Here is a 57,554-nt window from a genome sequence, read left to right on the forward strand (position 1 = left end):
TAAGACACATTCTCGCAGAAAGCGTTCCGACACGGATCCAGCCCCCTGGGAACAGATCATAGGGGAGCAACATAACATGTTCAAAAAGCATCCCAAAACCAATTTCATAAACGCACATATGGGTTGGTATGCCAATGATTTGGGAAAATTGAGCGAGTTATTGGATGAAATTCCAAATATGAATGTTGGTATTGCGGCAGTTATAGCGGAACTTGGAAGACAGCCAAAGCAGGCTCATGCATTTTTCGTAAAATACCAAGATAGAATTCTATTTGGAAAGGATAGTTGGCAACCTAATGAGTTCCCGACTTATTTTAGAGTCTTGGAGACCGAAGATGAATACTTTCCATACTACAAGAAATACCATGCGTTCTGGGCCATGTATGGGCTCGGATTGCCCGACATTGTATTAAAGAAAGTGTACTATGGAAATGCCCTAAAGCTTATTCCTGGATTGGACAAAAGTCTATTTCCAGAATTGTAGATTAGGGGGCGTCTTTTTGGGCTCTTTCTTCAACACCCATGGTAGTTTTACCCAAGTCTTGAAAAATTCCGCAAGAATATTGCTTTTTAACAAGTGATTTTGCTGCTTTTTTCTTGGCTAAATTTTCAATTTCTTTATTGAGGTATTGCATAACAAACTTATTTCTAGGATAATATAAACGGGGAATTGCTCCAATTGTTGTTTAAACACAATTGGAACAAAAGTGCGCCAAAAAGAGGTTGTGTTTTCATTATAAAGTATTACATTTAAACTTAATAAAAACTCTGAGTTCTCCCGTTCATAGCTCGCAGCAATTTCGTCTTATGAATATTTTTTTTAAAAGCTTGTGCGTGAGCATGTTTGCGCTAAACTTAAGTGCCCAAAAAAAAAACCAAAACTATAGATTACATATCCGAAAAGCCACCTCTCCCATAGTCATAGATGGCGTTGCCGATGATGAGGCATGGAAAAATACCGATGTAGCGGATGATTTTTTTATGGTATTGCCCATGGACGATGGAAAGGCAAATGAGCGTTCTGAAATCCGGATGGCCTACGACGACGACAATATTTATTTGGTTGCCATTTTTCACAATAGTACCGCCAATCCCAATTATGTTGAATCCTTGCGCCGAGATTTTTCATTCGGCAAGAATGATAATTTTTTATTTTTTCTAGACCCTTTTAATAATCAGACCACAGGATTTTCTTTTGGTTCCAATGCCGCTGGGGCACAATGGGACGGAACTATGTATGAAGGCGGCAAGGTGGACCTTAATTGGGACAGTAAATGGGTTTCCCAAGTGGTTAGGGAAGATACTAAATGGGTGTTTGAAATGGCCCTTCCTTTTAAATCGATCCGATACAAGGATGGTGTGACGGAATGGGGAATTAACTTTAGCAGATTGGATTTAAAAGCTAGTGAAAAATCCAGCTGGACCCCAATACCGCGTCAATTCCCTACCGCATCGTTAGCCTATACCGGTGTTTTGGTTTGGGACAAACCACCACCATCTCCTGGAACAAACATTTCCGTAATTCCCTATCTATTGGGAGGGCTTAATAAAGATTTTGAAGGAAATACATCTAATGAAACAAAGGTCGGAGGTGATGTAAAAATCAGTTTAACCTCTTCGCTTAATTTGGATTTGACGGTCAATCCGGATTTTTCCCAAGTAGAAGTGGACCGCCAAGTGGCCAATTTGGATAGGTTTGAATTATTCTTTCCTGAGAAACGACAATTTTTCTTAGAAAATGGGGATTTGTTCGCCAATTTTGGATACCCAACTATTCGTCCTTTCTTTTCAAGACGTATAGGTCTTGGTGTTCCTATTAGGGCCGGAGCCCGACTGAGTGGGAATTTAAATGAAAAATGGCGATTGGGAGTAATGGATATGCAAACTGCCAGTATAGACAATATTGGTTTGCCCAATCAAAATTTTGGGGTACTATCCCTACAGAGAAAAGTTTTTAACCGATCCAGTATAGGACTCATGTTCGTGGATAAAGAATCATTGCGCTATCCTCAAGACACTGATTCCCTAAGAACCGTATATCCCAAATTCAACAGAAATATTGGATTGGAGTACAATCTGGCATCGGCAAATAATTTATGGACGGGAAAGGCCTTTTTACTTAAATCCTTTTCACCAAATAAAGTGGGCAACGGAATCACGCAAGCATCCCATCTAGAGTATAAGAGCAGAAAGTGGAACTGGAGAATTCAAGAGGAATCGGTAGGAGAGAAGTATACTGCAGAAGTGGGCTTTGTTCCTAGAAATGGATACATAAATTTACAATCCTTTGCAGGACACTTATTTTTCCCAAAAAAGGGTAAGGTCTTAAGTCATGGCCCGGTTTTGAACACCAGTTATTATTTCAATGAAAAAATGGAGAAAACTGACAACCAAAGTGCATTGCAATACGGGTTGAATTTTAGGAACAGAAGTAGTTTGACAGTAGACGTAGTTGATGAATATGTAGAGCTGTTGGAACCGTTTGATCCTACAAGATCCGGAAAGGATTCTCTTAGTACCGGAACAAAACACAGTTGGAATGCCATGAGATTTGAATATAATTCCAAACCACAAAGCCTGTTCACCTATACTTTAGGAGGACGTTTTGGAGGGTATTACCTAGATGGCAACAGAACCAACCTTACTACAGAGATAGGGTACCGTTTTCAACCCTATGTTAGTTTAACTTCTAATATAAGCTATAACAATATTAAATTAACGGAACCATGGAATACCACGGAGTTTTGGCTGATTGGATCGGAAGTGGACATCACCTTTACCAACAAGTTATTTTTTGCCAATCTGTTTCAGTACAATGAACAATCTAAAAACTTTAATTGGAACTCCAGGTTCCAATGGCGCTATAAACCAGCTTCAGATTTATTCATTGTCTATACCAATAACCATTTGCTGGAGCCATATGATGGAAGAAGTTGGTCGCTAACCTTAAAACTGACCTATTGGTTTACAAAGTAGGCAATTGTTTAAGCGGTTGCGGGTACCATTAATTTTTGCATATACCCCAAGCTTTGCAACCAGTTCATTTTTAAAATCAATGCAGCTGTGGGCCTGTTATCATCTTGGATTGCATTAATGATTGAATCGTGCTGGTTATGTGCATTTTTATAAAACTCAGTGTTCATTGCCAATTCTTTTTCATAAAAAAAGATTCGGGTCTTTAGGTCCAAGATTATTTGTTGGGCAATGTCATTTGCATAATTACAGGTGAGTAATCTATGGAATTCCATATCGGCATTCACCTGTTCCAAAGGATTATTGGTGTTTAGAAATAATTCTTGTTGCTTTTTTAGCTGTTCTATTGAACCTGCATCAAATTCTGATTCTTCCAAGGCCAAAGCTTCCATATTGGCAACAAGTTCATAAATGTTTTTAGCTTCTTGGGTGCTTAATCCAGAAATAATAAAACCTCTATTGGGGATTGCCTTTATAATTTGCGATTGTTGAAGCTGTGTCAATGCCTCACGAATGGGGGTAACACTCACATCTAATTGTCTTGCCAGAGCAGCAAGATTTATGGTCTTTCCAAGATGCAGCTCCCCTTTTTGCATCTGTTTTAAAAGGTGCTTACGCACCTGATCTCTGAAATTAACCTTTTGAATCATATCTCAAAAATACTATATCGTATACGATTAAGCAAATTATTTCAAATATTAAAATTACCCTTATATTTAGCAATTCGAAACACATATTTTATGAAACTTACGCATATTGTCCTTGCATTTTTATTGATTTCATGCATTGCCTGTAAAACAGAAACACAAAAAATAGAAGTTGTTGACTTCTATGGTACACAGTTGTTTAAAGACATTCAAATGGCTGCCATTTATGATGATTCCAAAACATTTGTGGACCAATTACCATTGAAATCACATACTGAACTCGTTTCCCTATACGAACAAGAAAAGAACAAGCCTGGTTTTAATTTGAAGGCATTTGTGGAAGCAAACTTCAGGGATAATTCCATGAAGGCTTTGGAGTTTAAAACGGATACAACCAAAACCATGTACGCGCACATTACTTCCATGTGGGAGAAGTTAACCAGAACACCGGATTCGGCCTTTGCGAACTCATCTAGAATAGTTTTGCCGCACGAATATGTTGTTCCCGGCGGAAGGTTTCAGGAAATTTATTATTGGGACAGTTATTTTACCATGGAAGGGCTATTGGTTGATGAAAAGCAGGAATTGGCAAAAAATATGGTTGATAATTTCAGCCATCTAATTAACACTATTGGATTTATACCGAACGGTACAAGAGATTACTTTCTTTCTCGTTCACAACCTCCATTCTATGCTGTTATGGTAGATGCGCTTTCCAGAAAAGATAGTACGTTGCTTTTGGAATATCTACCTACCATGGTAAAAGAGTATGAATTTTGGATGTCGGGACTATCTGATCTCTCAGTTGACAACCCAGCAGAAAGACAAGTAGTACAATTAGACAGCACTACGGTCTTAAATAGGTATTGGGATAAAAAAAGTACACCCAGACCGGAGGCCTATAAAGAAGATGTGCATTTGGCCAACAAACTGGAAACCCTAGAAGAAAAAGAGGCTCTGTACAACAATTTAAGGTCTGGGGCAGCATCAGGATGGGATTATTCCAGCCGTTGGTATGGTGGGGATGACTTTGGATCTACCACAACTACCACAATCCTTCCTGTAGATTTAAATTGTCTTCTATATTTTATGGAAAAGAAAATTGCTGAGGGGTACGGACTTAAGGGTGACGATGAAAATCAAGTTAAATACCAAGAAAAAGCAGATACCCGAAAAGCAATACTACAAACATTGTTTTGGGACAGTAATCTTGGTTTTTTTATGGATTATGATTTTAAATTACAATCCACGACAGACGAAGAAACTTTGGCGGCCGCATATCCTTTGTTCTTTAATGTGGCAACTCCAAAACAGGCAGAAGCAGTGAAGAATAGATTAATCAGTACTTTTTTAAAAGATGGTGGTCTTATAACTACCCTTAAGCAAACAGGACAGCAATGGGATGCTCCCAATGGTTGGGCACCTTTGCAATGGATTGCCGTAAATGGACTGCTAAACTATGGCTACATAGAAGAAGCCAAAGAAATAATGGAAAGATGGTTGAGCATTAACGAGAAAGTTTATAAAAATACTGGGAAAATGATGGAGAAATATAATGTAGAGGACACCAGCTTACTTTCAGGGGGTGGCGAATATAAGACCCAAGATGGTTTTGGGTGGACAAATGGTGTTGCCTTGGGATTCAAGAAACTTTTGGATGATATGGACAATATAAAGGAATAGCACCAGAGCATGATATACTCAATAATAAACTTCCGGAAGGAAAGATCTCTGTAATAGGTGTTGTTAGTGACTGCATATTTTACCTCAAATCTACACCTATGATATTCTGCAATATACATGGGAGGGTATGTCTCACCGATTTGTTAATACTCAAACAAAAAGCCTGATTTAATTCAGGCTTTTTCACATTAAAAAGGAAAGTGTTAAATGTATGTTTAAATTCTCCTGCATGCTTCTTAAAAAACTAACTTGTAGCGTTACTTTTTGATAAATACCCAAAAAGTCAACTCTTAAATAACAAAAACCAACCAAAATGAAGCACATTCTTACGATAATGCTATTTTCTGTAGTATTAAATACCAGTTGCGCACAAAAAAAGAAAGAAACTTCCGTGCCGGATGATATTGCCACTCGCTTTTTAAATTCTTTAGACGAAAATCAAAGAGCCAAAACCTTATTAAAACAAGACGATTCGGTTAGGACCGATTGGCATTTTTTCCCTTCCACTATGTTTAACAGGGAAGGTATCCAGCTAAAAGAATTAAAGGAAAACCAAAAAGAGCTAGTACACGAATTATTGCAAACCTATCTCAGTGAAAGTGGATACAAAAAGACCATGGGTGTCATTGAATTAGAGGGCATCTTGGGCGATCTCACCAACGATCGCGTTTATCGGGACACGGGGCGCTATTATACTACCTTTTATGGTGAGCCAAATACAGAAAAACCTTGGAGTTGGTCTTTTGAAGGGCATCATGTTTCATTGAACTTTACAACGGACGGTGATAAAATCACCTATGTACCCTTATTTTATGGTGCTAATCCTGCTGTTGTAATGGAAGGACCAAGAAAAGGACATAGGTCATTGGTCAATGAAGAAGATTTAGGGTTACAACTAATTAATTTGCTTTCCGCAGAGCAACAAGAAAAGGCGATTATCCAAGAGGAAGGTACTTTCAATGATATTTTATCTTTTAACAAAGCAGAAATTTCCCCTTTGAAAGTGGAAGGTATTCCGGCAACAGAGATGGACGCTGTACAACAAAAACTACTGTTTACCCTTATTAACGAGTACATCTCATCGGTTCCAGATAAAATTGCTGTTGAAAGAGGTACCAAAATGGAAGAAGAGGAACTTGTTGATATATATTTTGCCTGGGCAGGCGCCAAAGAAATGGGATTGGGAAAACCACACTATTATAGAATTCAGGGTAAAAATTTTCTTATCGAATTTGATAATTCACAGAATAATGCCAATCACATTCATGCTGTATGGCGTGACTTTAATGGCGATTTTGGTAGAAATCTAATTAAGGAGCACTACCATAATTCTGACCACCATCATTAGTTTAACAACCCATAAACCAAAGAAAATGAAATATTTAAATGTATTTACCATAGTGGCAATACTTCTTTTAAGTTCTTGTAAGGAAAAGGCAAAAAAAGAGGTAAGCGAACCTAAAATTGAAGAAATAAAGGAGACCGTGCTGGTACACAAATGGTCTGCCGATACACTTTTAACAACATCGGAATCCGTTATTTATGATAAAAAGCGGGACATTCTATATGTTTCCAATATTGCAGGTGTACCCGATGAGGCAGATGGAATTGGATTTATTTCCAAAGTTGATTTAGAGGGTAATATTACTGATGTGAACTGGATATCTGGTTTGGACGCTCCCAAAGGATTAGGTATAGTTGGGGACAAGCTTTATGTTACGGACCTGACCAATTTGGTGGAAATAGATATTGATGCGGGCAAAGTATCCAAAACCATACCCATTGAAGGCTCGGTGTTCTTAAATGATATTACAACAACTTCAGATGGTAAAGTATATATAAGTGACTCCAATGGGGGTAATTTTTTTGTTTATGAAAATGGAATGACTACCCGACTCATGGAAGGCTTGCCTGGACCAAATGGGGTTTTAAGTGATGGCGATACATTCCTAATGGCGCTTTGGGATGAAAAAACATTGAATACATTGAATTTAGAAACAAATGAAATAACAAAGAGAACCGAAGGAATTGAAAACCCAGACGGGATTGAAGCTGTAGGGGATGGTTCCTACTTGGTATCTAGCTGGCAGGGACTGGTTCATTTGGTAAATGCGGATTGGAGTAAAAAAATATTGTTGGATACCAGTTCAGATGAAATTGGGGCTGCGGATATTGAATATATCCAGGAAAAAAACTTATTACTGGTTCCCACTTTTTATAAAAATGGATTAATGGCTTACGAGTTAATCAAATAAAAAATGAATAAGAACATAAAAACCATATGGGTATTACTTCTATGCCTTTGTTGTAATACCTCCTATCTTTTTTCCCAGGACTATGAATTAAATTCCTTTGATGGAAATTTAAAAATAATGGTCGATGTGGTTCCAAAGCTCAATTGGTCCGTTTCGTACAAGGGGAATTTGATTATAGACAAAAGTGAAATTGCTTTGGAATTGGATAACGGCACTATTTTAGGACATAGTTCAATCGTTAAAAAAGCTGTGGAAACATTTAGTGACACCTCCATAAATCCGGTTATTGCTCAAAAAAATGCTGTCATACAGGACAAGTACAAACAATTGGCCCTAAATTTCAAGAATGGATTTTCAGTTGAGTTTAGAGCCTATAACGATGGTGTAGGATATAGGTTTCTAACCAATTTAGGCAAGGAAATCACCATTAAAAATGAGGTAGCAGATTTAAACTTCTCTAATACTACCACAAGCCTTTTTCCTGAGGAAGAAAGCTTAATTTCCCATTACGAAAGATCATATATCCCTACAAAGCTGGACACTCTTGGTCATGCAAAATTCGCTTCACTTCCCACTTTGCTAGAAGTTGGAGATGTAAAAATTGTGGTCACAGAATCAGATTTGTATGACTATCCAGGTATGTTTCTTTATGGAACAAAGGGCAACGGACTTACCGCTGGTTTTCCAAAAGCAGTAAAAGAAGCCTCTCCAGCTCCGGGAGCGGAAGATAGAAACCAAGTGATTGTCCCAGAGGATTATATTGCCAAAACTTCTGGAAAAAGAAGTTTCCCATGGAGGGCTTTTGTTATCTCCGATGATGACAAACAATTATTGGAGAGCGAATTGGTCTATAAATTAGCAAGGCCTCTTCAACTAAAAAACACCGCTTGGATAAAACCGGGAAAAGTTGCTTGGGATTGGTACAATGCCAATAATATTTATGGGGTCGACTTTAAATCTGGTGATAATACCAATACCTATAAATACTATATTGATTTTGCTTCCAAACATGGAATAGAATATATAATTCTCGATGAAGGATGGTCCAAAACCACAACCAATATTTTAGAGTCCAACCCAGAAATTAATATCCAAGAATTGGTGAATTATGGAAAAGATAAAAACGTTGGTATTATTTTATGGTCCCTATGGAAACCTATAGATGACCATCTTAATGAAGCCTTAGAGTTATATAAAAATTGGGGTATAAAAGGGGTTAAAATAGATTTTATGCAGCGTGCGGACCAACAAATGGTGAACTACTATGAACGTGTGGTAAAGGAAGCCGCCAAAAATGAATTGCTTGTAGATTATCATGGAGCATATAAACCCTCAGGCTTACGTAGAGCTTATCCCAATATGATATCCTACGAAGGAGTAAAAGGAAACGAAAACAATAAATGGAGCGCAGATGTTTCCCCGGAACATACGGTTACCTTGCCTTTTACCAGAATGGTGGCCGGACCCATGGATTTTACACCAGGAGCAATGATCAACGCTCAACAGGGTAATTATGCAGATATTTTTGCACGCCCCATGAGCTTGGGGACACGATGTCATCAAATTGCCATGTATGTAATCTACGAAAGCCCGTTACAAATGCTTTGCGATTCTCCATCCAACTATGAAAAGGAGTTGGAAACAACCGAGTTTATTAGTAAAATGCCCACTACATGGGACCAAACCATTGCCCTGAACGCCAAAGTAGGGGACTATGTGGTCATGGCCAGGAGAAAAGGGGATGCCTGGTATATTGGAGGGATGACAGATTGGAGCCCAAGAGAAATAGAAATTGACTTTTCCTTTCTACCTGATGGTGATTACAATGCAGAAATTATGAAGGACGGCATAAACGCCGATCGTTATGCACAAGATTACAAAAAAGAAAATATCAATATAAATAGTTCAACCAAAACAAGGATACGTATGGCTCCTGGAGGTGGTTGGGCCGCAATAGTTACTAAACAATAAAATTAAAATGATGAGCACTAAAAAAACTTTTTTTGCCTTAACACTATGCGTATTGTTTGCATTCCAGGCATTTTCACAATCTCAATTCAAGGTCTTCTTATTTACCAAAACCGCAGGATGGCATCACCCTTCTATTCATGATGGAGTCAACGCAATGAGAAATCTGGCCGAACGTCACAATTTTGACCTGGTATGGGAAGAGAATGCCGATCGCTGCTTTACCGAAAACTTTTTAAAGGATTTTGACGTGGTGGTTTTCCTAAATACTACAGCTGATGTCCTCAACGATGACCAACAAAAGGTATTTGAAAAATTTATACAGTCCGGGAAAGGGTATGTTGGGATTCATGCTGCTTCGGACACAGAATATGACTGGCCTTGGTACAACCAATTGGTAGGGAAAATGTTTAAAATTCATCCGGCACAGCAAACAGCAATGATTGATGTAGCTGACTACAATTTTCCTGGCATGGAAGTTTTTCCAAAACGTTTTATGTGGACAGACGAATGGTATGAATTTAAAAAGGAAAATTATTCCGAAGTCAACGTTTTGTTAACATTGGATGAAACTACTTATAAACCCTATGCAAAGTGGGGAGATAATGTTGGCGAGGGCATGGGATATCATCCTATTGCTTGGTACCATAATTTTGATGGTGGGCGTTCTTTTTTTACTGGTTTAGGTCATATTTCCAGTGTGTATAGCGAACCTTGGTTCTTACAACATCTTTATGGCGGCATCTATTGGGCGGCAACAGGAAAAGGTATTAAAGAATAAATCTTGTCTGGTTATAAAAGAATCATTAAATCTGGGCTTAAAAGAATTTGGGCAATCCTTTTTCTTTGGAGCCCAATTGGTTTTTCACAACAGCATATAGACCTTGTATATGCAGAAGTAGGCGAACGCCAGTTGTTAGTTGATATCTACCTACCTAAAAATAACCCAATGCCTATTTAATTGTATGGGTTCATAGAGAGGCATGGCTCCCCAGATTACTATCAGCCAGAATTCACTTAAAAAATAATTGACTTTCTAAAGAAAGTACTTAACTAGTTTTATGAAAAATACAACGCATTCTTTTCTAATCATTTTTGGTATACTACTAATGTTCCTTAATTGCAAGGCCCAAACTTCCTCGCCTAATGCAGAAACAATAATAGATCGAATAAAAGAAAATATTACGGTAGAATGGCAAAGGGAAACGGTAGACACCTATAAGGGAGGAAGTCCAGAAATGAAAATTACTGGAATAGCCACTACCTTTTTGGCCACTATGGATGTATTAAAGAGAGCAAAGGCAAAAGGTTTGAATATGGTCATAACCCATGAGCCAACTTTTTACAACCATTTTGATACTACAGAACAATTTGAAGGGGACTCCATTGTTGCTGCCAAGCAAAAATATATAAAAGACAATGGAATGGTAGTTTTTAGGTTTCATGACCACATCCACCAAACATCCATAGACGGTATTTACAAGGGGGTTGTGGACAAAATGGATTGGAAAAAGTATGAACAAAAACAAAGGCCCTATATCTATAAATTACCAGAGATGACCTTAAAAGAACTTGGCAATCAACTTAAAACAATTTTTAACACTCCCCTTATTCGTATTGTGGGAAACCCAGGTATGCCAATTACCCAGGTGGGAATGGTTTTGGGCGCTGCTGGGTCTGCTCGGCAAATAAATGTATTGCAAAGAGAGGATGTAGAGGCACTAATAATTGGAGAAACACATGAATGGGAAACTGTTGAATATGTTAGGGATGCTGTAACCCTTGGCAAAAAGAAAGCACTAATTATTATTGGTCATGCCAATTCCGAAGAACCCGGTATGGATTATTGTGCATCGTGGTTAAAGAGTTTTATTTCCGAGGTTCCCGTTGAATTTGTTCCGGCAGGTGATCCGTTTTGGACCCCTAATTAATTCTTTGTCACAATTTCTATAACTCCATTGGCGGCACTGGAACCATACATTCCTAAGGAAGAGGCGTCTTTAAGAACTGTGACCGACTTTATTACCTCTCCCGGCAAAGAGTAAAACAAGGACGTATAGGAACCATGGTACTGCCGGCCATCCACGATATAAGTGGGTTCCTCACTAAGATTAAGGGAATTACTCCCTCTAATAACAATATTTGCATTGGCGCCATCGCCTTGCACCCTAACGCCAGGGATTCCCCGTAAATAATCCGTTAAATTCTTGATGGCAATCCCCTCATCTACAATTTGGTCATTTTTATTGGCCAATTCCACATTATAGTTGCCCGTAGGTAGGTCCTCATGGACCACCTCCGATTGAGTTTTATTTGCCTTGCAACCCATTAGAACAAACGTTCCCAACAAAGCCATATTTAACAGATTCCTTTTCATGCCTAAGTTATTTACTATCAATGAATTTACTTAAAATTCAACAATTTTAAGTCTTTACTTGCACTTATAAATCGAAAGGTTAATAAAATCTTAATTCAGAAATGAGAGATTTCTTTTTTATTACTTTAGTAATCAACCAACTAAAATTAAAATAATGCGTTACCTATCCTTCTTATTCTTGTGTTTAGTATTGTCCATTTCATGTAAACAAAAAAAAGCTGAAACAACCGAAACAAAAGAAGAACCGGCTATGGAAGTAGTCCAAAAACCTGCTACTATGGCAGGGGAGACGGGAACGTGGACTTCTTTGTTCAATGGTAAAGACCTTACAGGTTGGAACATGAAAATTGTGGGCCATAAACTGGGGGAAAATTTTGGAAATACCTTTAGGGTAGAAGATGGCATTCTTAGCATTAGATACGATGCCTATGAAGATAATTTTGACAACCGATTTGGTGCCCTATATTATGATAAAAAATTATCCAATTACCGACTTAAAGTTGAGTATAGGTTTGTGGGGGAAACCTGTCTTGGTGCCCCGGAATGGGGATATAGGGACAGTGGGGTACAATACCATTGTCAACCTCCAGAAACGGTAGGCCTAAACCAATCTTTTCCAGTTTCTTTGGAATACAACCTCCATGGAGGTAATGGCACCGATGAGCGGCCTGTGGGCGAGATATGTGCAGGGGGTACTTTGGTGGAAGTAAATGGGGCCAAAAATACTTCCTATTGCACTCCGGCTACCGTTAAAAGAACCTTTCATGGGGATCAATGGGTGACCATGGAAATAGAGATTAAAGATGGAACCATATCGCATTATGTAAATGGTGAAAAAATATTGACCTATACAAACCCAACATACGACCCCAATCATGAGATTGGAAAAACTTTTATTGTAGACGGCAATGACCAAGTTAAGGACGGATATATCTCGCTACAATCCAACAGCCACCCAATAGATTTTCGTTCCATAGAACTTCTGGAATATTAAACTTTAGCCCATACAGTATATGAATTATTGTAAACCTATTTTTGTCGCCCTATTGATATTATTAAGCTCCAAGGGCTATTCCCAAGAGTGGGAAGTTCTTTTTGATGGAGCAAATATAAACGCGCTACGGGGTTACAAAATGGATACTTTCCCAACAGATAGGTGGGAGGTTGTAGATGGAGCGCTTTCCACTATTACGGATGTTCAAAATGTGGATATTGTAACCAAAGAAATGTATCAAGATTTTGAACTTGTTTTTGAATGGAAGGTATCCAAAGCAGGAAATAGTGGGGTATTTTTTCATGTACAAGAAGTTTTTGACCAAGAAGCGGGAAATGGGAACAGCCCAAATTGGCTCAACGATTTTGAGTTTCAAATTTTAGATGATATTGATTTTTATGATAAAGACCCTATGCGCTCGGCTGGTTCTCTTTATGACTTAATAACACCTACAAACAAGACTTTAAAGCAAGTAGGGGAGTACAATACGGCAAAATTGATTGTGAAGGACAATCACGTAGAACACTGGATAAATGGAAAAAAAGTGGTGGACTATGTTATTGGGGGAGAAGCATTAAATGCGCTCTTGGCAAAAAGTAAGTTCAAGGATAATCCAGAATACGGAACATCCAAAAAAGGACATATCATGTTCCAACATCATGGGCAAAAGGTATGGTATAAGAATATAAAAATTAGGAGGCTTTAGCCATTGCCATTTATTTAAGTAAAATCTCTATGACCCCATTGGCTCCACGAACACCAAACATGGCGGTTTCTGAGGCGTTTTTATAGACACGGACAGATTTTATATCGTTAACCGCAATGATTCCCGTTAATTCCGAAAACGTACCACCGAACTGATTCCCATTGACTAAAAACAAGGGTTCGGAGCTCATGTTAATGGAGTTTCCTCCAGAACGAATTAAAATAGTGGCATCTGGACCACTTCCCCTAACAGAAACCCCTGAAAATCGCCTAAGATAATCCTCCAAGGAAATCTCCGGTTGTAAATCTGAAATCGTGTTGGTCTGCTCTTCAATCCCGTCAGTATCATTGGAAGTAGAGGTTGTGCTCTTACAACTGCCCATTAGAACCAGCACGCCAATAAGTAGTACATTTTTTATCTTCATAAGAAATTGAATCTTAACCTATTAAAGATAGTAAAAATGAAAACAATAGCCATTCCAACTGAAAGAAAAGGTTCAAAACTAACTTTTCCCTTCCAGATACGTTCCCAAATTTTGTAAAGAATCGTCCCAAAATTTTTCATAGAATTTAAGCCATTGGTTAATTTCTTTTAATGGGGCAGTGTTGGCATAACAAAAACGTTCCCTTCCTTTGGTCTGTATTAAAACCAGTCCGGCATCTTCCAAAGTTCTTAAATGCTTGGTGACCCCTTGTCGGCTCATGTTAAACTGACTGGATACTTGTGTTATGGGCATGGCACAGGCAGCCACTACCAAGGCATGAAATATTTCACGTCTGGTAGGATCTGCTATGGCCTTAAGGGTTTTGGTTATTTTATTTTGCATGTGATAATTTTAATAAATAGGAGGTAAGTGCTTTAATGCAGTTGTCCCAACCGCCATTAAAATTATTGAAAAAGGTAACCGCGGATTCTTTGGGATAGTTGGAAATGCCCGAATGCTCCAAATGTAATTTTGTACCCCCTTCCATAGGTTCCAATTCCCATTTCACAATAGTTTCTGTATGGGTACCCTGCACAATCCATGTGTAAATAAGGGTGTAAGGGTCAGCTTTTTTTACTTCACCCGTAATTTGGGTGCATCCTTCTTCTTCGCTGGCCATAAAAGTGTACTTGTATCCAGGTTCAGCTTTAAAGTCGGCTTTAATAAACCATTCCGATAGCTCTTCCCCAATGGAAATGGCATTCCAAACCTTATCAATAGGTTGGTTAAAAATGTGTTCTTTGGTGATTAAATCATTCATGACTGTTCGTTTTTTTGATTAATATGCAACTCTACGGTTGCTAAATTAAACAAATATTCCAAACAAGCAACTATTTGGTTGCTTAAAATTAGGTTTCAAAATAAAGAAAGGTGGTAGATGGTCGATAAAATAGGGGGCCAAACACTAAAAATAAACACCAAACGTTTAATACCCGTAACCAAATGTACTTAGCAATGAGAAAGAATAGTTTAAATAGAATAGTAATGGCCTTGACCCTTATTATGGCCATTGGCTGTACCAAGGACAATGAAAGTCTTAATGACCAAGAGATTACTGGAACCGATGTAAAAACAGTTTTAGAGGTCGATGATATTGCCGGCATTGCCGATACCGTAGTTTCCGAAGTATATATTGAAGCCCAGTCGTCGTCTGGCAAGAAGGCACAAAAAATGACCGAATGCTATGAAGGTGTTCATAGTGATACAGGGTTTACACTAACCTTTAATGAATGTGACCCTGGTGATGGCCATATATTGAACGGTACCATATCCGTTGTATATGGACAAGAAGCGGGGAGTGCCACGTATAGTGCCACCTATACCAATTTTTCGGTAGGGGACATATCCATAAACGGTACCCGTAGTTTTACCCTAACTGGAGATCCAGAGTCCAACTCCTATTCTTTTAGTGTTACCAGTGATATGACTGTAATCATGGAAAATGAGGATGTTATTTCCATTGACGGAACCAAGAGTTTTAGCTTTATGTTTGGAGAAACCATAGAGGACAGTACGTATAGTATAGGCGGTGTTTGGACCGTGACTATTAACAACGATGTATATAGTGTAAGTGTATCCGAAACTTTGGAAGGAAGCTTGGCCTGTACATTTATCACGAGCGGTACTATGGAGCTATCCAAAAATGGTTTGGCCGTGGATGTTGATTTTGGAGAAGGTGATTGCGACGATCTTGCAACCTTGACCTATCCAAACGGTGTTGAAAAAGTAATAAACCTAGATGATTAGGAATTAATATAGATTTAAAATATAAAAAGCCTCGGTGTTTACCGAGGCTTTTTTTTAAAATACTTTAAAAACGTACCCCAAAAGCCAGTACAAAATAATAAAGACCACCACGGTTCCCACGCAACCACATTTGCCACCACCAATTTTTTTGGCACCGATACCGGCAAGAACAGCTCTTATTAATTTTTCCATTTTACTATATTTCTAATAATTTTCAATGTACGAAAAGAGGGAGAAAGTCTAAAGTATTCGTGGATAATTAATTCTTTATGTCCTAATTTCTCCATCAAACATAATTCTGGACATACCTATAATGACATAAGATTATTTTGGCTCAACTAAAACCAGGGAAACCAATTTCCTTTTTTTGAAACCCATTAAATCTGTCAATATGAAAGCAATTGATCAACAGCAAATCAATCCTTTTTTGTTTTTTAAGCAAAACAAAAAAACTACCTCAAGATTGTCCATATTACTTTCCTTTTTAATTCTGCACCTTACCGTTGGATGCTCTTATTATAAGGTGAGAGAGGTCAATATAACAAAGGAAAACATATCCAGTACAATTGAAGAATTTAACACCCAGGGTCACTATGCCATTATAAATCAAACTTGGCACCTAGAGAATCTAGTGGTCAATGAGGATGAACGAACCATACAGGGTAGGGTAACCCCTTTACCTTTTGAGCATCAGGATAAAAAGGCGAGATGGGACGAAACTACATATAGGTACAAAAAATATAAAAAGGAGCCCTTAAATGAATTGCACTTTACAATTGATAGTTCAATTTCCATTTCAAACGGGGAAGAGTTAACAGTACCTTTTAACAAGATTCTTGCGCTTTCCCTAAATGACAAAAACAGGTCCCGTGCTGCTGGTAATGTCTTTTTGGGTACGGTTGGCGTCCTTGCTGGCCTGTTCTTGATCATCGCCTTAACCAAAAGCTCTTGCCCTTTTGTTTATATAAAAAATGGAGAGGAATATGTTTTTACGGGAGAGCTATATCCGGGGACCATTACGGCCAATTTGGAGCGGGACGATTATTTGCCCCTTCCTAATTTTAAAGCTGAAAACAATGAATTTGTTCTAAAAGTTACAAATGAGTTAAAAGAAATACAGTACACTGATCTGCTAAACCTACTGGTGGTAGAGCATGAAAAAGACCTAAAAGTCCTTTTGGACAAAAACGGGACGGTCCAAACCTTTACATCCTTATCCTCACCAAAAACAATGAGTACAGAAGGCAAGGAAGAAATAGAATCCATCTTAGAAAAAGATGGGCAATTTTATTTGTTCGATGGCCAAGAAGAAACCACCAATAGTACCAGAAAAGTAGTTTTTACATTCGACCGCCCAATGAATTCCCATTCCGCCAAGCTATTGCTTACGGCAAAAAATTCTTTTTGGTTAGATTTTGTTTTTGGTCAGTTCAATAAACAGTTTGGTTCCTACTACAACAAATTTCAAAAAGATCAGCAAAAGGTGCCAAAGGAAAAAATACAACAATGGGCAACAGACCAAAACATACCCCTTTCCATATATGTAAAGTCCAATAACAAATGGAAGCTCATAGACCAAATAAATACGGTGGGACCTATGGCCACAAGGGATATTGCCATACCCATTGCTTTTGAAAACAACCAAGATGAGCCCTTGGAAATTCTATTGGAAACCGGTTTTATGTTCTGGGAACTGGACTATATAGGAATTGATTATTCCGATACTAAACCCCTAAACATTACTACGCTGGAACCCTCCTTGGCCATTGATGAAAATGATAGGGTTGTAACGGATATTCTTAAAAAGGCGGACCATAATTATTTTAAACAACCCTCTATAGGGAATGAAGTTGTGGTGACATTTACATCTAAGACCGCGGATTCTTCCTTAAACAGATCTGTTTTCTTAAAAAACAGGGGGTATTACAACTACATAAGAAATTATGAAGGGGTGCCAGACCTTAGTAGATTAAAATCCTTTAAGGAGAAAAACAGGTTTACCAGATTTGCCGAAAACGAGTACAAGGCCTTGATGGCTTTTGATAACCCAAACAACATTTCATTATGAACCATATACATACACTGGTAACCGCAACACAGAAGGAAAACACCTCTATTTCCCATGGGGAAAATATCCAAACAAATCAACCCAAGGTACTTGTTGGAAGAAAAAAAATATGGGTGCACTTAAGATTAAAATACACGCTTTTGGGCATAGCCATAAAATCCTATTCCAATCCCTTTGATTGGATAGGTGCGCTAAGGTATCTAGTGAAATTGCGAAAACGGTTTTTAGGTAACCATAGACTGCAAAAGATTGCTTTGGTAGATGATAGATATTATATGGGACTCTATACCCCGGGGTGGAACAGTCCTGTTTACAAAACCTTTATTGCTTCACAGTTAAATGATTACAAACCCATTAATGGCACATTAAACAGGTTTAACAATGCCTTTGTTGCCATTACCAAAAAATGTGCCCTACAGTGTGAACATTGTTTTGAATGGGATACTTTAAACAAAAAGGATGTTCTATCTGCAGAGAAACTGACTCAAATTGTTAGAAAATTGCAAGAGCAGGGGGTAAGCCAAATCCAATTTAGTGGGGGAGAACCCCTACTGAAAATAGACATGCTCCTTGAAGTATTGGAAAAAGTGGAGAAAAAAACAGATTTCTGGATTTTAACCTCTGGCTTTAAACTTACCCATAAAAATGCAAAAAAATTAAAGAAAGCAGGGGTAACAGGGTTCCATATAAGTTTAGACCATTTTGTACCAGAAAAACATAACGAGTTTAGAGGCTTTAAAGAGGCCTATTATTGGGTGGAAGAAGCGGTGAAAAATGCACATGAACATGGATTGGCAACGGCCTTGTCCCTCTGTGCCACAAGGGACTTTATCTCCAGAGAAAATCTTCTTTCTTATATGGAACTGGCAAAAAGACTAAACGTATCCTTTGTACAGTTGTTGGAACCCAAGGCCGTAGGGCATTATGCGGCCAAAGATGTGCTTTTACAACCCCATGAAATTAGTTTGCTGGAGGAGTTTTATCTAACAATGAATTTTGACCCAGCCTGTAAAACTTATCCCATTGTTACCTACCATGGGTATTACCAAAGACGGCAAGGTTGTTATAGTGCAGGAGTTAAGGGGTTGTATGTGGATACGGATGGCGATATAAATGCCTGTCCCTTTTGCCAGAAAAAAACCGGCAATGTACTGGATGGCCATTTTGACCAAAACCTAAAAAAATTACAAGAGGAGGGATGTCCCACCTATACAACTAAAAGGAAGGAGCCATGCCTGTAGAAGAATTGTCCCATATAATGGTCTGGATAGTGACCACCTTGCTATTTATGCTTAGATATCTAGTGGTGGCGGGCTTGTTTTATGTGTTGTTCTATGTGTTTTTTAAGAAAAAGGAGTGGAACCAGAAAATACAGCATAAAAAACCTAGAGTGGGACAGATAAAAAAGGAAATAATCTATTCCCTTGGTACGTTTATCATATATGGGAGTTCCATTCTCTTGTTTCTATATTGGATAAGGAACGGAAAGACCAAATTGTACACGAATATTGACACCTACGGTACTGTTTATTTGGTACTTAGTATTGTATTCATGGTGGTTTTACATGATGCCTATTTTTATTGGACACATAGACTAATACACCATTCCAAAGTGTTTAAATATGTGCATAGAACACACCATAGATTTCATAACCCCACGCCATGGGCAGCATTTGCTTTTCATCCCTTGGAAGGCATGCTGTCTATGGGAATTATACCTATTATTATTTTTATGGTGCCATATCACCAATATGCGTTAATAGGTTTTATTAGTTTTATGACCCTGTACAATGTATTTATTCATTTGGGGTATAAAGTTAGTGGGTTCCCGTATTTAAAATACCAGAATACAACTATGGACCATGACTATCATCATCATAAGGGACATGGAAATTATGGATTGTATTTTAATGTATGGGACAAACTAATGGGGACGTATCTTACCAAAAAGGAAAGAGGTTAATAGATTTTCCACCAGCTTTAAAGTAGTATAGTGAAATGGGGGTTTAAAATATTCTATTTTACATAATATAAATTATAGAACATTTATGTGTAATTCTCGTAATAGCGCATTTATGCGATATTTGACATAATTAAGTTATAGCCACGGCGTAGTTGTGCTATAACGTCTAGAATTATGTTCAAGAGAATTTTACACTACTGATTACTATCTTGGATTATTCTGCCACCGCTTCATCTTCATCTGGCCACCAAATACTATGAGCCACTGGCTAGTCTTATTTGTCACGAATTTAAAAGCTAGCCTTTTAGATTCATTTAAAATTCGAGTATTCAAGGAAATGTGTACAAGATTTTTTTCCACGACATTCTCGTCAGTTTGCCGCAAGAGCTAAAAATTACTCTGCGAGATAATTTCTTAGCACTTGCTAACCTCTCGTCTTGTTTGAATCTTTTCTTTAGACACTTCTAACATTATGTCAAATAGGATTTCAACATCTTAACCAGTAAGCGTTTCTTTTATCTTTTTTTTCTTGATAAAAAAAGAAACAAAAAAATCAAGGCTTACAGATAATTTTAGAAACAATGTACGGCTTAGTCGCTATATTTTAGGATCCATCCTAACTCTTAAGACTGCTTTAATGTATAAGCATCTTTTCAACCGTAAAAATAAATAGTAACCAGCTCCCTAAAATATGGCCGCTCCCCTCGCCTATTGTTTAGCTAAAATTCTCTTAGGCCTAAAAACACACAATTAGACTTTCGCAGTATAATCAATTTTAGAAATGTTAAGCAATTTTAATGTACCGTCAATATAAATTAAGGCTAATTCATCCTTTGAATCCGCAAAATCTCCTAAACCACTAAACCATATTCGATAATCGCCCCTTCCATTTGAACGATACAGAGAAACTTCTGTTGAAAATTCACCATCATTTGTTATGAAGATACACTCTGGTTTGACTTTATGAGTAGGACCCAATTCTTGATTTTCATAATCGTGAATACCATTACGGAGTAAAAATTCTCTTACTCCTGAAACCGCATCCATAATACTTTTTTTCAGACCTGTATCGGTTGGAATAATAATCGAATAATCAATTCCTTTCGCCTTAAGAATTTCAATATTCTTTGTATAAACATCACTTTCAGCTATCACAGCCTCATTAATTCTAGATTCGTTAATAAGCCCTCTAATTACGTTGCCTCTATGCTCCCTAGCTGCGTTTTCATGACTTCCTTGTCTAGCAACTTCAAAATACTTTGTTTCATCTGCGGTAAGTTTCTCTAACTCCTCTTCTTCATCTCCATTATAGTAGATATCGTACTTGTTTTCTAGATCCAGCAACATAAATTCCAATAAATCTAAATCCAAATCAGATTTTTCTATATTGTTTAATTCTACAATTAGAGTAAACAGATTTGCTTTATTAAACCAATAGCTTCCACTAGAAAATTTCAATTCTTTAATTATAGAAATTGAATTGGTTATTCTTCCGAGAATATCAGAATAACTAGAAAAATCGTCATTATACTTTTCTAAATAATAATTTATTCTATTACTTCTTCCGAAGTAAGTGCCTTCCAGTAAAGTAGATGCAATGAGCATTATATATTGCGAATCGAACATTCGCTTAACATCATTGTTAGAAAAAACTTTATTTTCCTCAAAGAAATTGATTATTGACTGTCTTAAGTCGGCACTTATCAAAACACTTGTCTCTTTCTCACTAGGATTATAATCAATATCTGTTAATAGTTTGCCGAAAATTGCAAATTCACCTCCACCATATTCGGCATTCAAAATTTCATTTGAGTTCAGTGAATAATTCGTACTATTAATTCGTTTGAAAACTTGAATTATTCTTTCTTCGCCGATATCCTTCAAATCTTTTACTGTAATCAAGTAATTCAAGAATTCTCTTTTTTCAGCCTTTTCTAAATCATCAAAATGGGGTATACTTTTTTGATTTGAGAAATCTCCATCCTTTTGAATATAATCAACTATTGAGGATAGTCTTTGTTTGCCATCTACTACAACTTCCCTTGCCTTAAGGTTATCGATATCCACTTCTTCACTAGCTATGTAGACCTCTGGGAAAGGAAAATTTAAGAGTATTGTTTCAATAAAAGCATATTTATGCTGTTTTTTCCAAACAAGTTTCCTTTGAAAATCAGGGCCTAAAATCAAAGAACCTGATGTAATTTTATTATATAAATCAATTAGTTTTACACTATTAGACGGTATGGGTGCTTTAAGTTTCATGAATTTTATCTCAATAAGTTTACTTGAATGTTCTTTATATTTTGTTGATGGTAAGTCTCAAAAAAATACCAGGATTTATATATTTCTAAATTGACTTCTCTCCCGTACTCTTTTTGGTATTTTTCTTGAACCTCTAGGATTTCCTTTGTCAATCTGAATTCTAAAGGCAAAAACCTAATGGCCAATTTTCCTTTAAGGGCGTATTTCCCGAAAGAATTCCTATTATCCCAAGTATTCTTATAAAAGCCAGTATGGTTATACAAATTCAATAATTCTTTATCAAATAAATAGGAAGATACTATAGCAATATCTAAATCTGATTTCTTTGCTGAAGATTCCTTTTTATTATTGTAGTCAAATTCCTTAAACAGATACAACCCTTCAGAAGCATCATCTGGTTTTAGACTAAATCCAAATTTACCGGACCCAACTATAACAATATCTCTTATGTGAACACCGAGTATTGAAGCTATATCCTTTTTAAAATCAAATTCTTTTCCCGATTTTATTTCTTTGAAAAAAAACGTCTCGTCTTCAATTAAAAATTTTTGTACAAAAACGTCTGGTTTTAAGTCAACACAGTTTTTTTTAAATGCTTCTACTGTCATTTACTTATCTTTTGTAATTCTAGAAGCTGTTTTTTAATTGTAATGCCTAACACTCTAGCCAAAAGAGGAGGTACAGCATTTCCGACCTGAGTATATTGCGGCACCTCAAATTTTCGCATTTGACCGCCGGTGGTTACTTTAGATTTAAATTCGAACCAATCAGGAAAGGATTGGAACCTTGCCATTTCTCTAACGGTCAGAGTTCTAGGTTGTTCCGAATCATAATGACATAAATCATCAGGAATAGTTAATTGAGCCGGTGCCGGTTCAAATTCTTTTAATGCCCTTTGAGAATGTTTTTTTGTTGGTATAGATTTTATCAATTCTTCGACTTCCTCAATATCTTTTGGAACCATTAAAGTTTCACGATCACTTTTTTCAGGGAAAAAAAGTAAATTGTGATGAGAAAATTCATCGAGTAACTTACTTCTTATCTCGTTTGACACATCTTTCCCAGTAAATAGGTCAAAAGCACCCTTTTTAAGTCCATTTTGAAACTGCTCGATTACTTGATAAAATCTGAACCTTGACTTTATAACAAAACTATGTCTTCTTGGTTCATGATTTTGAATTATTGAATTTTCGTAGGAATTTTTTGGGAAAATCTCATTAAGTAGATTTGCATACTTACCCTTGGTTTTATTAAAATAATATTGGAGTTGTGTCCTACGAATATCTCCTATTGCTTCGCTAGTAGTAATAAAATCTCTTTCTAAATGGGTTATTTCTGGTAATATATTCCCATTGAATAATTCAGGTTCAGATTCAATATCATAATACTTGAAATCTTCTATATTAACCAACGAGAGATTATTTTTATTCTTTCTTACTTTGTTATAAAATGACTTTGAAATTTTTAAAATTTCGTTTTTAGGGTCCTTCTTGAAAATTGAATTAAAAACATCTCTCCTGTAAGCAATCAAAATGAATCTTGGACGATTCTGCGGAACACCAAAATACTTCGAATTCAACATCATACATACTGGTACAAAACCCTCACATACAAAGGCCTTTGAAACTTCAAGCCATGCATAATATTTATTGCCATCTTGCGAAAAAGGAGCGGTAATTCCCTTCACATTTTCCAGTAAAACGGTTTTTGGTTTAATTAACCCAGCAATTTGGGCAAATGAAAGAGGTAATGTATTCTTATGGTCATCTTTCTTTCTTTTTCCAGCTAAACTGAAACTTTGACAAGGTGGACCTCCAGAAATTAAATCAATTTCTTCATCACGAATTTTTTTTGCCAATTTTCTATTCGACTTTAGAATATCCAATAATTTATTGATATCCCCGACCAACAATTTGCCTTTGAAGTCAGTTTTATTATCAATATCGCAAAAATCACCTTTACTAGCTTCAAACGGATTCTCTCTTAGGCGTTTTACAATTTCATTCTTTGGGTAAAGACTTTTTAACCATAGAACATTCTTTGGAACCGTATCTTTTTCTAGAGTCTCAGAAAGAATATTGTGTGCAAATGTTTCAGAAGCCATTGGGGATAGTTCATTAGCAAAATATAAATCATATCCCACAGCTTCCAGACCGAGACTCAATCCCCCACAGCCCGCAAATAATTCAATATGTTTCAATTTCTTACTCATCAATTAATCCTCATTTTCGAGTTTTAAGTTTCCACATACTTCATCAAATATTTCACATGGTTCTATATCAATTGCCAAAGCAATCAAATACAGTTCATCCGCTCTGAGCTTTGTTCTTATATTGTTGGCTAATTCACTCAAACGTGTTTTGCTAATACCAGTTTTCCTAGCCACATCAGAGCGATTCACCGATTTCTTTGCAAGAAATAACCCTAATTCAGTCATTTTTATCTGATTTTAAGATAATAAAGTTAAATACTCGGATACTTTTTTCTGAAAATCTAAACTTTTATTATAAATATTGTCTGACATTCAATATATTTGTTCCGATAATCGGAATATTTTATCTTTAATTTAGACAAATGGAAGGCAAAAATCAGACCAAAATAGATTTAGAAGAAATAGACTTATCTCCCTTTCTAGATTATTTGAATGAATGCCATGAAGGTAACTTACTATCTTTAGCAAATTGGCTTAATAAAGCAATTTATATGTTTCATTATTTACCGGAAGATGCTTTTACAGCACTAGAAAGGCAAAATTATTGCCAAATTTTTATGGAACTCAAATTTGCAGCTTTGGAAAGCTATGATGACCAAAAGAAAGGCAAGAGCAGTATTCAGTTAATTAACAACACAACCAACTCCACCCTCCGTCAGGGCAAGGACACATCATGAAAGATAATCTTGAGGATTTATTTGTGAAGTCTTCAGATATGCCTTCAGTATCAACAGAATCTACTTCAAAAATCAGTCTTACCTTACTTAAATCTAAGATACCCATTTTGTTCTTGAGGAATTCTTGTTGTTCATCCGATAATTCAAATTTTTCATTCATAATAGTTAATTGTATTTAATTAGTAATTGCAATTTTTAATGTGTCAATAATTGGTTGTAATGTTCCCATAGCAGGAATTTCACCATAAATCTGAATAGTATCAACATTAGTTCCCGTAGCTAATTGTAAAGTGGCGGAGGTTCTAGAAGAGTCAATAAAAACTTCTCGGGGGAAAATATTAACGTCCGAATCCGCAGAAAACAAAAATTTAGTATTGTCACTTGGGAATCCATTATCGTTGAAAAAAAACGCTTTTAAATTTGTAGAGTTGTTGGGTAAAAGTTTTAGACTTACCGAATCTGAAACAATTTGAACAAATGAAGGAAATTGCGCTTCTGCCTCTAAACTAATCGTATTAGCACTAACCGAATCTTGAACAATCCTAATTCTGAATGGCCCAGCAATTCTTGAAGCTTTAAGTCTGACAGTATCAACATAAGCATCGGCGACAATATCATACTTAATCGACAAATTAGTTGTTGAAGCATCATTAGCCCATTTACCCCAATTACTTTCCAAGGTTACTTCTTTTGGCTCACCATATCTTATTCCGGGCAGTTTTATAACAAAAGAATAATTGGAAGCACCATCTGCCATTATAATTTCATCAGGCTCAATTAAGCTGAATTCTGTATTTCTAATAACCGTTATATCCTCGTCAGGGTTGTAACACCCAAAAATAATGAGCGAAGTGAAAAATAATAATTCTGTTTTGATTCTCATTTTACCAAATTAACTGCTTGATCTGACCCAAATATGTTCTTTAATAATGGTATCAATTTAAAATTGATCCCAATTGTTATAGCATGAGCTGAATTAATCTTATAGGTTCTTTCCCCTATTGAACTACCATCAATAGATTTAAATAGAACCGCCCCATAGCCTACCTTAACAGCATGCCCTAAATTAAATCCAATTCCAGTGTAAAGTGAAAAAGTGTCACCAACAAGATGCTCCCTTCTCTCCCCTTTGGTTAGTTCAGAAGCGAAAACCGGAACACCAAGTTGAAAACTTAAAAATTTCTCCCAACCCCTAATCTTCCAAAATTTGCTATTCTCATTTGTTGAGCGTATTTGGAAATCAACTCCTGTATAAGGTGCGAATCCAGAAAAATCACCCTTGGCAGAAGTATAATAAACAAAACCAGCACTTTGCTTAATAATTCCACTGCTTCTTGTTAAGAACTGGTATGAAAAAGTGCCTTTTTCCAAAGACTGGGTTTGAAGCCCATATGGAATATTCATAGAATTTATTAAACTATTAACCTTGGTTTCCGCATCAACTCTTTTTGCCAATGTGTCCCTATTCTGTGATAGCACATTAATTAAATTTGAAAAATAGCTGTCAAAGTTTCTGTAATTATCACTCTCTGCCTCAGCTAATAAAAATAGGGCCTGTTGGGATTTGTTAGCTATATTGAGATGTTCGGCAATAGTAGTAAGTTGATTAGTCAAATCACTTTTTGGTTTAAAGTCAATTTTTAATACATCTTTATCATCTTCAATGAGTTTGTATTTACCCCTGATAATACTATCTCCGTGATTTTTAAACTGAGATAAGACTGCATTGACAATCTTGAATTCCTTGTTGAACTCATTTGGCACATAAGTGAAAATGGAATCCGGACGGGTATTATTTTTAAGAGAAGAAATGGGATATTTAAATGGCCCGGGGAAAGTTTTGAAACTATCTAAACCAATAAGCTCTAGTTTCTTTTTGTTAATTGCCAACAGACTATCTATCTTTTTTTCTTTAGCATTGGCAAATGCTTTCTCAAATGTTTTGGCAGGGATTACAAACTTAATTTCTTCTTTTTTTTGTTTAAAAGCATCATTTTCTTTCTTTATACCATTTAAATCTAACTTTACACGACGATTTGAATTTTTAGGAAGATATTTTAAGGGTATTACGACTACTTCCTTCTTCTCGACAGCACCACATTCCAAATATTTTTCTACTAGCGTCTTTAATGTTTTGGTTTTCTTACTTTCATTGACGGCTAGAATCAGATAATTCTTGTTAGGTCTTAAGGGTGGGACGACTACCGTTAATGTGTCTTTATTTCTACTTTCTATTTCTAAAGGAGAAAGTTCAAATTGTTTCTTTGCTTCACTTATGTATCCTTTAGAATCAGTATTTAAACTATCTAAAAACTTTTGATGTTTGAGATATTGTGTTATTCTCAGTTCATATACTCTATTCTCACATTTTAGCTGTTCGATTTTATCTTTCTCTTCTTCGCTACTTATTCTTTTTTCATTCTCTTCTTTGGATTTTTTCCATGATCTGAGCGAATCGGCATAGGCTTTTAAGTGTTCTTTAGATTTCAGGATATCCTTATTTAACTTACTTATTATTAGGTTTTTTGAGTTTGGTGATTGCCCTAAACGGTAGAATGATGTCTGGTTGTCAAAAACTACCTTTCGCTTATTGTTTAGTCTGACTAGATATACCCATTTGACTCTGGCCGTTTCTGAGTCAACCAAGTTCAAAGAGAAATCTAAATCATATGGTAATATTTGTGTTTGTGTTGTGTCTAAAGTAAAGTTTGACTCCAACTTTTTTTGGGCTGTCAAGTGATTAGAACCTATAAAGGTGCAGATTAATATCAATGATAATCTAAAAACCACATTTTTCTTGTAATTAAAAAATAGAGGTTTCAGATCTTTATATTTCATTATTATGGCTTTACCTATTGATAAAATTCAAACATTGGTATACATATATCAATACCCATTAGAGGGTATTTTTAAATGGGGGGAATTAGTATGTTGTAGGAAGTCAATACTTTGGAGTTCTTAAATATAGAAAATGATTGTTAAAATCCATTATATAAAAACCTTAGAATTTTTATGGTTTTTATACCATTTCATACTCTTTTACCTACGAAATTATGCTGCTTCGACAAAACAGTATTTCATTTTCTTACAAATGGTCTTTTTAGTAGAAAAATTTAAAAGGAGATTTTATCAATTCATTCTTTGTTTTACCAAAGCTCAAGTTACCCTTCTACTTTGCTCAGGGTAAACTCCACGCGGAACATTATAGTGCAAATTGGTATCTATCGTAAAATTGCAACTCTTTTTTTGAATTTTATCGTTTTATTTGGGCAAGCGGTTCTTTATGGTTCCTATTTGCCCCATATGGTTGGCCGAATGTTCCATTACATGGTACCAGATATAGTGGTAGTTTAATCCCTCTTCTAAATTAGATGAAAACCAAACATCATCTTTGGTTTTGAGTCCATTTAAGGATTTTTCACGGACTTCATCCCATAAATCCAAATAATAGCTAATCGGCTTACCCCTATGTTTGCTTTTTACTTCTTCATTAAGTTCGCCTGCCCTACCAAATCTCATTTGCTCATCTTCTGTCCATTCCCTATCCTCCAATGTCGCTATCTGGTAATACGATTCGGTAGACACTAAATGCATGATCAATAATCCTATACTATTAGCATCAGCATCATATAAGAAATCTGTTTGTGATTGATCCAAGTCCTTAACTTGTTGGGTAATTCTGTCTTTTAAGTCTTCTAACATATAGACCATTTGACCAATCTGCGGTGAATACCCCTCAACCGATTTTAGTTCCCCTTGTGCGTTCAACAGTAGTATGGGTAATAAAAGCAGTAAAAGGCTGGTTTTTGTTTTCAAGGATTTCATAGTATTGTGTTCAAATTAATATACTAATATGGAAAGATATTGAAAGTTACTATTTCTGATTATCTATTATTTTGCAGAAGGTAATTAATTAAATAAAAATATCACCAATTATAAGGTTCTTTGACAGGGTTTTAACATTGTATAGATTACCTCTATCCCATTCCATACACATTGCACTCCCTCCTTTCCCTTCGACTTCGCTAAGGACAAGCTAAGCTCGTTTAACAAGTGTTTATTCACTTTGTATGATTTCACTAGGTATTGTATCTGATACTTTTACGTGTGTAGTACCAGCCTCTATTTTTAATCGTTTTAATTCGCTACTAAATGGAATGTTTGGAAGCGTGCCAATTACAAATAAAACAACTACAACTATTGCGGTTTTAAAGCGGTCATAGTTGTTTGTTACCATTTTGCTTTGCCAATTCAAATTCTTTTGTTCTCTTTATTTGCTCTTCGAGATTCCATTCAAAATCAAATCTATTCTTAAGGAATACAGCAATTGAATCCAATCCAATTTCAGTTCTTCTTTTATCTATATTTTCTGGGTCATAAACGGGCCATAAATTAAAACTCTTGGTTTCTGGATAGTATTTCATCTGTCCTCCATAGATTTGTAAATCTCCTCGTTCAGTGGCAATTCTGTCTTCCGCTCTAACCAAAAAACGAGGTTCTAATTTTTTGTCTTTTACAGCCTGACTCATCATGGGGAGGTATTGAATTCGAACTTCATTATCTGAATGTTGAATAACGTTGCATAGGGTCCAATTGCCACGCTCTCCCGACATTTCTTTTGTTGGCCAGCCATATGTATCAAGAATTCCTTTTACTTTTTTTTCATTAATTATGTGATTCTTATCAATAATTAATTGTTGTTCTTTCACTAAATCATGATCAACTCCATAAAGAGCAATTATGGAATCTCTAGATCTGATAGGATGCTGCTCTGCTGCCCAAATGGTGTCAAGAACAGCAATCAGGTTTTGTTGATTTTTCGAAGATGTCGATATTTCTTTTGACTTGGTTCTATTAGAACAACTCATCGTTATTAGTAAACTAAATAATACGGTATATTTCATTGGTTTTAATTATTGATTAGTATCCTTAGGTCTTAACGCCTCAATGATTGTGGCATCTACCCAAAAAATATCTACATTTTCAAAATCGTCTGTACCTACATTTCTACTAAAGAAAAGATATTTACCATCTGGGGTGATACTTGCAGAAGCTTCCCAAGCGTTGGTGTTTATTTTATCTCCCAAATTAATACTATTGCCCCAAGTGCCATTTTTTTGTTTAAAACTGATGTAAATATCAGAATCTCCGAAACCATCTTCCCTTTCAGCATCAAATAATAAATACGATTCATCTGGGGCAATAAATGGATGGCTTAAAAAAGTTCCAGTGTTTATTGCTTTGGGTAAAGCTGTAGGTGCTTCATGCTTGCCATTTATTAAACGCGAGTAGTGAATTGGAAAAGTGGAATCATTCTCTTTATAGGTATCAAAATAATACGTACCATTCGCTGAAGACGAAAGCCTCATAATATACATAGAATCATTACTTACCGTAGGAGGTTCAAGGCTTTGTAATTCTGACCATCCAGATTCCGTTCTTTTTAGATATTTGTCACCTAAATGCATGGTTTGTCCATCTGGGGATATTACAGGTCGTCCTATCCATGGAGATGCTATTTCTGATTTTTCCCATTTCCCATTTGTTTCATTGTATTTGTATTCGTAAAAAGCTGACTTTTTATGTTCTTCTCCTCTTCTTATAAAATAAAACGCCTTCATATCTTTAGAAAATGCACCATCGTATTCATAAATTTCAGTAGAAATTAACCCTGGAGCAAAAGGAATGGGTGTTAAATTTGGTGGGGTTTGTCCTAAGTATGCGTTTTTAAAGGTTGGTGGAATGTTAGCTTTCGTCTTTTCTGTTTTACAAGCATACAGCAAAACAAACCATATAAGTGTCGATATAAAATATGTTTTTTTCATTTTTAAGCTATATTTTGGTTTTGCCTGAACAAGTTAAAACTAGAAATAAACTGGGAAATAAGATGTTATTCAAATTTCAATTAATTATTATTTTTTCTTATTTACTTAGTTTTTTTGAGCAAACGATGGATGTGGTTGACGAATCATTGCTATGCCAATCCATATAAACCAAACGATCTGACTAATTCCAAAAATTTCTTTGAATACCTCGAAAGGTAAAATAGTTAGAATGCCTGCAAGCGCTACAAGTAGGCCTAATAGGTTCAATGGTTTTGAGAAAAACGAATATTTAAAGGTTGCCATACTTAAAAGTAATACCCAAACACCACCAACAATTTCGTTGCCTCCACCAAGTCCTTCCGAAACAATACCAACACTTTTCCAAATTGATATAGCCTTTTGTGGCTCCTCAATACCCATTTCAATTACGGAATTAAGTCCAATATTTGCAATCATTCCACTGGCTATAACTAAGCCAACCCAGATTATTCCAAAAACAGAGGCCAGTATCGAAAGATTGGGCAAATACTCTTTTATTTTTTGGTGTATTGCAACAACTACTACTGCTAGTAAAATTCCAAATAAAACATAACTTATCAAGTTTATTGTTGATAGCATTATGTAGTTATCGGACAAGAAATGTACCCTTTCCATGTCTGTTGCGTCTGCTTTTGGATAATCTAATATTCCACCATAAACTATAAACGCTAGGATGTAGATTAATCCAAGTGAAATTGAGCAAAATCCACCGAGCTTTTGAAATGTTTTTGTGTTCATAATTGTAAAGAGTTTCTTTTTAATAGGTTTGTGAATAAGGGAAAAATCATTTTTTATAATAAAGCTTAAAACCAGCTAAACCCTATTCCAACATTAAAGAGTACTGCATCTCTATGTGCGTCACCTTCTAAAGACGCACGACCCAAAACTAGTTTAGACTGAATATTAAGCGCAAAATTTTTCTTTTTGTAAATTTCGTAACCTGTACTGGCCATAACAGCACAACCAAAGTTCCAATCGTCATTTACATCGTCTTCAATATCATACAGTGCTGGCGAATCTATTGCTAAACCAATTCCGCCATGAATCCACCAACGATCTTTTACCCAATATTGTAGCGATGGGATAAAACCTCCAAAATGCCTGTCATTATCCTGAAATTTGTATATGTTTCCTGGCATAGCCGCAGTAATGGCAAGATTTTCATTTAACATATAGCCCAACTTTAAATCTGGAAAAACGAAGGTTCCTTGGGAGTTGTCGAATGTTTGAAAACCAGCACTATCTTCTAAACTGATAATACCTCCACCTACTACAATTTCGAAGATAAAACCATCTCTTTGGGTTGTTGTTTCAGGATTTGTGTTTTGTGCGTAGGTTATACCAGATGATAATGCAAAGGCAACACAAGCCATTCTTGATACCATTTGTTTTTTGATTGTTGTCATTTTAATTTTTTTCATGATTGTTCGTTTTTTGATTGTTTTGATTGATAATTTCTATGTGTAATTGAATTCATTATTAAGTTTAGCCGAATAATGATATTGCGTTATATGCTGCAAATGTGTATTAGCTTTCGGTAAATATTAAACACGAATTACTGAACTGTTGAATAGTATGGATGAATTGTTTTATATCTTTAAATACAGCTAATTTCTAAAGGGAAGTTATTATTTAACAGACGCAGGTGTAATGCTTTTAGCAACCGGAAAATGAATATAACTATCGGTATACCATTTAATTTTTAAGGGCGTTGTAGCATCTTTAATGGTTTCTTCACTCACATCTTTTCCGGTACCATAATTTATTTGCGAAAACGGATGTTTAATTCCATTTACTAGTACCACAATTCTACTTCCCTTTTTAATTATTTTACTGGTCATTCTAAAATTATGAATGGGAATTGAGGTCTTTTTATTTGGAGTCAATACGTTTCTATTTTCTATATCCTTAGCCATACTTGCTCTTGTTGTAAACGGCAGTGTTAAGCTAAAAAAGGTTCCGTCAGCCGTTTGTTCGTAGAGTAAAACGTTACAATCAAAATCTTTTTTATTGATGGACACGTTTAAAACACCGCGTACTGCTCCACTTAGTTCTACATCCTCATCGAAGGGTGCTGTGGCAAATGAGAATCCTTGACCAACAGTTAGAGTTTCCGAGACAATAGTAGGATTTCCACTTAAATTCCAAGAAAATTGACTGCGATCAGCAAAATCTATCTCTTGTTCTAAATACCCTGTTGCATCAGAACTATCGGATAAACTAAAGTGTTCGTTTACCCCAAGATTTCCTGTATTATAGGTAGATTTAAACGCCACACCAGAACGTTGTTTACTCAAATACACCTTTAGCGTGTCAGTAGCAATTTTATCGAGCGATGCAACATGTTTCCACCTATTTGAACCCATAACTTGATAATTGATTTTATCCTTTAACAAAGCAGGTTTATGAGCTCCTTTAAAAATGTAGTCGAACCAATCAAAAATCAAATTCTTGATATTTACCTGCGCTACAGGGTCTATGGTATACCCCAAAATGTTCTTTTCGGGAAGTTCTTGCGCCCCAAAATGTGAATAAGGCCCGATCAAAAGAAAATGTTCTGCGTTTGTATTGAATTGATAATGGGATTTTAAATAGTGCATAGTTCCAAACTGTCCGCCATCATAATAACCCGTAGTGCTTAAGATGGGAATATTAATTTTGGAAAAATCCGCTTTATACAGTGTCATATTTTTCCAATATTCATCAAATGTTGGATGCTCCAGTTTTTGATTGAATCCTGAATTTGGCGTACCATCCAAACTGTCCAAATGCTTATAAGCCACTCCTTTTTTATACCATTCGAAATACAAATCATTCCAACGTTTTCCGTTATTATAAGAAACAGTATCAAGGGTTTTGTTATTCGTTACATAATGCCACCAAGGATAATGAAAGTTAAAATAAACGCCGTTTTCCATGGGTTCGGCAATACCTGGAGCCGCAGCAACAGACGGAACAATAGTTTTTAACGCTGGATGTACCTTTTCTTTCATAGAAGCCCACTGAACAAAACCTACATAGCTACCACCATACATACCAACTTCATTGTTGCTCCACTCCTGCTCTGTAATCCAATCAATGACATCGTACACATCCTTACCTTCATGAACATAGGGAGTTATTTCATCTGGACTTAAGTTTTTACCTCTTGTATAAGATACAATGCCCACATATCCCTTATCGGCTGCCTCATAAGCTCTATTGATGTCTTTCTTACGCGTATATATGGTATGGAATAATATAGCAGGTTGTGGTTCTTCTATAGCTTTACTTCTAACTATTAGTGCAGATATTTTAGCACCGTCCCTAGTTGAAATTAAAACAGAATCTTGTACCAAATACTCTTTGCCTTCCCTACTAACAGTTCTTGGCTCTTGCTGCACTTCTTTTATAGGATTGCAAGAAACTAATGCTACTAACAGCAGGAAAAATGATGCCTTTAAACTTTGAATTGATTTCATGTAATAAGTGCTTTATTTTGAATACTCAATTAACTCTTCGCTATAGGAAAAACCATCTTGAATTTGAGTCATTTTTATAAAATTCTTAATTTCTGGAGCATACAACCATACTTCATCTGTTTTGGCACTGTACCCTCTAGAATTCGTAATTTCACCCTTATACTCAATGGTATAGGCCATAAAGGTACCTGCGTCTACTGTTTCTTCATTAAAAGATAACACTTCTACATCTTGACTTTGTTTTCCTGTGGTACCATCTTGACTTGTCCAGTTTTTTTCATATTTCCATTTTTTACCTACCTCTAAAGGCCACTTATATTTTGAGGTTGTACTGTCTTCCGGTTTTACGATTTCAGATACCAAAACAGTATCCTTTCCTATGGTCATTCCTAGTGCTCCATTAACATCAACAATTTTTCTGGTGTCAGTTCCATTAGAACGGACTTCTCCTTCATCAGAAACGCCTTTGTATTTCCATACCCATTTCTCTCCTAGTGTATAATTGGACAATACGGGTTGTTTGGTCACTATGGTTTCCGGAATGTTCTGGCAAGATGCAAAAAACGATAACGTTAAAATCAATACCAATTTAATTGCGTTATGTAGCACTGTACTAATTATCATAATAGTAGTTTTAAAGATTTATGATACAAATTAAAGTCAGATACTATTCTCAAAAAACAAAAAGTACAGGAGCGTAAAGAAACTTAATTGAACGTAACTAAATGGTATTATTTACGTTTACAGACTATTCCAATTTTTGAACTTAACTGATTGACGGCTAGAAACATCTATCGTTTCACTTGTAGTTAATTTAATTTGTAGTCTATTATTAAAATGTGGATAAATCTCTTGAATGAAATGTATATTAATAATCTGACTTCTATTGGCTCTAAAAAATACCGTAGGATCTAATTTTTCTTCTAAATGATTTAGTGAACGTTTAATCATTGCTTTTTGATTTCCGAAATACAAACGCGCATAATTTTCTAAAGATTCAATATAACGAATGTCAGACAATGGAATAAAATGACAATTTTCTCCATCTTTAATAAATATCTTACGATGCATAGGCAATACACCTGAAGTTACCTTTGTCTTCTTAACCAATTCTTGTTTTACCTTCTCTATAGTTTTAGCAAAGCGCTCTTCTCTTAAAGGTTTTACCAGATAATCCAACGCATTTAATTCGAATGCTTTTACGGCATACTGATCATAAGCTGTAGTAAAAACTACCTCTGGAACTGCACCAAGTTCTTCCAATAAATCGAAACCAGACTTTTCAGGCATATGAATGTCCAGAAAAATAATATCTGGTTCTTCAGTTTCAATAAGTTTGATAGCTTCATCCACATTGGATGCTTCTCCAACTACAAAAAATTCTTTATGTGGCTTTAAAGCGCGTTTTACCTCTTCTCGAGCCAAACGCTCATCGTCTACAATAATGGTTTTAAATGTCCTCATTGGTTTTCAAAGGTAAAATTATCTTAGCCTCTACTACGTCATCTTCTAATTCAGTTAAATGAAATGATGCCGCTGTTTTATATTGTATTGCCAATCGTTCTTTTAAATTCTTAATTCCTAATCCTTTAGCGTTATTTGAAGTTATTTTTCCTGGGTTTTGTACGCTAATGGTTATCTGGTCTTCACTTTTAACAATGACCAAGCTAACTATGCCTCCTTTTATAGACTTATCTATTCCATGTTTGATGGCATTTTCAACTAATAATTGAATACTTAAAGTAGGGATTTTAACTTGCTCTAAACTTTTGTCCAAAGTGATGTTCAATGATAACCGTTCTTCAAAACGCAGTTTTTCTAATTCTATATAGTCATTTACCAAGGTTAGTTCTTCCTTTATCGAAATTAATTCTTCATCCTTTTCATATAAAGAGGAGCGTAATAAATCTGATAATAAATCAATAGCTCTCCTGGCTATACTTGGATTTTCCTCTATTAAAGACTTAATGGAGTTTAAGGAATTGAATAAAAAATGAGGATTTAATTGAGCCGATAAATTATCTAACTGAATTTGTTTTGTTAGAATTGATAGTTCTGCATTTTTCTTGGCAGTCGCAACCTCTCTTTGATAATAATGGTACAAGTGATACGCAAGAATCCAGATAGACATTAATCGCAAACCTGTAAGTAAAATAGGGTCCCAATAGATAAGTGCTTCCCATAAATCTTTTTCTTCACCTGCAATGACAGTCCAATAGAGGTACCATTTTACATTGTTGATTAAAACATATAATAGTGCTAAAAGAACGATGCTTGGAACTACTCTATACAGTAATCTCTTAAGGGATAGTTCATTCCATTTTTTATTTAATGCAAATTGTCTATAACAATGTGTTAGAAATATACCAATGGAAATATCCAACACATAATTTAGAAAGGTGTAAAACGCACCATAGTGATCTCTTGTATAAACCGTATATGCCCAATAGATAGACACAGCGCCCCACCCTAAGAGTTGACATTTCCAATAAAGAGATACCCTTGTATTACTATTATTTTTTCTATTAGAATCCATTCTTTATTAAAGTAACAGAATACTTTTTTAAAGTGAAAGGTAAAGTACAGGAGCGTAAGATATAAGGTTTAAGTGTTATTATAAAACTATATTTTACTACAATATGTATTCCTTATTTTATCGACTTGGATGATTGCCCGAAAATAATTTAAAAAAGTAGCTGCAGAAACCATTCATTTACCATGCTGTCTTTATTCATATAAATGAGGGTAATCCATATAGAATCATAAATTCCATGAATTAGAACTAATAGCAATAAGTTGCTCCTATTCTTAAAATATAATGCAGCGAAAAATAAGCTGCCAATACCTACACCGATTATTCCCGATAAGCCCTGGTATCCATGAGAAATTCCAAAATAGATAGCAATCAAAACTCCTGATAGAATCCATGCTTTATTTGAGTCTCCAAAAAGTTTAGCAAGACGTTGCATATAATAACCATGAAATAGTAATTCTTCACCAAAGGCTGCAAAAATCCACATCATAACCATCATGCCTACATAACTACCAAAATCACCTCGAATATCATTTAAAGAGCTTAAATCTTGGTTTCCGAGGTAATATTGAAGAACTGCATCGATTATCCCCGTTACGAAAAAGAACAAAATTGATATCCAAACGCTATTTATTATTGTCTTTAGATTTATTTTTTGCCCAATACCGGCAAATGACCAATCCCATTTTTTTTGCCATATCATAAACAGAATAATCCCTAATCCGAAAAAGTACCCCAAGTTTCTATCTTCTAGAGATAAAAGAGTTGCAATTAGTATTACTATGACAACAGCATAGGGTTTGGTTAAATAATTATATAGTTTAGTTTTCATCTTATTGTATTTTTTTATAATGTTTAATTACAATCCTACAGGTATCACTTTTTCAAACAAATCAGTCACTAAATACTGAAGGTGCTCTGGTGTTACCTCTCTAAAGTATCCTAACAAATCTTGACTTGTTGCATATCTGTCCGTGGTCATTTTTAGTTTGCCATTTGTTGTATTCCAATCTTCAAGAAAACTTCTTATTGCCTTATTTACGTTCTCCTCTCCTATTGCTTTTTGAAATTCATACATGTTGATAGCTCCTTTTGCATAGTAGATATAATCTTGATTTTCAACCATGGACAGTGATGGTTCGTTTATAGCTTCTCTATCCTTTCCTTTTTTATAAACTTCTTTTTGATGTTCTAAAAAATGAAGCAACTTCTCTTCAGCATACTGTTGTTTTAAGACCATCATTGCTGCATATTGTGATAAGGTTTCTAAAATCATTAGATGTCCCTTAATATTAGCTGCTTCTACCTGCATTCCAAACCATTGGTGCGCAATTTCGTGCGCTGTTATGTAAAATACCATATCAACATCTTTTTCATCATCTATATCTAAAACAAAACCGATGGACTCCGAAAACGGAATGGTTCCCGGAAATGATTGTGCAAATTGGGCATACCGAGGAAACTCCATAATACGTAACTGCTCGTATTGATATGGACTAAAATTTTTGCCGTAATAATCCAATGAAGCCTTCATAGACGTCATCATTCGGTCTATGTTATAATCGTGTTTTTTGTGATAATAAATTTCAAGGTCAACAGGCTGTGGAATAAAATCTTTTGTCATCCATTTATCCTTTTTAATTTCGTATTCCGCAGAGACGATGGAATAAAAATTTATCATTGGTCTTTCCATTTTATAATGAAAATAGTTGCGATTATTTTCTGTCCATTTTCTCAATAAATTCCCTGGAACTAAAGCTGTTTGGTCTTTTGATGTGCCAATAATCATTTCAAAATTTATACCGTCAGAATCACTACCCGACCTAGCGTTTTTAAGCTCGTTTACATCATTTCTATTTGCTTTATTTGGTCTTTTGGGTAAAATATACGCTTTACGTTCATCTTCATCATTGAGTTCATATTTTCTATTGTACCCAATTGTTGGCAAATCGGTATTATTAAAAAATGTCCCGTTATTATTGATGTTTACATTTGAATTTCCAGATTCGAACCCTTTTGTCCTAAAGCTTTGTTTAAAATGCATTTTTATAGTATCTCCAGGTTTTAAAGCCGTATTGAGATTAAAAATGGCATAATCAAACTTTTCATATTGATTATCGACTGTAAATCCAACTTCAAAGGAGACCCTATTTAAAGTGATATTCTCTTCCAAAAGTTTTTGAATGTGAATGGATTTAATTACTTCCGTAGTGTTGTTTTTCAATAGATAATAACCTTCTATGGTATAATCTCGTGTTGCAGGATACAGTTCTAGTTGTAAGTTTACATCTACTATTTTGGGTTGTGGTATATATTCAAATTGCTTCAACTCTTTTTCATATGCAACTCTAAATTCGGTAACTTGAGAATCAGTCCAATAGGTATTTAAAACATTGGTATTGTACAAGATATAACTTCCGATAGCTATAAATAATACACAAACAACACTCGCCAATTTAAAAAGTGGCTTGCTCAACCTGTATTTACTTCCTTTAAGACGCTTTACCAAATTTGTTTCAGTACCTCTTACGTTTACTAAAGAACCAATAATTAGTAATAAGATTCCGAAGAGAAACCAATACGATTTAATAAGGAGATATGGTTTTAAAAAATGCCCGTAACCATTCATATCTGAATACGCTCCTAAAGCGCTGCCACCAAAGAAATATAAATCATGGTCAAACCCAAATAGACCTAATGCTATATTGGCGATAAAGAATATAATGACCATCATGATTCCTACAAACTTATGATTCACAACAGATTGAATAAAAAATGCAATACAAGTGTACAATGCTAAAAACGGTAAAATCTCTAGAAAGAATCCAAAGAAATAAATCTGGAATTCAAAGTCATAATAGCCGCTAACAGTTTGAAATATGATTCCGGAACATATTAACGCTAGCATTAATACCACATAAATTAAGTTTAAGCCAATGTACTTACCAAGCAACTTCATAAAGCTGGACATTGGTGTAGCATCATAAATTAAATCTAGTTTTGCCCCTCGTTCTTTCCATACCAATTCTCCTGAATAAAACACCAATAGGATAAGAAAGAAGTACATAGAAGTTTCTTTGAGTTCTTCTACAATAAAATAGGTTGCCGGATAACTATCTACGCCATATACAGTCCCTAGATTTACAGAATTAATAAGGATGATAATCATACCGCAAATGACAATGCACCAGAATGATGCTTGTTTAAAAATAGTTGTAAAATAAAACCTCGTAAACTGTTTTAATTGCGTCCATTTAGATCCTAAACCATAGTGTTTTTTGGAATCGGGAATCACTATAGTATCATTTGTTGTGGTTTTTTTAAAAGCTACCGTTTGCTTTCTTTTAGAACGCTTTTCTTTAACCACATTAAAATTGAATTTTTTATAGCCATATATCAATGCAACTATTCCAAGGGAAAACCAAAACAGTTTGTTATATAGCAATGCACCAAAATATGGAAGGTCTTCTGTACTCTTTTCTAATGCAGACCACGATTTTGTAACAAAGGTGGTGGTGGTTAGTGAAAATGGGTCTAGAATGGCTTGCCAAAACTCATTATTAATGGCTTTGGTGAGCATAAATACTACGAATAAAAAAATACCTTGCGTATACACAACCATTAGGTTTCTAGTTAAAGCTCCTGTAACAAAAAATAGAGCTGCTCCAAAAAATAAGGTTGGTAAGGTTATAAATAGAAACATCTTTATATAAACCAACGCATTAAATGCTAATAGCTCATCTGGATTATTCCAAGGCATAAATTCGCCGAGTATCATACCGAATAAAATGCCAGTAAATGCGAATAATAATACCGTAAACGACCCTAAAAACCGGCCCAATAAATAGTCTTTTTTGTGAATTGGGGAAGAGAATAATAATGACTCTATATTATATTGAAAATCTCTTAGCACAGAAACTCCCATAATCATAGAGGCCAAAATCATAAAGATACCCGTAATAGCACCCATAGTTTTTGCGATTACTATTGGGGAGTTCTTTTTCATTAGTCCCATTTCTGAACCTTGAAAAATAAAGTCTACGCCAACAATAGAAAATAAGAAGAGAAAAAGGAAGAACACATAGGTGTCTGGCCGCTTAATACGATATTGAATTTCGAACTTGAAAATTTGATACCACATCATTAGTTAGATTTAAAATTCGTATCATTAAATATTTCTGAGAAATACACATCTTCTAACTCTGCATCAATAAGAGAAAATCCGTCTCCTGGATTGGTATCACTTAAGACGTGAATGGTTGGTTTTCCAAGAAATAATTTTTCACTGATGACTTGATAGTTTTGCTTGTAAAGGGGTAATTCTGTCTTTTCGATTGTTTTTTTATAGACTTTATCTTTTAGGTTTTCAAGGATTTGTAACGGATTACCCTTTAAACATACTTGGCCTTGATTGATGATTGCCATATTGGTACAGAGCTCCTTAACATCATCAACAATATGTGTAGATAGAATAACTACCGTATGTTCACCTAATTCGCTTAATACATTATAAAATCTATTGCGTTCTACAGGGTCTAAACCTGCTGTTGGTTCGTCTACAATAAGAAGTTTAGGATTATTTAGTAGAGCTTGAGCAATACCAAAACGCTGCTTCATTCCACCAGAATACCCCTTAAGGTTTTGTTTTCTAACATCGTATAAGTTGGTTTTATGCAATAATGCTTGTACTAAGTCCTTACGTTCCCCTTTGTTTGTGATTCCTTTTAGTACAGCAAAATGATTGAGTAATACTTCTGCAGATATCTTTGGGTATAAGCCAAACTGTTGTGGTAAATATCCCAATACTTGTCGCAATTCATTTTTTTGTTTTAATACATTGATTTCACCAAGCGTTACATTTCCAGTATCTGCTTCTTGTAATGTTGCAATGGTTCGCATTAATGTAGATTTGCCAGCGCCATTAGGCCCAAGTAAGCCAAACATACCAGTAGGAATGTCTAATGAGATGTTTTGCAATGCTTTAACACCATTTGAATAGGTTTTAGATAGGTTGTCAATTAGGAGTTCCATGCTTGTTCGTTTTTTGATTGATTGAAACAAACATAAAGGTCATTTTAGCCTTTGAGAAGTGTTAGTGATACAAACACTTATATGAGTGACAAACTAATGCTGTTGTGTTATTAATGTATTTTAAAACACCTTCATGATAGTTCATCACTAATTAAATACTGTTTATCAACTTGTTTGTAAGCGGTACATTAATTAACTAATATTGACTTATGAAATTGAAAATATCAGAGTGGAACAAGAAAACTATAAGGCGTGTTTATAGCGTATTGCTTGTTCTTATCGGATTCATCATTGTCATTTTTAATGACACTTTTGGGAGATTAGAAGGATTCGTAGAGTTTATTGCCTTCTATTTTATACTTGTTTTTATTGCAATTGCATTTTGGTTATTTAAACAAATTAGACTTATTATTCGATTAAAGAATGAGAAGTCTAAAACAGAATTAATGCATTTAAAAAGTCAGGTAAATCCCCACTTCTTTTTTAATACGCTAAACAATCTTTATGGCTTGGTAGGTAAAGATGCTAAGAAAGCCCAAGAACTCATTCTGAAACTCTCTGAAATGATGCGTTATAGTATATATGAAGGAGACAAAGAAACTGTGCTAATTTCTGAAGAAGTAACTTATTTAGAAAACTATATTGAACTTCATAAAATGCGTTATCATAAAGTTATTGATATACAATTCAATATTGAAATGACGGATATTGATTATGAGATAATGCCACTTCTGTTTATCATACTTTTGGAAAATGCATTTAAACATGGTGTAGAAAACTTAAGAGAGAATGCTTATGTTCATATAAATTTAGTAACCCAAAATAATGAAGTTAATTTTGAAATAGAAAATAATTTTGATGCTACTGAAGATAAGCATGAGGAAGGTATTGGCTTACATAACTTAAAACGTAGATTAGAGTTAGTATATCCTAAAAAGCATACTTTATCACTTACTAAAACGAATGCTATTTATAACGCTAAATTGAATATACACCTATGATTACCTATTTAATTATAGACGACGAGCATATAGCACATGATATTATTAAAGGGTATTGTGAAATGCTACCAAATTTAGAATTTAAAGCCAATTGCTATGATGCCATAGAAGCTATTGACTATTTGAACACACATGATGTAGACCTGATTTTTTTAGATTTAAATATGCCGAAATTAAAAGGGTTTGAATTTTTAAAAACACTATCGTCTCCTCCTAAAGTTATTGTAACTACAGCATATAGTGAGTTCGCAATAGAAGGATATGAATTAAACGTTGTTGATTATTTATTAAAACCATTTAGTTTCGAACGCTTTTTAAGTGCAATAAATAAAGTAACATCTTCTCACAATAGTTCAATAAAAAAGGAAAGTAACGTAAATCTAAAACCTAAAGAAAGGTATGTTTTTTTAAAGCAAAACAATAGTCATATTCAAGTAGGTTTAGATTCCATATTGTTTGTTGAAGCTTCTGGAAATTACACAAAAGTTGTTACGATTAAAGATACCATAACCATCCGCGAAAAAGTGTCTGATACGATACAATTACTTTCCGATAATGATTTTATTCAAGTGCATAAATCATTTGCAGTTTCTAAAAAGCATATACATCGAATTGAAGGGAATAGAATTTATATTCAAGATCACATTGTGCCAATTGGCAAAATGTATAAAAGCAATATCAATCAGCTTTTTAAATAAGGTTAAATTGAATAAGACCAATATATTTCGCAAACATAATGCTTCCCTCCTACCCTTCGGCAAGTTCAGGGACCACCGTCGGCCCGCATAATAAGTGTAACTCTGGTCATTTTATTTTTATTAAGCTGAAACCGCATCCCCTAAGTCGATGTCATTACTTCCAAGTCACAATATCTTCAAAATCTCTTCTTGTCTTCGCAAATTCTGGATCTGCTTTTCTATAACCGAAAGCCACCATAAAAGATAAGCCGTATTTGTTCGTGTCAATTCCAAATTTTTCTCTTAACAAAGCTTCTGCCTTTTCTTGATGAAATCCTTCAATAGGACAGGAATCAATGCCTACTAATGCTGCAGAGGTCATCATATTACCTAAAGCGATATAGGTTTGTTTAGAAGACCAATCGAACAACTTTTTATCAGTATCTAAATCAAAATCACGCTCTTGAAACTCTCTGTAAAATTTTGAATACATTTCAATAACATCTTCTGGTAATTGCTTTACCTCTTTCATCATGTGCATTATGTAATCAGCATCATGCTTTACCATAGGTGCCTTCATACTTAATCCTAAAACAAAATGACTAGCTGTATCTAATTTTAAAGGTGCTCCCCAAGCTACAGGTTTTAATAATTCTCTTAATTCTTTGTCTTGTACCACTACAAAATGCCAAGGTTCGAACCCAAAAGAACTTGGAGAAAGGTTTGCTGTTTTAAGAATATAATTGATATTCTCTTTTGACACTTTTTTAGTGGCATCAAATTCTTTTGTAGCATGTCTGTATTGAAACGCATTTAAAATATCTTGTTTTGAAATGTTAGGTGTGTTCATTGTTCTACTAGATTTTATTATACTATACTATTTATAGTGACAAAAGTATGTATAGTATTCATGTCTCACAATAACGGTCAAAAATGATAGTATAAAATTAATTTGTAATCTTATTATTATCAGTTGATTAAAAATAAAAATATTTACTATAAAAAGTATAGTTGTATTCTTAAGTATAGTAGTGTACTTTTGTTTACTTAATAAATTGGGATATGTATAAATTTAAAGGAAAAGAGTATCCATGTTGTGCCAGTTTAACTATGGGAGTTATTGGAGGAAAATGGAAAACGGTCATTTTATTTCATTTAATGGATGGTACGCTACGTTATAATGAGTTGAGAAAGGAAATGCCCACGGTTACCGAACGAACTTTAAGTTTACAGCTTAAGACCTTGGAAGAAGATGGCATAATTAAAAGAAAGGTGTATACATCTAAACCTCCTTTAAAAGTGGAGTATTCATTAACTGATTTTGGAAAAACATTAATTCCGATAATCAAATCTATTGCAGATTGGGGCGTGTTTGTAGTGGATGAATATTCAACTAAAACCGCATAGATATTTCGTTGTTATAAATTAGTTGTGTACTTAGAGAAAACCAAAAAGTATTCAACATTCGAAAATCCGTATAAGAAAACAAGACTACTGCTATCCGACCTTTGTCTTATTCTTTTAAACATTAAAAAAAGGCAAAAATGAAATCAAATCAATTTGGAACAAAAGGGTGGACACCTGAATTAGGGTTTGAATATCCGCAATATTTTTCGAGATTATTCAAAAAGAAAGAAGGAATGAGTCCAACGGCGTACAGAGAAAAATATAAATTAAACTAAAATTATGGATATATTAAAAACAGCAACAGATTGGGCAAAAGCCGAACTATTTTCAACACCATTTTTTATTCTCTTCGGACTCGTGTTTATGGCGGCAAGTTTAGGGTTTTGGCAGTTAGGAAAAACGGAAATGGCGAGAGCATACATCATTCCTACCTTGGTGGCAGGTGTTCTACTTTTAACCATAGGACTTGGATTATTTTACACCAATAAGTCAAGGATTACACAATTTAAAACTGCTTACAATGCCGATGTCCCTGCATTTGTAGCATCAGAAATCACTCGTGCTGAAGCTACTCTTAAAGAATATAATACAATCGTTTTTAAAGCTATTCCTATTATAATTATTGTAGCAGCCTTGTCAATTATTTTTATTAATTCACCAACTTGGCGAGCAATAAGCATCACAACGATTGCTATGCTAATAGTTATCTTATTAGTTGATGGTACTGCATACGCAAGAATTGATGCCTACCATAAAGAGTTGAAATTGGTAGATAAATAAAAAGTGAAAGTAAAATAATAATTACACTCATGTAGCATAACGCAGAACAAATAAAGTAGTGCTCTATTGCTCCGGTACAAGGCGTATTACTCTGCCAGGGCCCTCTACCGCAAGGTACAGATAACCGTCCATGCCCATATGTGCATCGCGTACCCTACCAATACCATTCAATAGTTCTTCATGACCCATGACCTCATTGCCATTCATCTTTAAACGATGGAGGTATTCAAATTTCAGCGAGCCAACGAACAGGTCATTTTTCCAATTTCCATAAAAATCGCTGGACACAAATGTCATACCACAAGGAGCAATGGAAGGAGTCCAGTAATGTACGGGCTGTTCCATGCCATCCAATTCCGTAAGGTCTGTAAAAGTGGAGCCATCATAATTGATGCCGTATGAAATCACAGGCCAACCATTGTTGTTCCCTGCTTGCAATAGATTGATTTCATCACCTCCCTGAGGCCCGTGCTCGCCTTCCCAAACCGCTCCAGTTTCCGGATGCAGGGTCATTCCTTGAGGATTGCGCGTCCCGTAGGTGAAAATCGAATTGACTGCTCCTGCTGTATTATAAAAAGGATTGTCCGTGGGAACCTCACCGTCGTCATAGATACGGTGTATCTTACCAATGGAATTGTCCAATTCCTGAGGGTACACATCCCTATATCCGCGATCCCCTATGGAAACATATAAATAACCATTAGTATCAAATTCCAGTCTTGAACCATAATGGTGAGAACTATTGAGATACGGAAGTGCCGTAAATATGTTCTCCACTTCAGCCAAGTTGTTTCCCTCTAGCTTGGCCCTTGCCACTGCCGTGGTCCGTTCAGATGAATTATTGGGGTTGGCACGGGAATAGGATAGATAAACAAATGAATTGTTTTCAAAATCTGGATGTATGAGCACATCCAACAATCCCCCCTGCCCTTCCGAAGCAACAGCGGGAACACCAGTAATTTCCGTCAATTGCTTATCCGTACTTACCAAAAACAGCCCTCCCCCACGCTCGGTCACCAAAATTTCACCATTGGGCAATTGCGCTATTCCCCATGGAATGCCGGGAATGTCATCTGTCATGATTTCCAATCGGAAGCTAAGGTCATCGGATGTAATCAAACCAGACAAATCGGGATTGTCTTCCTCCAACATCGCTTTGGTTTTTCCATCGATTTCGGCAAGTATATAGTTGGTCAAATCCTCAATTTCTTGTGCACTTAAGGTAGAACCGTACCCTGGCATACCATTACCTGAATACCCATCTGTTATGGATTCCATAACATCTTCCACGGAATTGCCATACGTCCAATCCCGTTCAACAAATGAGGCCAAATCCTGTCCATGACAACCTCCACATTGATTCCGATATGTGATAGCCACATCTTCCGGTTCAACCACTTCATTGTTCGGATCAATTTCTTCTTCGGGTGGCTCGGGATCTTGCGAATTGCTACAACCCAACAGTATGAACATAAAAACCGGCAACACAAATTGCGTTGTTGTTTTCAACCATTTGCATGTGTACTTTAATTTGAAAGTAATTTCAGAAGACAGATTTGAGGTGATTGGAGTCATAACACTTTGTATATCAACTTTATATAAACATAACGTTCATTAATAAAATAAAGTATTCCGCCGGGAAGTCTAAATGGTATTGGGTAATAGTAGATTAGTGCTATGTGCTTGCTGACTTCGCTAAAAAGTAGTTTTTCAAAATTTGAAGAATTCCAAGAAGTACAGACTTTGCCACCCCACCTGCGCGCTCTAAAAAAGGTTCGATTTATTAAGTAAAATAACCCAGAAGCATTCGTTTTCATTATTAGAGAATAAAATTAAACTTGTAATAATGAATACTAAAATTGAGAGATCTTTTTTTTCATTGGTTTTATTAATTACAGTTAACGTTTGTTTGTTGATAAGGAGATAGTTTTAATATTGGTATATTTTGACTTGTTGCTATTTTAATGCAACTTAAATCCGGATTTCTATCTATTCTTAAATCTATTAATTTATTTAATTTACTTACATCAAACGCTTCTAACAAATTACTAGAACAGTATATATATTTTAAATTTAGATTGTTATCTAAATTTATGGTCTTAACCTTGTTTGCTGAAAAAACTAATGTTTTGAGCAAGGTATTCTTGCTAAAATCTAAGTATTCAATTTTATTTAACGATAACAAAGCACTGCCTAGTTTTGGTGCTTTACTTGCATCAAAAGAAACCAAATAATTGTCACTCATTAGTATATTTTCTATACTAGAATTATCAATAACAAATTCTGTAAAATAATTGTAGGATAAGCTTAACCATTTTAAATTATTAATGTTAGATAATCCTTTAATAGAGGTTAGTTTGTTAACAGATAAATTTATTGTATCTAATAAAATATTATTGCTTAAATCTATAGTTGTTAATTCATTACCGGAAGCATAAAGTCTTTTTAAGTTTACAAATGCTTCAATTCCTTTTAAATCCGTAATTATATTAGAACTTGTATTGTTTAAGTTTAAATACTCCACATTTGACACATCAATTTTGAGTGCTTTTTGATTAATTATACCATCAGAATCTATTCCTAATTCAATCAATTTTTCTTCAAACTTAGTATCAGGAATTGACACATAAATATCTTCTGTAATGTCTTCAAATTTGCTATTTGTACATGAAATTGTCAATACTGGTGTTAAAATCAATATTTTTATTAATAGATTTATTTTTTTCATTATTTAGATTTTAATTTATGATGCAAATGTTGATTAGAATTCAATAGAAATAAATTGTAAAATACCGAACCGTAGAATATTTGAGGTGAATTGATAATTATTAAGCTTAATTGGGTAAGTAATTCACAAGCCATTCCAAACACATTGCCTTCTCTCCTAGCATTGGTCAGTCAATGAGTGTTTACTCGGGTCATTTCTGTTTTGATAAATAGAGCCTAGTGAACCTTAAATGAAGTTTGGTTGTCTCCTAACCTCATTTTTTGGTTTATTCATTGCTGGTTTTTATAATAATGAATTCATGAAGCTCCTTCGCACATACTTACACGACCCTCCTATGCCTTTGAATGCGCTCAGGACAGGCTTGATATTCGTACGCAGAACAAATCTGATTGTTTTTATAAATTAAAAACTCCACCGTAAACGCATAAAAAGACTATTTCCCAATGCATTATAATTTTCCAACTCAAAAAAAGATTGTCCAGTAAAATTGAGTTCCCAGTTAGTGGCAAGAGAATAGTTTAAACTTGGTATTACAATTATGGATTGGTTGGTTGGAGAGTAAATTGTACTGAAGCTACCTTTAAAGATTGGCGTAAAATCTTTTGCTACTTGTAAAAAACCTGAAAACTCATAAGGCATTAAATTTTTAGCGCTTAAATTGGTATAAACCAATGTTCCTAGATTATTTGACGCTTCATTATCCGTGCTATTATATAAAATAGAGCCATTGATATAGAGTCCCTTTTTAAATCCATAATCAACCGAAACGGAAGCACTCAATACATTATCTGAACTTACATACTCCTCATATGGAATAAAATAACTTATTTCTCCTTTAAAACCAGCATTTTTTAGGTTTCCCGCCCATCCTGTGCCAATTACCCAATCTTTTTGGTAGACCCCTGTAATCAATTGAATATCATAAGACCACTTATTAAATTTGTACATTCCTGCAACAATATAATCGTCCTTATTTCTTCCCTTTTTTGCGGTAATTTCAATTTTACTAAAATCCCCTAAGTAATATTGTACACGGACAGCATCACTTCCGGGCCGTTCCTCGTAATCAAAATCCAAAAAATTATACGTGTTGAAAATGTCATTGGGATTCCAAATTAGATTCATCCCCCAATTAACACGTTGTCTACCCAAAGTAATATCCCAATTCCCTTTTGTATAGTTCACCAAAGCTCTATCTATGGTTGTGTTAAAAAGTGTATGCCCACCATCAATAACATTCAAAGACAGATCAACCATACCCCTATCTAGAGCAATGAATTCAGAAAAACCGAATATGTTCTTTACATTATCTCCATAGAAGAGCCTGTTCCTTAGTTCTAATCTAACAGTAATTTCATTAGAAGGAATATATTTAAAATTTAATCTGTTGTGTACTAATGCGGTCCATTGCAATTGGTTTAAATTATCCGTAAAACTAAACTCATGAAGATTTTTAACATAGCCCGATAAGAATAGGTTTTGTTCTTTTTTCTGGGCAATTAGGGAAGTCATAGTAAAAAATAGCAGATATGTCAACAACAGCCTTATCATTGTGGTTATGATGGTGTTTGTTCTACATCTGATTCTATTTTACCGTCCACTAAGGTAATTACACGCCTTGCTTTTCTAATTACACGTTGATCATGTGTTGAGAATAAAAAAGTAATTTTCTCTTCTTTATTAAGTTTTGCCATGATATCCAGCAAATTAGCCGCAGATTTTGAATCTAAATTTGCCGTAGGTTCATCCGCTAGTATAATTTTAGGTTTAGAAGCCAAGGCTCTGGCAACCGCTACACGTTGTTGTTGTCCTCCAGATAATTCACCAGGTCTACTATTTATTTTATCCTTAAGCCCAACTTCTTCCAACAAGGCCAATACACGTTTTTCACGCTCGGTTTTGGGCATATTTTGCAACTGCAAAACGAAGCCAACATTTTCTTTAGCTGTAAGTACGGGAATCAAATTAAAGGATTGAAATACAAACCCAATATTGTGCAATCTAAAATCTATCAACTTGTTTTCCGATAGCTTTGTTATTTCAACACCATCTATAAAAACTGTACCTTCTGTAGGTTCATCCAACCCTCCCATCATATTCAATAAGGTAGACTTTCCCGAACCGGAAGGTCCAACCAATGCCACGAACTCTCCTTCTTCTATATGTACGTGCACATCTTGAACCGCATGAACCGGAATTGTTTTTGGGTTGAATGTTTTACTTACATTATGCGCATCTATTATAGTTTTTGCCATAATTCTAAATTTTACGTATTGCTTCCGATGGATTTAATTGTAGCGCCTTATAAGCTGGATAAATAGCAGATAATATGGCTGTTACCAAACACATGGTCACAATAATTACATATTTTTCTTGATCCAAAGCTGGATAGATTATGGAACTGAATCCATAGGATGCCAATCCTTCAGAAAACATAGATAAATTAATTCCTGTTTTTCCCAGTGTTGTTACCGTTAACCATCCAGACAACAGGCCAATTGGAGTACCAATTAGTGTTAAATAGAAGGTTTCTAACATGATCATAATAAATATTTTTCGCTTGTTCAACCCAATGGCCATCAACATTCCCAATTCCCTAATTCGTTCTAATACAGACATTAACATAGTGTTGATTATGCCAAAAGTTAAGGCCAACAGAATGATTCCGCTAATGATATATGTATAGAGGTTAAACGATTCTATAATCATACTTAACTCTGGTGAAAGTTCTTTCCAATCTTCAATTTTTCCTCTCGGCACTATTCCAACACTGAACTTTTTAATGGTTTCCAATTGTTCTTCATTTTTAACTAAAATGGCCATTTCATTGCTTTCTGAAGGCTTTAATTCCAATAGTTCCCGTAAATGTTTTTGGTGCACATATACATTTACTTCATCCAATGAAATGTTTTTAGATCTGTAAATCCCTCCTATTCTAAAAGCTCCCGAAATAATCTCTGAGTTAATGTTTGTGAAGGTCAATACCACTTTACTTTTCAATTTAACTTTGAGTTTTTTGGCTAGTTTTGCCCCAATAAGGATTTCATTTTCTTTACCCGATTCAAAATAGGTTCCTTCTCTTACATACTCATTAAGTCTTATTTGGGTAATTTCTGAAGCGGGATTGATTCCGTAAATTTTTACACCACTTGCCGTTGTTGGTGAAGTGATCATTCCAGATGAAATAACACGCGAACTAACCGAAGCAATTCGACCATCAGATTCTAATTGCCTTGCTTTTTCATCTGTATTGGTAATGGTAAATTTTGAGTTGTTCTCCTCTCCAAAAGTTGGATGGTGAATTTGAATATGAGACAATTGCCTGTAAACCGATTCATTAATATTGTTTTTGTACATACCCCAAGAAAAGGACAAAATGAAAATCCCTGCCCAAATACCGATAATAATAGAACTTATTACTACTAAGCTTCTGGATTTATTCCGCCAAATATTTCTCCATGCAATTTGAAACAACATAACTAACTATTTATAGCTTCAACAGGTTTTAACTTCATCACTTTATAACCTGGATAAAAGGCCAATAGCGTAGATAATATTAAAACGATTAAAGTTTGGGTAATAAAAATTTTCTCGTGGCTAGAAAAGTATATGATCGATTCTATACCATAATCTTCGTATACTTCTTTTAAATCTCCTGTTAAATGAATTGGGTATACGGTAAACCATTTTACGACTAACATTCCTCCTATAATACCCGTAAAACAACCTAATAAGGAAATCATAATGGACTCTAATAACAACACAAAGGCCAGTAATCTTTTTTTCATACCAATGGCAATCAAGATTCCCAGTTCGTGTTTTCTTTCAAAAACCATCATTAATAAGGTGCCAAACAATCCAAAGGAAATAATGAAATACAAGATTCCGATAATAATATAATGCCCTGTACTGTCTGCCTCTATAAATTGGTCCATTTCAGGCATCATTTCTTTCCAACTCATTACTTCATAAGCTTCAGAAGCTATAGACCCTTGTAAAGAGTGTTTTAATTTTTTTAAATTAGTTGCCTTATCCAACATCACCGAAACTGATGTTAAACGATTCTCTGCTCCGTGCATGTACTGTGATTGCTGTATGGGCATATACACCACATTGTTATTTAATTCTAGCGCACCGAGTTTAATAAGACCTTTTACCCTAAATTTGGCCGCAGCACTACTGGCATGATAACCTTGGCCCAACAACACCAACGTGTCATTTACTTTTAGTTTTAATTGTGAGGCCAGCCCTTCCCCTAAAACAACCGCATTGTCGTTAACACTTTCAATGTACTCGCCATCTACTATTTTTTCGTGAAGATTATTAACTTCTCTTTCTTTAATGGGATCTATTCCTAAAACCAAAACACCTTTGGTTTTATCTGCCCAAGATGCCAATGCAAATGTTTGTAAACGAGGCATAATATGAGTAACCTCTGGATTTTTAAGCAATTCTTGATGTAATTTATCGTCTTCCTCGAAAGTATTATCTATAGATTGCTCGTCCCAATAGCCTTTTTTGTGGATTTGTAGATACCCAGAAGAATAACTCACCACATTATGAATCATGTTATCGTAAACACCATCGGTCAAAGAACGAAAGACGATTGCCAATAGCACAGCAAAAAACACTGAAGTTGCCGTTATAATGGTTCTACGCTTATTGCGCCATATATTTAACCATGCTAATTTTAGTAACATTATTAAAAGAGATTGGTTACATCTATTATTTAGCAGTTTAATTCTGCGTTATTGTTTCTATTTACCCCAAATTCACATTAAACATATAGCCCACTAAAGCGGTCAATCCCATTGCAGTTGTACCCCAAAATGTAATTCTTAAGATTGCTTTCCAAATATTGGAACCTCCTGTTTTTGCCGCTAAAGCCCCTAAAAGTATAAGAAAGAACAGGGCAAAACCATATAGAGAGTACTCCATACTTTCTAATGGAAGAAATAAGGTCACCAAAAATGGCAACAACCCTCCTATTGTAAATGCTGACCCAGAAGCAAATGCGGCCTGGATAGGTTTCGCTTGACTGATTTCATTTATTCCCAGCTCATCCCTAATATGTGCTCCCAAAGCATCTGTTTCTGTAAGTTCTTTTGCAACTACCATTGCAGTTTCTTTTTTAAGCCCCCTTTTTTCGTAAATCTGTGCCAATCGCTGTAATTCAATTTCTGGCATTTCTTTTAACTCCACTATTTCTCTTTCAATATCGGCCTTTTCCACATCAGTTTGCGAACTAACAGAAACGTATTCACCAGCTGCCATGGATAATGCACCGGCTACCAAACCAGCCAAAGTGGCTAAAATAATTGGCTCTCTTAAATTGCTTGCCGCAGCAACACCAATTGCAAGACTTGCAGTTGATAAAATTCCATCATTTGCCCCCAAAACTGCTGCTCGTAGCCAATTGCTTCTTTGAATATAATGCGGATCCAAATAATTATCTAATTCATCTATTTTTTCTGTCATCTATTCTATTTGGTTTATTTTATACGTTGTATTATTTTAATTGTTTCATGTTTCTTGTCGTAAAGAAATTATCGTTAATAGGTCTATCAAATTCAATATCATTGTAAATGATTACCGTACTATTTCCCTCTTTGTCAACAGGAAACATTTCAATTTTAGATGTTATTTTTCTGCCACCTACTTCCTTTACGTCACTTGAATTCATGATGTTTACCAGTTCGCCATCCTCATCGTAGAATTCGGCTTTTAACTGTAAAAAATCAGTGGAATCAATCCAAACCACTACTTTTTCCCATACAATTGCTGCGGATTGTTTTGGTATCATTTCAATTTTATAACAGTTTTTTTCTAAAATGGATTCTTCCCCCAATATTTTATGGTCATAATCAGAAACAGAAGAGGCTTCTTTCACTAAATCATCATTGGTAAAATCTGTTCCCATCCAACTTTGGGACATCATAGAAGGTGGCAATTTAATGTTTCGCTCAATGGCAGGTATCCAGTTCCAAACCTCTTTTATTCGCTTTAAAAACACGGTTCCTTTTTCTCTGGCCGGACCGGTAACCAATATCATTGAATAATCATCACCTTTGGTCCAGGCTTTCATATTCATTTCTCTGTTCCATGTAGGCCTGATTATTTTTATGGTTATGTTTGCCAATGACGTTTTACCTCGCATATTATCGTCAGCTTTCCTTACAATCTCTTTTGCTGAAAGGCTGTGTTGGGAGTACATTAAAGTAAATGGCAGTATGCAAATAGCAATGCCAATAATAAATCGCACCAATTGTCCTTTATTCATAAGGTCAAAGTTAATTGACCCTAAACTGAAAAAACATGATGATTGTCACTTAAAGAGAATACTAATTAAATAGTAGGTTTACTAACAAATCATAACCATTTCACACCCATTGCACTACTCTACCAGTAATGAAAAAAGTATTCTACTAAATTTAGCACCAAAACTTTTTGATGTCCAATGACTTAAATTTATTTTATGGTTTATTGTTTGGGCCTTAGATTCTCAATAACCTGGGCATCTACCCAAAATATATCTACATTTTCGTAGTTGTCCGTACCCATGTTCCTATTAAAGAAAAGGTATTTGCCATCCGGCGTTACACTTGCTGCAGCCTCCCGTGCTTCTGTATTTATATTATTTCCCAAGTTAATCGCCGTGCCCTAAAGAACATAGAGAGTCAAATTTTATTTTTTGCTTCGCTTAGGCCCTGCTTCATTTCTGCATCCAAGTCTGAATTGGGGTACTTTTTAATACCTAATTCAAAAAACTTGATCGCATTTTTATAATCTTTATGTTTTAAATAAAACTGTCCAAACCTGTTTTTCCAATATGCAGAATCATATCTCCTAGTGGTTAAAACATCTTTAAACTCTTCCATGAAAAAACTAAAATATTCGAAATCATTCCTGTTCCAAGCTAACCAAATTAAGGCGTTTTTTGTGCCTTCATCTATACTTCCATCACCACCAAATCTTTTTGCTCTTTCTTTAAAATAAGTAGTCAGATAATCTATTCCGCCCATATCAATGTAGTGTTGTATGCTTTCAAAAACAGGCGAATCATAATTATGGTAATAGTATTTTAGTCCCTTAAAAAGAGCTAAATGTGCTAAGGTTTCATGAACTTCTTCATTAAATAACTCATATTTCCAAATAAGATTCTTAGGGTTGTTATTTTTTAAAATCTCATGAAACGCATCCGTTGAACTTATATAATAAATATCCTTTCTGGAGTTTGCCATAAATAGATACATATTCTTGTCCGAAGTAAATCCTTTCACCAAATCTTCAGAAGCATAACCCCCATTTGTTATTATGGCTCCAGAATAAAATTCTTTCTCTTTTAAAATCAATTCACTTATATAGTAGGCCGCTGCTTCCCAACCAAAAATTACTCGTTCTTTGGTTGTTCTATAATTGGAATCTATATATTGTGTTACTTCATTTTTTAAAAAATTGGTGAATTTTCCTTTTTCATCATCAAATAATGTTCTTCTTAAGGGGTTACTATTATGTATACCTACAACAATCATTTCTGGAATTGCACCTGGAGTACGCAATGCCTTTTGAACTGCTACTCCACTTAAGAAATACCATTGCCCATCCAGGATATATAAAACGGGATAGGACTTTTTAGAATTTTCATAATTTTCCGGGACATAGATTTGAATTGTTCTATTTTGATTTAATATTGAAGATTTAATAGTATGGTTAATACCTATTGTAATTTTGGAGTTCTCTTCTTGTGCTAAAACGCCTAAACCAAAAAAGCAGCTGGCGACCAGAAAGATTATTTGCTTCATGTTCAATAGTAAAATTCAATTGTTAGCATTAAAAATATAAACTTGAAACTTCAAATAAGACAATTAAACTTTTTTACAATTTATTTAACTATTCCTCTACTTTTGAACTTCCTCCATTGCCACTATCCTGCCGTTCCTTAAAATAGAATCCGATGATAAACCCCAAAGGACCCGATAGTATCGAGGAGACCGTAGTCAACAGGTCTTTATAATCATTGGTCTCAAAATCATCGGTGGCATACCCAATAATGAAGGTGACGAATATGACACAGAAAAAAAGCACTACAAAAACCATGGCCAATACTCCCCTATTCTTTTCCCGCTTTTCATCCGCACCTTGTTTTATTACAATGTTTTCCAAGCGCTGTCCTAAATTGGTTAAAATGTTGTCCGTACTCATGTTTATTTTTTTTGGATTTTATAGGTGGGATACTCACGTTCCAATTCCCTTTTTAGGGTGGCTTCCATTCCATCGATTTCTTTCTCGTCCGGGGTTACTAGGTCTTTGTCTTTATTGAGTTCTATAATCCGTTCCAATATTTTCTTGGTCAGTTTTAACTCATATTCCAGTTCTAATCTTGATTTTTTCAACATGTTTTAGGGTTTATGGGGTTACTACAATAGAGACTGAATCAGTTGTGGGTCACTAGGTTCCTTTTTGTCCAGTTTAACTTCCTTTAAAAAGGCATTGGAAAACAGGGTCTGCATATCGCCCGATAACAAGGAACAGCGGTATTTTCTCCAGGTGGTGGCGTCTGCACCATACATATGGTCCACCAATCCCGAGAACTTCCAATCTGCATTTTTGCCCCAGTGCAGTGTAAAGGGAATGTTGGCCTGTTGTAGGGCCTCAATCATTTTTTTGGATAGGTCATTAAGTGTGATCAAATTCTTTTTTTCGTTCCAGCGCACCCCATCTATCTCTATCATACAGGTAGTGGGAAAACGGGCAAAGGATAAGGTGGCATCCGACTTTTTAATAAATCGCATTGCAAAAATCCCGGGTACGGGACCTTCATCTATACTAACCTTGGATAGAATTTTTAAAGCTTTTTCCGCATCCGTATGGCTCACCCCAAAGGAAATGGCAAAAGCAGGGCCTTGGTACGGGGCATCCCAAAAAGTTTCCGCCAAGGTGCCCGTGGAAACTTCATCAACCGTAGGTAAAATGGAGTTTTTAAGCAAATTAATAAAGACCGGAATGCTTGCTGGTATGCCAGACCCTATTTGCACCACCAGATTGATTAAATCCCTA

General features: G+C 35.2%; 60 protein-coding genes (2 of these 60 cut by a window edge). 20 read left to right on the forward strand and 40 right to left on the reverse strand.

Annotated elements, in window-relative coordinates; genetic code table 11:
- Positions 1 to 484, forward strand: partial view of an amidohydrolase family protein gene (locus GGR42_RS01640; protein WP_167960203.1) — the end only. Its footprint begins 614 nt before the window's first position; only the last 484 of its 1,098 coding nucleotides appear in the window; its start codon lies beyond the left edge, outside the window; it ends in the stop codon at positions 482 to 484.
- 1 nt (position 485) lies between these two features.
- Here GGR42_RS01640 and GGR42_RS01645 read toward each other — a convergent pair whose 3' ends face one another.
- Positions 486 to 635 carry a hypothetical protein gene (locus GGR42_RS01645; protein ID WP_167960205.1) on the reverse strand — a complete coding sequence of 50 codons (150 nt, stop codon included), beginning with the start codon at positions 633 to 635 and terminating at the stop codon, positions 486 to 488.
- 205 nt (positions 636 to 840) lie between these two features.
- Between GGR42_RS01645 and GGR42_RS01650 the strand changes: the two genes are divergently transcribed.
- Complete coding sequence (locus GGR42_RS01650) at positions 841 to 2,976, forward strand: carbohydrate binding family 9 domain-containing protein (protein WP_245201449.1); 2,136 nt, start codon at positions 841 to 843, stop codon at positions 2,974 to 2,976.
- 8 nt (positions 2,977 to 2,984) lie between these two features.
- Here GGR42_RS01650 and GGR42_RS01655 read toward each other — a convergent pair whose 3' ends face one another.
- A complete protein-coding gene (locus GGR42_RS01655) occupies positions 2,985 to 3,623 on the reverse strand; it encodes a GntR family transcriptional regulator (RefSeq protein ID WP_167960209.1) in 639 nt (212 codons plus the stop codon).
- Between the two features lie 90 nt (positions 3,624 to 3,713).
- Between GGR42_RS01655 and GGR42_RS01660 the strand changes: the two genes are divergently transcribed.
- The 6 genes from GGR42_RS01660 (at position 3,714) to GGR42_RS01685 (ending at position 11,457) form a co-directional block, all read left to right on the forward strand.
- Complete coding sequence (locus GGR42_RS01660; protein ID WP_209023910.1) at positions 3,714 to 5,303, forward strand: trehalase family glycosidase; 1,590 nt, start codon at positions 3,714 to 3,716, stop codon at positions 5,301 to 5,303.
- 313 nt (positions 5,304 to 5,616) lie between these two features.
- Positions 5,617 to 6,651 carry a DUF3500 domain-containing protein gene (locus tag GGR42_RS01665; RefSeq protein WP_167960211.1) on the forward strand — a complete coding sequence of 345 codons (1,035 nt, stop codon included), beginning with the start codon at positions 5,617 to 5,619 and terminating at the stop codon, positions 6,649 to 6,651.
- Positions 6,652 to 6,676: 25 nt separating this feature from the next.
- The gene (locus tag GGR42_RS01670; protein WP_167960213.1) at positions 6,677 to 7,558 is read left to right on the forward strand and encodes an SMP-30/gluconolactonase/LRE family protein; all 882 of its coding nucleotides are present in this window, start codon (positions 6,677 to 6,679) and stop codon (positions 7,556 to 7,558) included.
- Positions 7,559 to 7,561: 3 nt separating this feature from the next.
- A complete protein-coding gene (locus GGR42_RS01675; protein WP_167960215.1) occupies positions 7,562 to 9,529 on the forward strand; it encodes a glycoside hydrolase family 97 protein in 1,968 nt (655 codons plus the stop codon).
- A gap of 10 nt (positions 9,530 to 9,539) precedes the next feature.
- Positions 9,540 to 10,307: a ThuA domain-containing protein gene (locus GGR42_RS01680; RefSeq protein WP_209023911.1), complete on the forward strand. Its 768-nt coding sequence runs from the start codon at positions 9,540 to 9,542 to the stop codon at positions 10,305 to 10,307.
- A gap of 280 nt (positions 10,308 to 10,587) precedes the next feature.
- Positions 10,588 to 11,457 (forward strand): Nif3-like dinuclear metal center hexameric protein, encoded by an 870-nt coding sequence (locus GGR42_RS01685; RefSeq protein ID WP_167960219.1) that lies wholly within the window; start codon positions 10,588 to 10,590, stop codon positions 11,455 to 11,457.
- On the opposite strand, the gene GGR42_RS01690 is transcribed toward GGR42_RS01685, so the two are convergent.
- Positions 11,454 to 11,903 (reverse strand): TonB-dependent receptor plug domain-containing protein, encoded by a 450-nt coding sequence (locus tag GGR42_RS01690; RefSeq protein ID WP_167960221.1) that lies wholly within the window; start codon positions 11,901 to 11,903, stop codon positions 11,454 to 11,456. The genes GGR42_RS01685 and GGR42_RS01690 overlap by 4 nt on opposite strands.
- A gap of 154 nt (positions 11,904 to 12,057) precedes the next feature.
- Between GGR42_RS01690 and GGR42_RS01695 the strand changes: the two genes are divergently transcribed.
- Together GGR42_RS01695 and GGR42_RS01700 are read left to right on the forward strand one after the other, a co-directional pair.
- A complete protein-coding gene (locus GGR42_RS01695; RefSeq protein ID WP_245201370.1) occupies positions 12,058 to 12,897 on the forward strand; it encodes a 3-keto-disaccharide hydrolase in 840 nt (279 codons plus the stop codon).
- A gap of 19 nt (positions 12,898 to 12,916) precedes the next feature.
- Complete coding sequence (locus tag GGR42_RS01700) at positions 12,917 to 13,603, forward strand: 3-keto-disaccharide hydrolase (RefSeq protein ID WP_167960223.1); 687 nt, start codon at positions 12,917 to 12,919, stop codon at positions 13,601 to 13,603.
- Between the two features lie 10 nt (positions 13,604 to 13,613).
- On the opposite strand, the gene GGR42_RS01705 is transcribed toward GGR42_RS01700, so the two are convergent.
- From GGR42_RS01705 to GGR42_RS01715, 3 genes are all read right to left on the reverse strand, one after another.
- Positions 13,614 to 14,027 carry a TonB-dependent receptor plug domain-containing protein gene (locus GGR42_RS01705; protein ID WP_167960225.1) on the reverse strand — a complete coding sequence of 138 codons (414 nt, stop codon included), beginning with the start codon at positions 14,025 to 14,027 and terminating at the stop codon, positions 13,614 to 13,616.
- A gap of 78 nt (positions 14,028 to 14,105) precedes the next feature.
- Complete coding sequence (locus GGR42_RS01710; RefSeq protein ID WP_167960227.1) at positions 14,106 to 14,429, reverse strand: ArsR/SmtB family transcription factor; 324 nt, start codon at positions 14,427 to 14,429, stop codon at positions 14,106 to 14,108.
- Positions 14,419 to 14,847: an SRPBCC family protein gene (locus GGR42_RS01715; RefSeq protein WP_167960229.1), complete on the reverse strand. Its 429-nt coding sequence runs from the start codon at positions 14,845 to 14,847 to the stop codon at positions 14,419 to 14,421. The genes GGR42_RS01710 and GGR42_RS01715 overlap by 11 nt, the downstream gene beginning before the upstream one ends.
- A gap of 194 nt (positions 14,848 to 15,041) precedes the next feature.
- On the opposite strand from GGR42_RS01715, the gene GGR42_RS01720 reads away from it, so the two are divergent.
- A complete protein-coding gene (locus GGR42_RS01720; protein WP_167960231.1) occupies positions 15,042 to 15,833 on the forward strand; it encodes a hypothetical protein in 792 nt (263 codons plus the stop codon).
- 54 nt (positions 15,834 to 15,887) lie between these two features.
- Here GGR42_RS01720 and GGR42_RS01725 read toward each other — a convergent pair whose 3' ends face one another.
- The gene (locus GGR42_RS01725; protein ID WP_167960233.1) at positions 15,888 to 16,025 is read right to left on the reverse strand and encodes a hypothetical protein; all 138 of its coding nucleotides are present in this window, start codon (positions 16,023 to 16,025) and stop codon (positions 15,888 to 15,890) included.
- 199 nt (positions 16,026 to 16,224) lie between these two features.
- Between GGR42_RS01725 and GGR42_RS01730 the strand changes: the two genes are divergently transcribed.
- From GGR42_RS01730 to GGR42_RS01740, 3 genes are read left to right on the forward strand one after another with little or no spacing between them, the layout of a single operon-like run.
- Positions 16,225 to 17,901, forward strand: a complete 1,677-nt coding sequence (locus tag GGR42_RS01730; RefSeq protein ID WP_167960235.1) for a hypothetical protein — start codon at positions 16,225 to 16,227, stop codon at positions 17,899 to 17,901.
- Complete coding sequence (locus tag GGR42_RS01735) at positions 17,898 to 19,142, forward strand: radical SAM protein (RefSeq protein WP_167960237.1); 1,245 nt, start codon at positions 17,898 to 17,900, stop codon at positions 19,140 to 19,142. The genes GGR42_RS01730 and GGR42_RS01735 overlap by 4 nt, the downstream gene beginning before the upstream one ends.
- Positions 19,133 to 19,864: a sterol desaturase family protein gene (locus tag GGR42_RS01740; RefSeq protein ID WP_167960239.1), complete on the forward strand. Its 732-nt coding sequence runs from the start codon at positions 19,133 to 19,135 to the stop codon at positions 19,862 to 19,864. Before GGR42_RS01735 ends, GGR42_RS01740 begins: the two co-directional genes overlap by 10 nt.
- A 750-nt stretch (positions 19,865 to 20,614) precedes the next feature.
- On the opposite strand, the gene GGR42_RS01745 is transcribed toward GGR42_RS01740, so the two are convergent.
- Genes GGR42_RS01745 through GGR42_RS01760 form a run of 4 tightly spaced genes read right to left on the reverse strand, consistent with a single transcriptional unit; the run spans position 20,615 to position 24,563 of the window.
- On the reverse strand, positions 20,615 to 22,126 hold the full coding sequence (locus GGR42_RS01745) for a DUF262 domain-containing protein (RefSeq protein WP_167960241.1): 1,512 nt from the start codon (positions 22,124 to 22,126) through the stop codon (positions 20,615 to 20,617).
- 5 nt (positions 22,127 to 22,131) lie between these two features.
- On the reverse strand, positions 22,132 to 22,734 hold the full coding sequence (locus GGR42_RS01750) for a hypothetical protein (protein ID WP_167960243.1): 603 nt from the start codon (positions 22,732 to 22,734) through the stop codon (positions 22,132 to 22,134).
- Positions 22,731 to 24,338: a DNA cytosine methyltransferase gene (locus GGR42_RS01755; RefSeq protein ID WP_167960245.1), complete on the reverse strand. Its 1,608-nt coding sequence runs from the start codon at positions 24,336 to 24,338 to the stop codon at positions 22,731 to 22,733. The genes GGR42_RS01750 and GGR42_RS01755 overlap by 4 nt, the downstream gene beginning before the upstream one ends.
- Before the next feature lie 3 nt (positions 24,339 to 24,341).
- Positions 24,342 to 24,563 carry a helix-turn-helix domain-containing protein gene (locus GGR42_RS01760; RefSeq protein ID WP_167960247.1) on the reverse strand — a complete coding sequence of 74 codons (222 nt, stop codon included), beginning with the start codon at positions 24,561 to 24,563 and terminating at the stop codon, positions 24,342 to 24,344.
- A 137-nt stretch (positions 24,564 to 24,700) separates the two neighbouring features.
- Here GGR42_RS01760 and GGR42_RS01765 point away from each other — a divergent pair, with 137 nt between their 5' ends.
- Positions 24,701 to 25,015, forward strand: a complete 315-nt coding sequence (locus GGR42_RS01765; protein WP_167960249.1) for a hypothetical protein — start codon at positions 24,701 to 24,703, stop codon at positions 25,013 to 25,015.
- A gap of 175 nt (positions 25,016 to 25,190) precedes the next feature.
- Here the strand turns inward: GGR42_RS01765 and GGR42_RS01770 are convergent, their stop codons facing one another.
- From GGR42_RS01770 to GGR42_RS01840, 15 genes are all read right to left on the reverse strand, one after another.
- Positions 25,191 to 25,898, reverse strand: a complete 708-nt coding sequence (locus tag GGR42_RS01770; RefSeq protein WP_167960251.1) for a hypothetical protein — start codon at positions 25,896 to 25,898, stop codon at positions 25,191 to 25,193.
- The gene (locus GGR42_RS01775) at positions 25,895 to 27,853 is read right to left on the reverse strand and encodes a hypothetical protein (protein ID WP_167960253.1); all 1,959 of its coding nucleotides are present in this window, start codon (positions 27,851 to 27,853) and stop codon (positions 25,895 to 25,897) included. The genes GGR42_RS01770 and GGR42_RS01775 overlap by 4 nt, the downstream gene beginning before the upstream one ends.
- A 423-nt stretch (positions 27,854 to 28,276) precedes the next feature.
- Positions 28,277 to 28,840 (reverse strand): mycothiol transferase, encoded by a 564-nt coding sequence (locus GGR42_RS01780; RefSeq protein WP_167960255.1) that lies wholly within the window; start codon positions 28,838 to 28,840, stop codon positions 28,277 to 28,279.
- A 232-nt stretch (positions 28,841 to 29,072) separates the two neighbouring features.
- Positions 29,073 to 29,252 carry a hypothetical protein gene (locus GGR42_RS01785; protein WP_167960257.1) on the reverse strand — a complete coding sequence of 60 codons (180 nt, stop codon included), beginning with the start codon at positions 29,250 to 29,252 and terminating at the stop codon, positions 29,073 to 29,075.
- On the reverse strand, positions 29,233 to 29,919 hold the full coding sequence (locus GGR42_RS01790; protein ID WP_167960259.1) for a DUF6624 domain-containing protein: 687 nt from the start codon (positions 29,917 to 29,919) through the stop codon (positions 29,233 to 29,235). Before GGR42_RS01790 ends, GGR42_RS01785 begins: the two co-directional genes overlap by 20 nt.
- 9 nt (positions 29,920 to 29,928) lie before the next feature.
- Positions 29,929 to 30,840, reverse strand: coding sequence for a TolB-like translocation protein (locus GGR42_RS01795; RefSeq protein ID WP_167960261.1), 912 nt, complete (start codon positions 30,838 to 30,840; stop codon positions 29,929 to 29,931).
- Between the two features lie 105 nt (positions 30,841 to 30,945).
- Complete coding sequence (locus GGR42_RS01800; RefSeq protein WP_167960263.1) at positions 30,946 to 31,617, reverse strand: DUF4386 family protein; 672 nt, start codon at positions 31,615 to 31,617, stop codon at positions 30,946 to 30,948.
- 65 nt (positions 31,618 to 31,682) lie between these two features.
- Positions 31,683 to 32,300 (reverse strand): hypothetical protein, encoded by a 618-nt coding sequence (locus GGR42_RS01805; RefSeq protein WP_245201371.1) that lies wholly within the window; start codon positions 32,298 to 32,300, stop codon positions 31,683 to 31,685.
- A 207-nt stretch (positions 32,301 to 32,507) separates the two neighbouring features.
- A complete protein-coding gene (locus GGR42_RS01810; RefSeq protein ID WP_167960265.1) occupies positions 32,508 to 34,340 on the reverse strand; it encodes a CocE/NonD family hydrolase in 1,833 nt (610 codons plus the stop codon).
- Positions 34,341 to 34,352: 12 nt separating this feature from the next.
- Positions 34,353 to 34,964 (reverse strand): hypothetical protein, encoded by a 612-nt coding sequence (locus tag GGR42_RS01815; RefSeq protein WP_209023912.1) that lies wholly within the window; start codon positions 34,962 to 34,964, stop codon positions 34,353 to 34,355.
- A 117-nt stretch (positions 34,965 to 35,081) separates the two neighbouring features.
- Positions 35,082 to 35,804, reverse strand: a complete 723-nt coding sequence (locus GGR42_RS01820) for a LytR/AlgR family response regulator transcription factor (RefSeq protein WP_167960267.1) — start codon at positions 35,802 to 35,804, stop codon at positions 35,082 to 35,084.
- Complete coding sequence (locus tag GGR42_RS01825; RefSeq protein ID WP_167960269.1) at positions 35,791 to 36,876, reverse strand: sensor histidine kinase; 1,086 nt, start codon at positions 36,874 to 36,876, stop codon at positions 35,791 to 35,793. The genes GGR42_RS01820 and GGR42_RS01825 overlap by 14 nt, the downstream gene beginning before the upstream one ends.
- 148 nt (positions 36,877 to 37,024) lie before the next feature.
- The gene (locus tag GGR42_RS01830) at positions 37,025 to 37,705 is read right to left on the reverse strand and encodes a CPBP family intramembrane glutamic endopeptidase (RefSeq protein ID WP_167960271.1); all 681 of its coding nucleotides are present in this window, start codon (positions 37,703 to 37,705) and stop codon (positions 37,025 to 37,027) included.
- A gap of 27 nt (positions 37,706 to 37,732) precedes the next feature.
- Entirely contained in the window at positions 37,733 to 40,879 is a 3,147-nt protein-coding gene (locus GGR42_RS01835) for an ABC transporter permease/M1 family aminopeptidase (RefSeq protein ID WP_245201372.1), read from the reverse strand.
- A gap of 137 nt (positions 40,880 to 41,016) precedes the next feature.
- The gene (locus GGR42_RS01840; RefSeq protein WP_167960273.1) at positions 41,017 to 41,904 is read right to left on the reverse strand and encodes an ABC transporter ATP-binding protein; all 888 of its coding nucleotides are present in this window, start codon (positions 41,902 to 41,904) and stop codon (positions 41,017 to 41,019) included.
- A 209-nt stretch (positions 41,905 to 42,113) separates the two neighbouring features.
- Between GGR42_RS01840 and GGR42_RS01845 the strand changes: the two genes are divergently transcribed.
- Both GGR42_RS01845 and GGR42_RS01850 read left to right on the forward strand, forming a co-directional pair.
- The gene (locus GGR42_RS01845) at positions 42,114 to 42,905 is read left to right on the forward strand and encodes a sensor histidine kinase (RefSeq protein ID WP_167960275.1); all 792 of its coding nucleotides are present in this window, start codon (positions 42,114 to 42,116) and stop codon (positions 42,903 to 42,905) included.
- Positions 42,902 to 43,603: a LytR/AlgR family response regulator transcription factor gene (locus GGR42_RS01850; RefSeq protein ID WP_167960277.1), complete on the forward strand. Its 702-nt coding sequence runs from the start codon at positions 42,902 to 42,904 to the stop codon at positions 43,601 to 43,603. Before GGR42_RS01845 ends, GGR42_RS01850 begins: the two co-directional genes overlap by 4 nt.
- A gap of 154 nt (positions 43,604 to 43,757) precedes the next feature.
- Here the strand turns inward: GGR42_RS01850 and GGR42_RS01855 are convergent, their stop codons facing one another.
- A complete protein-coding gene (locus GGR42_RS01855; RefSeq protein ID WP_167960279.1) occupies positions 43,758 to 44,432 on the reverse strand; it encodes an NAD(P)H-dependent oxidoreductase in 675 nt (224 codons plus the stop codon).
- Between the two features lie 212 nt (positions 44,433 to 44,644).
- On the opposite strand from GGR42_RS01855, the gene GGR42_RS01860 reads away from it, so the two are divergent.
- From GGR42_RS01860 to GGR42_RS01870, 3 genes are all read left to right on the forward strand, one after another.
- Positions 44,645 to 44,989 carry a winged helix-turn-helix transcriptional regulator gene (locus GGR42_RS01860; protein WP_167960281.1) on the forward strand — a complete coding sequence of 115 codons (345 nt, stop codon included), beginning with the start codon at positions 44,645 to 44,647 and terminating at the stop codon, positions 44,987 to 44,989.
- A gap of 137 nt (positions 44,990 to 45,126) precedes the next feature.
- Positions 45,127 to 45,264, forward strand: a complete 138-nt coding sequence (locus tag GGR42_RS01865) for a helix-turn-helix domain-containing protein (protein ID WP_245201373.1) — start codon at positions 45,127 to 45,129, stop codon at positions 45,262 to 45,264.
- Between the two features lie 4 nt (positions 45,265 to 45,268).
- Positions 45,269 to 45,769 (forward strand): hypothetical protein, encoded by a 501-nt coding sequence (locus tag GGR42_RS01870; RefSeq protein WP_167960283.1) that lies wholly within the window; start codon positions 45,269 to 45,271, stop codon positions 45,767 to 45,769.
- A 63-nt stretch (positions 45,770 to 45,832) separates the two neighbouring features.
- Here GGR42_RS01870 and GGR42_RS01875 read toward each other — a convergent pair whose 3' ends face one another.
- From GGR42_RS01875 to GGR42_RS01935, 13 genes are all read right to left on the reverse strand, one after another.
- Positions 45,833 to 47,278 (reverse strand): PQQ-dependent sugar dehydrogenase, encoded by a 1,446-nt coding sequence (locus GGR42_RS01875; protein ID WP_167960285.1) that lies wholly within the window; start codon positions 47,276 to 47,278, stop codon positions 45,833 to 45,835.
- A gap of 379 nt (positions 47,279 to 47,657) precedes the next feature.
- A complete protein-coding gene (locus GGR42_RS01880; RefSeq protein WP_167960287.1) occupies positions 47,658 to 48,497 on the reverse strand; it encodes a leucine-rich repeat domain-containing protein in 840 nt (279 codons plus the stop codon).
- 402 nt (positions 48,498 to 48,899) lie between these two features.
- Positions 48,900 to 50,009, reverse strand: coding sequence for a hypothetical protein (locus tag GGR42_RS01885; RefSeq protein ID WP_167960289.1), 1,110 nt, complete (start codon positions 50,007 to 50,009; stop codon positions 48,900 to 48,902).
- 44 nt (positions 50,010 to 50,053) lie between these two features.
- Positions 50,054 to 50,752 (reverse strand): ABC transporter ATP-binding protein, encoded by a 699-nt coding sequence (locus GGR42_RS01890; protein ID WP_167960291.1) that lies wholly within the window; start codon positions 50,750 to 50,752, stop codon positions 50,054 to 50,056.
- Between the two features lie 4 nt (positions 50,753 to 50,756).
- Positions 50,757 to 51,974 carry an ABC transporter permease gene (locus GGR42_RS01895; protein WP_167960293.1) on the reverse strand — a complete coding sequence of 406 codons (1,218 nt, stop codon included), beginning with the start codon at positions 51,972 to 51,974 and terminating at the stop codon, positions 50,757 to 50,759.
- 2 nt (positions 51,975 to 51,976) lie between these two features.
- A complete protein-coding gene (locus tag GGR42_RS01900; protein WP_167960295.1) occupies positions 51,977 to 53,197 on the reverse strand; it encodes an ABC transporter permease in 1,221 nt (406 codons plus the stop codon).
- A gap of 61 nt (positions 53,198 to 53,258) precedes the next feature.
- Positions 53,259 to 53,975: a VIT1/CCC1 transporter family protein gene (locus GGR42_RS01905; RefSeq protein WP_167960297.1), complete on the reverse strand. Its 717-nt coding sequence runs from the start codon at positions 53,973 to 53,975 to the stop codon at positions 53,259 to 53,261.
- Between the two features lie 31 nt (positions 53,976 to 54,006).
- Positions 54,007 to 54,777, reverse strand: a complete 771-nt coding sequence (locus GGR42_RS01910) for an outer membrane lipoprotein-sorting protein (protein WP_245201374.1) — start codon at positions 54,775 to 54,777, stop codon at positions 54,007 to 54,009.
- A 200-nt stretch (positions 54,778 to 54,977) separates the two neighbouring features.
- Positions 54,978 to 55,142, reverse strand: a complete 165-nt coding sequence (locus GGR42_RS01915; protein ID WP_209023913.1) for a PD40 domain-containing protein — start codon at positions 55,140 to 55,142, stop codon at positions 54,978 to 54,980.
- A gap of 32 nt (positions 55,143 to 55,174) precedes the next feature.
- The gene (locus GGR42_RS01920) at positions 55,175 to 56,299 is read right to left on the reverse strand and encodes an alpha/beta hydrolase-fold protein (RefSeq protein ID WP_167960299.1); all 1,125 of its coding nucleotides are present in this window, start codon (positions 56,297 to 56,299) and stop codon (positions 55,175 to 55,177) included.
- Positions 56,300 to 56,387: 88 nt separating this feature from the next.
- A complete protein-coding gene (locus GGR42_RS01925; RefSeq protein WP_167960301.1) occupies positions 56,388 to 56,699 on the reverse strand; it encodes a hypothetical protein in 312 nt (103 codons plus the stop codon).
- 2 nt (positions 56,700 to 56,701) lie between these two features.
- Positions 56,702 to 56,893 (reverse strand): hypothetical protein, encoded by a 192-nt coding sequence (locus GGR42_RS01930; protein WP_167960303.1) that lies wholly within the window; start codon positions 56,891 to 56,893, stop codon positions 56,702 to 56,704.
- A gap of 21 nt (positions 56,894 to 56,914) precedes the next feature.
- Positions 56,915 to 57,554, reverse strand: the final stretch of a protein-coding gene (locus GGR42_RS01935) for an FAD-binding protein (protein WP_167960305.1). Its footprint extends 959 nt past the window's final position; only the last 640 of its 1,599 coding nucleotides appear in the window; its start codon lies beyond the right edge, outside the window — the gene reads right to left on this strand; its stop codon occupies positions 56,915 to 56,917.

The organism is Saonia flava, assembly GCF_011927795.1.
In the GTDB taxonomy this organism is placed as follows: Bacteria; Bacteroidota; Bacteroidia; order Flavobacteriales; family Flavobacteriaceae; genus Saonia; species Saonia flava.

Excerpts from the sequence above, each read along its gene's own strand:
- GGR42_RS01645 (WP_167960205.1), bottom strand. The coding sequence starts at position 635 with ATGCAATACCTCAATAAAGAAATTGAAAATTTAGCCAAGAAAAAAGCA.
- GGR42_RS01650 (WP_245201449.1), top strand. The coding sequence starts at position 841 with ATGTTTGCGCTAAACTTAAGTGCCCAAAAAAAAAACCAAAACTATAGA.
- GGR42_RS01655 (WP_167960209.1), bottom strand. The coding sequence starts at position 3,623 with ATGATTCAAAAGGTTAATTTCAGAGATCAGGTGCGTAAGCACCTTTTA.
- GGR42_RS01660 (WP_209023910.1), top strand. The coding sequence starts at position 3,714 with ATGAAACTTACGCATATTGTCCTTGCATTTTTATTGATTTCATGCATT.
- GGR42_RS01665 (WP_167960211.1), top strand. The coding sequence starts at position 5,617 with ATGAAGCACATTCTTACGATAATGCTATTTTCTGTAGTATTAAATACC.
- GGR42_RS01670 (WP_167960213.1), top strand. The coding sequence starts at position 6,677 with ATGAAATATTTAAATGTATTTACCATAGTGGCAATACTTCTTTTAAGT.
- GGR42_RS01675 (WP_167960215.1), top strand. The coding sequence starts at position 7,562 with ATGAATAAGAACATAAAAACCATATGGGTATTACTTCTATGCCTTTGT.
- GGR42_RS01680 (WP_209023911.1), top strand. The coding sequence starts at position 9,540 with ATGAGCACTAAAAAAACTTTTTTTGCCTTAACACTATGCGTATTGTTT.
- GGR42_RS01685 (WP_167960219.1), top strand. The coding sequence starts at position 10,588 with ATGAAAAATACAACGCATTCTTTTCTAATCATTTTTGGTATACTACTA.
- GGR42_RS01690 (WP_167960221.1), bottom strand. The coding sequence starts at position 11,903 with ATGAAAAGGAATCTGTTAAATATGGCTTTGTTGGGAACGTTTGTTCTA.
- GGR42_RS01695 (WP_245201370.1), top strand. The coding sequence starts at position 12,058 with ATGCGTTACCTATCCTTCTTATTCTTGTGTTTAGTATTGTCCATTTCA.
- GGR42_RS01700 (WP_167960223.1), top strand. The coding sequence starts at position 12,917 with ATGAATTATTGTAAACCTATTTTTGTCGCCCTATTGATATTATTAAGC.
- GGR42_RS01705 (WP_167960225.1), bottom strand. The coding sequence starts at position 14,027 with ATGAAGATAAAAAATGTACTACTTATTGGCGTGCTGGTTCTAATGGGC.
- GGR42_RS01710 (WP_167960227.1), bottom strand. The coding sequence starts at position 14,429 with ATGCAAAATAAAATAACCAAAACCCTTAAGGCCATAGCAGATCCTACC.
- GGR42_RS01715 (WP_167960229.1), bottom strand. The coding sequence starts at position 14,847 with ATGAATGATTTAATCACCAAAGAACACATTTTTAACCAACCTATTGAT.
- GGR42_RS01720 (WP_167960231.1), top strand. The coding sequence starts at position 15,042 with ATGAGAAAGAATAGTTTAAATAGAATAGTAATGGCCTTGACCCTTATT.
- GGR42_RS01725 (WP_167960233.1), bottom strand. The coding sequence starts at position 16,025 with ATGGAAAAATTAATAAGAGCTGTTCTTGCCGGTATCGGTGCCAAAAAA.
- GGR42_RS01730 (WP_167960235.1), top strand. The coding sequence starts at position 16,225 with ATGAAAGCAATTGATCAACAGCAAATCAATCCTTTTTTGTTTTTTAAG.
- GGR42_RS01735 (WP_167960237.1), top strand. The coding sequence starts at position 17,898 with ATGAACCATATACATACACTGGTAACCGCAACACAGAAGGAAAACACC.
- GGR42_RS01740 (WP_167960239.1), top strand. The coding sequence starts at position 19,133 with ATGCCTGTAGAAGAATTGTCCCATATAATGGTCTGGATAGTGACCACC.
- GGR42_RS01745 (WP_167960241.1), bottom strand. The coding sequence starts at position 22,126 with ATGAAACTTAAAGCACCCATACCGTCTAATAGTGTAAAACTAATTGAT.
- GGR42_RS01750 (WP_167960243.1), bottom strand. The coding sequence starts at position 22,734 with ATGACAGTAGAAGCATTTAAAAAAAACTGTGTTGACTTAAAACCAGAC.
- GGR42_RS01755 (WP_167960245.1), bottom strand. The coding sequence starts at position 24,338 with ATGAGTAAGAAATTGAAACATATTGAATTATTTGCGGGCTGTGGGGGA.
- GGR42_RS01760 (WP_167960247.1), bottom strand. The coding sequence starts at position 24,563 with ATGACTGAATTAGGGTTATTTCTTGCAAAGAAATCGGTGAATCGCTCT.
- GGR42_RS01765 (WP_167960249.1), top strand. The coding sequence starts at position 24,701 with ATGGAAGGCAAAAATCAGACCAAAATAGATTTAGAAGAAATAGACTTA.
- GGR42_RS01770 (WP_167960251.1), bottom strand. The coding sequence starts at position 25,898 with ATGAGAATCAAAACAGAATTATTATTTTTCACTTCGCTCATTATTTTT.
- GGR42_RS01775 (WP_167960253.1), bottom strand. The coding sequence starts at position 27,853 with ATGAAATATAAAGATCTGAAACCTCTATTTTTTAATTACAAGAAAAAT.
- GGR42_RS01780 (WP_167960255.1), bottom strand. The coding sequence starts at position 28,840 with ATGAAATCCTTGAAAACAAAAACCAGCCTTTTACTGCTTTTATTACCC.
- GGR42_RS01785 (WP_167960257.1), bottom strand. The coding sequence starts at position 29,252 with ATGGTAACAAACAACTATGACCGCTTTAAAACCGCAATAGTTGTAGTT.
- GGR42_RS01790 (WP_167960259.1), bottom strand. The coding sequence starts at position 29,919 with ATGAAATATACCGTATTATTTAGTTTACTAATAACGATGAGTTGTTCT.
- GGR42_RS01795 (WP_167960261.1), bottom strand. The coding sequence starts at position 30,840 with ATGAAAAAAACATATTTTATATCGACACTTATATGGTTTGTTTTGCTG.
- GGR42_RS01800 (WP_167960263.1), bottom strand. The coding sequence starts at position 31,617 with ATGAACACAAAAACATTTCAAAAGCTCGGTGGATTTTGCTCAATTTCA.
- GGR42_RS01805 (WP_245201371.1), bottom strand. The coding sequence starts at position 32,300 with ATGAAAAAAATTAAAATGACAACAATCAAAAAACAAATGGTATCAAGA.
- GGR42_RS01810 (WP_167960265.1), bottom strand. The coding sequence starts at position 34,340 with ATGAAATCAATTCAAAGTTTAAAGGCATCATTTTTCCTGCTGTTAGTA.
- GGR42_RS01815 (WP_209023912.1), bottom strand. The coding sequence starts at position 34,964 with ATGATAATTAGTACAGTGCTACATAACGCAATTAAATTGGTATTGATT.
- GGR42_RS01820 (WP_167960267.1), bottom strand. The coding sequence starts at position 35,804 with ATGAGGACATTTAAAACCATTATTGTAGACGATGAGCGTTTGGCTCGA.
- GGR42_RS01825 (WP_167960269.1), bottom strand. The coding sequence starts at position 36,876 with ATGGATTCTAATAGAAAAAATAATAGTAATACAAGGGTATCTCTTTAT.
- GGR42_RS01830 (WP_167960271.1), bottom strand. The coding sequence starts at position 37,705 with ATGAAAACTAAACTATATAATTATTTAACCAAACCCTATGCTGTTGTC.
- GGR42_RS01835 (WP_245201372.1), bottom strand. The coding sequence starts at position 40,879 with ATGAAAAAGAACTCCCCAATAGTAATCGCAAAAACTATGGGTGCTATT.
- GGR42_RS01840 (WP_167960273.1), bottom strand. The coding sequence starts at position 41,904 with ATGGAACTCCTAATTGACAACCTATCTAAAACCTATTCAAATGGTGTT.
- GGR42_RS01845 (WP_167960275.1), top strand. The coding sequence starts at position 42,114 with ATGAAATTGAAAATATCAGAGTGGAACAAGAAAACTATAAGGCGTGTT.
- GGR42_RS01850 (WP_167960277.1), top strand. The coding sequence starts at position 42,902 with ATGATTACCTATTTAATTATAGACGACGAGCATATAGCACATGATATT.
- GGR42_RS01855 (WP_167960279.1), bottom strand. The coding sequence starts at position 44,432 with ATGAACACACCTAACATTTCAAAACAAGATATTTTAAATGCGTTTCAA.
- GGR42_RS01860 (WP_167960281.1), top strand. The coding sequence starts at position 44,645 with ATGTATAAATTTAAAGGAAAAGAGTATCCATGTTGTGCCAGTTTAACT.
- GGR42_RS01865 (WP_245201373.1), top strand. The coding sequence starts at position 45,127 with ATGAAATCAAATCAATTTGGAACAAAAGGGTGGACACCTGAATTAGGG.
- GGR42_RS01870 (WP_167960283.1), top strand. The coding sequence starts at position 45,269 with ATGGATATATTAAAAACAGCAACAGATTGGGCAAAAGCCGAACTATTT.
- GGR42_RS01880 (WP_167960287.1), bottom strand. The coding sequence starts at position 48,497 with ATGAAAAAAATAAATCTATTAATAAAAATATTGATTTTAACACCAGTA.
- GGR42_RS01885 (WP_167960289.1), bottom strand. The coding sequence starts at position 50,009 with ATGACTTCCCTAATTGCCCAGAAAAAAGAACAAAACCTATTCTTATCG.
- GGR42_RS01890 (WP_167960291.1), bottom strand. The coding sequence starts at position 50,752 with ATGGCAAAAACTATAATAGATGCGCATAATGTAAGTAAAACATTCAAC.
- GGR42_RS01895 (WP_167960293.1), bottom strand. The coding sequence starts at position 51,974 with ATGTTGTTTCAAATTGCATGGAGAAATATTTGGCGGAATAAATCCAGA.
- GGR42_RS01900 (WP_167960295.1), bottom strand. The coding sequence starts at position 53,197 with ATGTTACTAAAATTAGCATGGTTAAATATATGGCGCAATAAGCGTAGA.
- GGR42_RS01905 (WP_167960297.1), bottom strand. The coding sequence starts at position 53,975 with ATGACAGAAAAAATAGATGAATTAGATAATTATTTGGATCCGCATTAT.
- GGR42_RS01910 (WP_245201374.1), bottom strand. The coding sequence starts at position 54,777 with ATGAATAAAGGACAATTGGTGCGATTTATTATTGGCATTGCTATTTGC.
- GGR42_RS01920 (WP_167960299.1), bottom strand. The coding sequence starts at position 56,299 with ATGAAGCAAATAATCTTTCTGGTCGCCAGCTGCTTTTTTGGTTTAGGC.
- GGR42_RS01925 (WP_167960301.1), bottom strand. The coding sequence starts at position 56,699 with ATGAGTACGGACAACATTTTAACCAATTTAGGACAGCGCTTGGAAAAC.
- GGR42_RS01930 (WP_167960303.1), bottom strand. The coding sequence starts at position 56,893 with ATGTTGAAAAAATCAAGATTAGAACTGGAATATGAGTTAAAACTGACC.